Annotated in this window: 56 protein-coding genes (2 of these 56 cut by a window edge); 26 read left to right on the top strand and 30 right to left on the bottom strand. The window is 70.1% G+C overall.

The window, feature by feature from the left end:
* From prcB to OG792_RS14585, 7 genes are all read right to left on the bottom strand, one after another.
* Positions 1-815, bottom strand: partial view of a proteasome subunit beta gene (gene prcB / locus OG792_RS14615; protein ID WP_329110120.1) — the 5' portion only. Its footprint begins 25 nt before the window's first position; the window shows 815 of its 840 coding nt (coding positions 1-815); its start codon is at positions 813-815; its stop codon lies beyond the left edge, outside the window.
* Positions 816-989: 174 nt separating this feature from the next.
* Positions 990-1,205: a ubiquitin-like protein Pup gene (locus OG792_RS14610; RefSeq protein WP_329110119.1), complete on the bottom strand. Its 216-nt coding sequence runs from the start codon at positions 1,203-1,205 to the stop codon at positions 990-992.
* A gap of 150 nt (positions 1,206-1,355) precedes the next feature.
* Positions 1,356-2,594 (bottom strand): acyltransferase family protein, encoded by a 1,239-nt coding sequence (locus OG792_RS14605; protein ID WP_329110118.1) that lies wholly within the window; start codon positions 2,592-2,594, stop codon positions 1,356-1,358.
* 128 nt (positions 2,595-2,722) lie between these two features.
* Entirely contained in the window at positions 2,723-4,240 is a 1,518-nt protein-coding gene (gene dop / locus OG792_RS14600; RefSeq protein WP_442932415.1) for a depupylase/deamidase Dop, read from the bottom strand.
* Between the two features lie 179 nt (positions 4,241-4,419).
* Positions 4,420-5,232, bottom strand: coding sequence for a glycosyltransferase family 2 protein (locus OG792_RS14595; RefSeq protein WP_329110115.1), 813 nt, complete (start codon positions 5,230-5,232; stop codon positions 4,420-4,422).
* Entirely contained in the window at positions 5,229-5,576 is a 348-nt protein-coding gene (locus OG792_RS14590) for a DUF2304 domain-containing protein (protein WP_329110114.1), read from the bottom strand. Before OG792_RS14590 ends, OG792_RS14595 begins: the two co-directional genes overlap by 4 nt.
* Positions 5,576-7,210 (bottom strand): DUF2142 domain-containing protein, encoded by a 1,635-nt coding sequence (locus OG792_RS14585; protein ID WP_329110113.1) that lies wholly within the window; start codon positions 7,208-7,210, stop codon positions 5,576-5,578. Before OG792_RS14585 ends, OG792_RS14590 begins: the two co-directional genes overlap by 1 nt.
* An 85-nt stretch (positions 7,211-7,295) precedes the next feature.
* Here OG792_RS14585 and OG792_RS14580 point away from each other — a divergent pair, with 85 nt between their 5' ends.
* Positions 7,296-7,775 carry a GtrA family protein gene (locus OG792_RS14580; protein ID WP_329110112.1) on the top strand — a complete coding sequence of 160 codons (480 nt, stop codon included), beginning with the start codon at positions 7,296-7,298 and terminating at the stop codon, positions 7,773-7,775.
* Positions 7,776-7,850: 75 nt separating this feature from the next.
* On the opposite strand, the gene arc is transcribed toward OG792_RS14580, so the two are convergent.
* Positions 7,851-9,632, bottom strand: coding sequence for a proteasome ATPase (arc, locus tag OG792_RS14575; RefSeq protein ID WP_329110110.1), 1,782 nt, complete (start codon positions 9,630-9,632; stop codon positions 7,851-7,853).
* A 181-nt stretch (positions 9,633-9,813) separates the two neighbouring features.
* Between arc and OG792_RS14570 the strand changes: the two genes are divergently transcribed.
* On the top strand, positions 9,814-10,110 hold the full coding sequence (locus tag OG792_RS14570; protein ID WP_329110109.1) for a ferredoxin: 297 nt from the start codon (positions 9,814-9,816) through the stop codon (positions 10,108-10,110).
* A gap of 64 nt (positions 10,111-10,174) precedes the next feature.
* On the opposite strand, the gene OG792_RS14565 is transcribed toward OG792_RS14570, so the two are convergent.
* Genes OG792_RS14565 through OG792_RS14555 form a run of 3 tightly spaced genes read right to left on the bottom strand, consistent with a single transcriptional unit; the run spans position 10,175 to position 12,823 of the window.
* On the bottom strand, positions 10,175-10,747 hold the full coding sequence (locus OG792_RS14565) for a hypothetical protein (protein ID WP_329110107.1): 573 nt from the start codon (positions 10,745-10,747) through the stop codon (positions 10,175-10,177).
* A 37-nt stretch (positions 10,748-10,784) separates the two neighbouring features.
* The gene (locus tag OG792_RS14560) at positions 10,785-11,768 is read right to left on the bottom strand and encodes a tRNA (adenine-N1)-methyltransferase (protein ID WP_329110105.1); all 984 of its coding nucleotides are present in this window, start codon (positions 11,766-11,768) and stop codon (positions 10,785-10,787) included.
* The gene (locus OG792_RS14555; protein WP_442932472.1) at positions 11,765-12,823 is read right to left on the bottom strand and encodes a M50 family metallopeptidase; all 1,059 of its coding nucleotides are present in this window, start codon (positions 12,821-12,823) and stop codon (positions 11,765-11,767) included. The genes OG792_RS14560 and OG792_RS14555 overlap by 4 nt, the downstream gene beginning before the upstream one ends.
* Positions 12,824-13,020: 197 nt before the next feature.
* Here OG792_RS14555 and OG792_RS14550 point away from each other — a divergent pair, with 197 nt between their 5' ends.
* The 7 genes from OG792_RS14550 (at position 13,021) to OG792_RS14520 (ending at position 23,382) form a co-directional block, all read left to right on the top strand.
* Complete coding sequence (locus tag OG792_RS14550; protein WP_442932414.1) at positions 13,021-13,932, top strand: RecB family exonuclease; 912 nt, start codon at positions 13,021-13,023, stop codon at positions 13,930-13,932.
* Positions 13,933-14,112: 180 nt separating this feature from the next.
* Entirely contained in the window at positions 14,113-15,408 is a 1,296-nt protein-coding gene (locus OG792_RS14545) for a sensor histidine kinase (RefSeq protein ID WP_329110103.1), read from the top strand.
* A 22-nt stretch (positions 15,409-15,430) separates the two neighbouring features.
* Positions 15,431-16,135, top strand: a complete 705-nt coding sequence (locus OG792_RS14540; RefSeq protein ID WP_329110100.1) for a response regulator transcription factor — start codon at positions 15,431-15,433, stop codon at positions 16,133-16,135.
* A gap of 104 nt (positions 16,136-16,239) precedes the next feature.
* Entirely contained in the window at positions 16,240-17,088 is an 849-nt protein-coding gene (locus OG792_RS14535) for an ABC transporter ATP-binding protein (protein ID WP_329110098.1), read from the top strand.
* Positions 17,088-19,646, top strand: coding sequence for an ABC transporter permease (locus tag OG792_RS14530; RefSeq protein WP_329110096.1), 2,559 nt, complete (start codon positions 17,088-17,090; stop codon positions 19,644-19,646). The genes OG792_RS14535 and OG792_RS14530 overlap by 1 nt, the downstream gene beginning before the upstream one ends.
* Positions 19,647-20,059: 413 nt before the next feature.
* Positions 20,060-20,827 (top strand): ABC transporter ATP-binding protein, encoded by a 768-nt coding sequence (locus tag OG792_RS14525; protein ID WP_329110094.1) that lies wholly within the window; start codon positions 20,060-20,062, stop codon positions 20,825-20,827.
* Entirely contained in the window at positions 20,827-23,382 is a 2,556-nt protein-coding gene (locus tag OG792_RS14520) for an ABC transporter permease (protein ID WP_329110092.1), read from the top strand. Before OG792_RS14525 ends, OG792_RS14520 begins: the two co-directional genes overlap by 1 nt.
* Before the next feature lie 63 nt (positions 23,383-23,445).
* Here the strand turns inward: OG792_RS14520 and OG792_RS14515 are convergent, their stop codons facing one another.
* Positions 23,446-24,105 (bottom strand): HAD family hydrolase, encoded by a 660-nt coding sequence (locus OG792_RS14515; protein WP_329110090.1) that lies wholly within the window; start codon positions 24,103-24,105, stop codon positions 23,446-23,448.
* Positions 24,106-24,462: 357 nt separating this feature from the next.
* On the opposite strand from OG792_RS14515, the gene OG792_RS14510 reads away from it, so the two are divergent.
* The 3 genes from OG792_RS14510 (at position 24,463) to OG792_RS14500 (ending at position 27,343) form a co-directional block, all read left to right on the top strand.
* Positions 24,463-25,386 carry a ParA family protein gene (locus OG792_RS14510; RefSeq protein ID WP_329110088.1) on the top strand — a complete coding sequence of 308 codons (924 nt, stop codon included), beginning with the start codon at positions 24,463-24,465 and terminating at the stop codon, positions 25,384-25,386.
* A complete protein-coding gene (locus OG792_RS14505) occupies positions 25,383-25,886 on the top strand; it encodes a hypothetical protein (protein WP_329110086.1) in 504 nt (167 codons plus the stop codon). The genes OG792_RS14510 and OG792_RS14505 overlap by 4 nt, the downstream gene beginning before the upstream one ends.
* Positions 25,887-25,963: 77 nt before the next feature.
* On the top strand, positions 25,964-27,343 hold the full coding sequence (locus OG792_RS14500; protein ID WP_329110084.1) for a hypothetical protein: 1,380 nt from the start codon (positions 25,964-25,966) through the stop codon (positions 27,341-27,343).
* Between the two features lie 29 nt (positions 27,344-27,372).
* On the opposite strand, the gene OG792_RS14495 is transcribed toward OG792_RS14500, so the two are convergent.
* Positions 27,373-28,107, bottom strand: coding sequence for a neutral zinc metallopeptidase (locus OG792_RS14495; RefSeq protein WP_329110082.1), 735 nt, complete (start codon positions 28,105-28,107; stop codon positions 27,373-27,375).
* Between the two features lie 134 nt (positions 28,108-28,241).
* Positions 28,242-29,699: an MFS transporter gene (locus tag OG792_RS14490; protein ID WP_329110080.1), complete on the bottom strand. Its 1,458-nt coding sequence runs from the start codon at positions 29,697-29,699 to the stop codon at positions 28,242-28,244.
* A gap of 223 nt (positions 29,700-29,922) precedes the next feature.
* On the opposite strand from OG792_RS14490, the gene OG792_RS14485 reads away from it, so the two are divergent.
* Positions 29,923-30,504: a TetR/AcrR family transcriptional regulator gene (locus tag OG792_RS14485; RefSeq protein WP_329110078.1), complete on the top strand. Its 582-nt coding sequence runs from the start codon at positions 29,923-29,925 to the stop codon at positions 30,502-30,504.
* 1 nt (position 30,505) lies between these two features.
* Here the strand turns inward: OG792_RS14485 and OG792_RS14480 are convergent, their stop codons facing one another.
* The 6 genes from OG792_RS14480 to sigJ all read right to left on the bottom strand — a co-directional run bounded on the left by OG792_RS14480 (position 30,506) and on the right by sigJ (position 36,311).
* A complete protein-coding gene (locus tag OG792_RS14480; RefSeq protein WP_329110076.1) occupies positions 30,506-31,228 on the bottom strand; it encodes a histidine phosphatase family protein in 723 nt (240 codons plus the stop codon).
* Positions 31,229-31,509: 281 nt separating this feature from the next.
* Entirely contained in the window at positions 31,510-32,280 is a 771-nt protein-coding gene (locus OG792_RS14475) for an ABC transporter permease subunit (protein ID WP_329110075.1), read from the bottom strand.
* Positions 32,277-33,200, bottom strand: coding sequence for an ATP-binding cassette domain-containing protein (locus OG792_RS14470; protein WP_329110074.1), 924 nt, complete (start codon positions 33,198-33,200; stop codon positions 32,277-32,279). Before OG792_RS14470 ends, OG792_RS14475 begins: the two co-directional genes overlap by 4 nt.
* 35 nt (positions 33,201-33,235) lie before the next feature.
* Complete coding sequence (locus OG792_RS14465) at positions 33,236-33,979, bottom strand: response regulator transcription factor (protein WP_329110072.1); 744 nt, start codon at positions 33,977-33,979, stop codon at positions 33,236-33,238.
* Positions 33,976-35,286 (bottom strand): sensor histidine kinase, encoded by a 1,311-nt coding sequence (locus OG792_RS14460; protein ID WP_329110071.1) that lies wholly within the window; start codon positions 35,284-35,286, stop codon positions 33,976-33,978. The genes OG792_RS14465 and OG792_RS14460 overlap by 4 nt, the downstream gene beginning before the upstream one ends.
* 89 nt (positions 35,287-35,375) lie before the next feature.
* The gene (gene sigJ / locus OG792_RS14455) at positions 35,376-36,311 is read right to left on the bottom strand and encodes an RNA polymerase sigma factor SigJ (RefSeq protein WP_329110070.1); all 936 of its coding nucleotides are present in this window, start codon (positions 36,309-36,311) and stop codon (positions 35,376-35,378) included.
* Between the two features lie 178 nt (positions 36,312-36,489).
* Between sigJ and OG792_RS14450 the strand changes: the two genes are divergently transcribed.
* Positions 36,490-37,158: an NAD(P)-dependent oxidoreductase gene (locus tag OG792_RS14450; protein ID WP_329110069.1), complete on the top strand. Its 669-nt coding sequence runs from the start codon at positions 36,490-36,492 to the stop codon at positions 37,156-37,158.
* Positions 37,159-37,186: 28 nt separating this feature from the next.
* Positions 37,187-37,711 carry a nuclear transport factor 2 family protein gene (locus OG792_RS14445; RefSeq protein WP_329110068.1) on the top strand — a complete coding sequence of 175 codons (525 nt, stop codon included), beginning with the start codon at positions 37,187-37,189 and terminating at the stop codon, positions 37,709-37,711.
* A 169-nt stretch (positions 37,712-37,880) separates the two neighbouring features.
* Here the strand turns inward: OG792_RS14445 and OG792_RS14440 are convergent, their stop codons facing one another.
* Complete coding sequence (locus OG792_RS14440) at positions 37,881-38,069, bottom strand: hypothetical protein (protein WP_329110066.1); 189 nt, start codon at positions 38,067-38,069, stop codon at positions 37,881-37,883.
* A 276-nt stretch (positions 38,070-38,345) separates the two neighbouring features.
* Between OG792_RS14440 and OG792_RS14435 the strand changes: the two genes are divergently transcribed.
* The 3 genes from OG792_RS14435 (at position 38,346) to OG792_RS14425 (ending at position 40,261) form a co-directional block, all read left to right on the top strand.
* On the top strand, positions 38,346-39,497 hold the full coding sequence (locus tag OG792_RS14435) for a helix-turn-helix domain-containing protein (RefSeq protein ID WP_329111262.1): 1,152 nt from the start codon (positions 38,346-38,348) through the stop codon (positions 39,495-39,497).
* 177 nt (positions 39,498-39,674) lie between these two features.
* On the top strand, positions 39,675-39,893 hold the full coding sequence (locus OG792_RS14430; RefSeq protein WP_329110064.1) for a hypothetical protein: 219 nt from the start codon (positions 39,675-39,677) through the stop codon (positions 39,891-39,893).
* Positions 39,890-40,261: a hypothetical protein gene (locus tag OG792_RS14425; protein ID WP_329110062.1), complete on the top strand. Its 372-nt coding sequence runs from the start codon at positions 39,890-39,892 to the stop codon at positions 40,259-40,261. Before OG792_RS14430 ends, OG792_RS14425 begins: the two co-directional genes overlap by 4 nt.
* Here the strand turns inward: OG792_RS14425 and metH are convergent.
* Complete coding sequence (gene metH / locus OG792_RS14420; RefSeq protein ID WP_442932471.1) at positions 40,248-43,766, bottom strand: methionine synthase; 3,519 nt, start codon at positions 43,764-43,766, stop codon at positions 40,248-40,250. The genes OG792_RS14425 and metH overlap by 14 nt on opposite strands.
* A 253-nt stretch (positions 43,767-44,019) precedes the next feature.
* On the opposite strand from metH, the gene OG792_RS14415 reads away from it, so the two are divergent.
* The 4 genes from OG792_RS14415 to OG792_RS14400 all read left to right on the top strand — a co-directional run bounded on the left by OG792_RS14415 (position 44,020) and on the right by OG792_RS14400 (position 47,266).
* Positions 44,020-44,148 (top strand): hypothetical protein, encoded by a 129-nt coding sequence (locus OG792_RS14415; RefSeq protein WP_329110059.1) that lies wholly within the window; start codon positions 44,020-44,022, stop codon positions 44,146-44,148.
* Positions 44,145-45,014 carry a PAC2 family protein gene (locus OG792_RS14410; protein WP_326558626.1) on the top strand — a complete coding sequence of 290 codons (870 nt, stop codon included), beginning with the start codon at positions 44,145-44,147 and terminating at the stop codon, positions 45,012-45,014. The genes OG792_RS14415 and OG792_RS14410 overlap by 4 nt, the downstream gene beginning before the upstream one ends.
* Before the next feature lie 104 nt (positions 45,015-45,118).
* Entirely contained in the window at positions 45,119-46,135 is a 1,017-nt protein-coding gene (locus OG792_RS14405; RefSeq protein WP_329110056.1) for a methyltransferase, read from the top strand.
* A 339-nt stretch (positions 46,136-46,474) separates the two neighbouring features.
* The gene (locus tag OG792_RS14400; protein ID WP_329110054.1) at positions 46,475-47,266 is read left to right on the top strand and encodes a GntR family transcriptional regulator; all 792 of its coding nucleotides are present in this window, start codon (positions 46,475-46,477) and stop codon (positions 47,264-47,266) included.
* A gap of 147 nt (positions 47,267-47,413) precedes the next feature.
* On the opposite strand, the gene mshC is transcribed toward OG792_RS14400, so the two are convergent.
* From mshC to OG792_RS14370, 6 genes are all read right to left on the bottom strand, one after another.
* Positions 47,414-48,652 (bottom strand): cysteine--1-D-myo-inosityl 2-amino-2-deoxy-alpha-D-glucopyranoside ligase, encoded by a 1,239-nt coding sequence (gene mshC / locus OG792_RS14395; RefSeq protein ID WP_329110053.1) that lies wholly within the window; start codon positions 48,650-48,652, stop codon positions 47,414-47,416.
* Positions 48,653-48,760: 108 nt separating this feature from the next.
* Positions 48,761-49,579, bottom strand: a complete 819-nt coding sequence (locus OG792_RS14390; protein ID WP_329110052.1) for an SCO1664 family protein — start codon at positions 49,577-49,579, stop codon at positions 48,761-48,763.
* Between the two features lie 82 nt (positions 49,580-49,661).
* The gene (locus tag OG792_RS14385) at positions 49,662-50,246 is read right to left on the bottom strand and encodes a DUF3090 domain-containing protein (protein WP_329110049.1); all 585 of its coding nucleotides are present in this window, start codon (positions 50,244-50,246) and stop codon (positions 49,662-49,664) included.
* A 130-nt stretch (positions 50,247-50,376) separates the two neighbouring features.
* Entirely contained in the window at positions 50,377-51,093 is a 717-nt protein-coding gene (locus tag OG792_RS14380; RefSeq protein WP_329110047.1) for a histidine phosphatase family protein, read from the bottom strand.
* A 74-nt stretch (positions 51,094-51,167) separates the two neighbouring features.
* A complete protein-coding gene (locus tag OG792_RS14375; protein WP_329110046.1) occupies positions 51,168-52,001 on the bottom strand; it encodes an undecaprenyl-diphosphate phosphatase in 834 nt (277 codons plus the stop codon).
* 16 nt (positions 52,002-52,017) lie between these two features.
* The gene (locus OG792_RS14370) at positions 52,018-53,070 is read right to left on the bottom strand and encodes an LLM class F420-dependent oxidoreductase (RefSeq protein WP_329110044.1); all 1,053 of its coding nucleotides are present in this window, start codon (positions 53,068-53,070) and stop codon (positions 52,018-52,020) included.
* 213 nt (positions 53,071-53,283) lie between these two features.
* Here OG792_RS14370 and OG792_RS14365 point away from each other — a divergent pair, with 213 nt between their 5' ends.
* Both OG792_RS14365 and OG792_RS14360 read left to right on the top strand, forming a co-directional pair.
* Positions 53,284-54,255: an aldo/keto reductase gene (locus OG792_RS14365; protein WP_329110043.1), complete on the top strand. Its 972-nt coding sequence runs from the start codon at positions 53,284-53,286 to the stop codon at positions 54,253-54,255.
* Between the two features lie 62 nt (positions 54,256-54,317).
* Positions 54,318-54,509, top strand: a complete 192-nt coding sequence (locus tag OG792_RS14360; protein ID WP_326558636.1) for a DUF5703 family protein — start codon at positions 54,318-54,320, stop codon at positions 54,507-54,509.
* A gap of 18 nt (positions 54,510-54,527) precedes the next feature.
* Here the strand turns inward: OG792_RS14360 and OG792_RS14355 are convergent, their stop codons facing one another.
* Together OG792_RS14355 and OG792_RS14350 are read right to left on the bottom strand one after the other, a co-directional pair.
* Positions 54,528-55,223, bottom strand: coding sequence for a hypothetical protein (locus tag OG792_RS14355; protein WP_329110042.1), 696 nt, complete (start codon positions 55,221-55,223; stop codon positions 54,528-54,530).
* A 93-nt stretch (positions 55,224-55,316) separates the two neighbouring features.
* Positions 55,317-56,645 carry a M20/M25/M40 family metallo-hydrolase gene (locus tag OG792_RS14350; protein WP_329110041.1) on the bottom strand — a complete coding sequence of 443 codons (1,329 nt, stop codon included), beginning with the start codon at positions 56,643-56,645 and terminating at the stop codon, positions 55,317-55,319.
* 239 nt (positions 56,646-56,884) lie between these two features.
* Here OG792_RS14350 and OG792_RS14345 point away from each other — a divergent pair, with 239 nt between their 5' ends.
* Positions 56,885-57,532, top strand: coding sequence for a hemerythrin domain-containing protein (locus OG792_RS14345; RefSeq protein ID WP_329110040.1), 648 nt, complete (start codon positions 56,885-56,887; stop codon positions 57,530-57,532).
* Positions 57,533-57,580: 48 nt separating this feature from the next.
* Positions 57,581-57,671, top strand: partial view of a ThuA domain-containing protein gene (locus OG792_RS14340; RefSeq protein WP_329110039.1) — the 5' end (the start) only. It continues 599 nt past the right edge of the window; the window shows 91 of its 690 coding nt (coding positions 1-91); it begins with the start codon at positions 57,581-57,583; its stop codon lies beyond the right edge, outside the window.

Here is a 57,671-nt window from a genome sequence, read left to right as displayed (position 1 = left end):
GCCGCGACGACGGCCTCGGCGACCGTCGCGGTCTCGGCCTCGGTGAGCCGGTTGGTCCCCTCCGCCGTGGCGGTCATCACCACCGGGTAGATCCGGCGGGTCAGGTCGGGGCCACCGGTGGCGGTGTCGTCGTCGGCCGCGTCGTAGAGCGCCTCGACGGCGAGTCGGACCACCTCGTCGGTGCTCAGGCCGGGCCGGTAGCGCTTCTTCAGCGCCGAGCGGGCGAACAGCGATCCGGACCCGATGGCGTCGTAGCCGGTCTCCTCGTAGGGGCCGCCGGCGACGTCGAAGCTGAAGATCCGGCCGGCCTTGGCCGGGTCGGCGACGGCGAGGTCGAAGCCGGCGAACAGCGGGATCACGGCCAGGCCCTGCATCGCCGCGCCGAGGTTGCCGCGGATCATCGAGGCGAGCCGGTTGGCCTTGCCGTCGAGGGAGAGAACCGCGCCCTCGATCTTCTCGTAGTGTTCGAGCTCGACCTGGAACAGTCGCATCATCTCGATGCCGATGCCGGCGGTGCCGGCGATGCCGACCAGCGAGTGCCGGTCCGCCGGGTGGACCTTCTGGATGTCCCGGCTGGAGATCATGTTGCCCATGGTGGCCCGGCGGTCACCGGCCATCACCACGCCGGTGGCGCTGGTGATGGCGACGATGGTGGTCGCGTGCGGTGCGATGTCGGCCGCCAGCCCCGGCGGCAGCGGCCGGCGACCGGGCAGCAACTCGGGCGCGACCTTGCTCAGGAACTGCGTGAAGGAGGACGTCCCCGCGTTGGTGAACACATCTGGTAGCCGCCCGGATGGATCAAAACCCGCTGCCACGTGGTTCCTCTCAGTACATGGTCGTCGATGCCGAACGCCCTGCGCCGTCGCCGAACCGGCCACGACCACCGTTACGGTTGAAGCAGACTACCGTCTGCTTCCGGTCGGCGCGATGATCGCGGTTCCGGCGTGGTGTGACGGACGCGGGCGGCTTGCCGGGAGCCCAACCGAAGACTACTGGCCACCCTTTTGGACGTAGCCCCGGACGAACTCCTCCGCGTTTTCCTCAAGCACGGAATCGATCTCGTCGAGCAGGTCGTCGACGTCCTCGGTGATCTCGGCGTGCCTCTCCGCGACCTCGGGATTCGCCTCGGTGGTGACGTCCTCGACCTCTTCGTCGCGGCGTCCCTTGCCGGACTGGGACTGACCGCCGGTGTCACGGGTAGCCATCTGGTGCCTCCTCCACGATCGCTTGGAAGAAACCTACCTCGGAAGAGCGACAGAACGGGGCGGCGCCGGCGACCTTTACCGCTCTCCTGCCCGATTCGTGACCCGCCCCGTGGGCACGGGGCGGGTCGACGGGGGCCGCCGGAACCGGGTCTACCCGGAGGCGGGCACGGCGACCGGTGGGCGACCCCGGTCCGCCGGGCCGGTGCTATCGGTCGGCGCGTCCGACGGGGCCGCCGGACCGCCGCCCTCGGGGGCCGCCGGACCGCCCCGTCGACGCAGCCGGGGCGTCCAGTCCTTGAGCCGCAGCGCCTGCTTCTCCACCAGGTGCCAGGAGAAGGCCGCCAGGACGACGCTGACCAGGGCGCTGGCCAGGAAGTAACCGGCCAGACCGATCTTGTGTACGCCGTACTTGGCCAGCACCTGCTCCACCACGAACGAATAGATGTAGACGCCGTAGGAGTAGTCGTTGGTCTGGCCGACCCGGTGCAGCACCCTCGGCAGCCGCACGGCGAGCCAGAGGATCACGTACTCGTAGGCGAGCAGTCCGGGGCCGAACAGCTCCCCCCGGAACGCGAACCAGCCGATCACCGCGAGCGCGGCCACGCCGAGCAGGTCGTTGATCGGCAGCCGCTCGCTGTACAGCTCGGCGACGCCACCGGCGAGGAACATGAAGCCGTACCAGAGGAACCACTGCTTGCCGAGCGGGCCGAGCAGCGGCAGCGGGCCGAAGTCACCGGCGACGAACAGCGCCGGGTTACCGAAACGCAACTGCTCGTAGTGGTTGTAGACCAGCACCCCGAACACGAAGATCGCGAAGAGCAGCACCAGCCAGCGGGCCCGACGCAGGACGGCGAGCACGGCCAGCGCGGCGACCAGCAGATAACAGAAGATCTCGTACGCGAGCGTCCAGAGCGAACCGTTGGGCAGCGACCGCCGGTGCCCGATCCCGTACGGCGTGTCCCACCGGAACACGTCGGTGATGCCGCCCTGCCGCAGGCCACCCCACCAGTTCTGCTGCACGTAGCTGAACGCGCCGTACGGGCCCCGGAACAGCCCGTCGAGCCCGCCGTGGCGCAGGTAGTAGAAGGTCGGCGCGACGACGAAGGCGGTGAACAGCAGGCAGACCCACAGGCCCGGCCAGATCCGCAGGGCGCGGTGCCACAGGAACCGGGGCAGGCTGGTCCGCCGGGCGCTTCGGGTGATCAGGAATCCGGAGACCCCGAAGAAGCCCGCCACGGCGAGACCGGGTACGTCGACCCGGGTGGTGAGCGCGCGGTCGTAACCGAGCACCGCGGCGTGTGCCAGCACGACGGCGAAGGCGAAGCCGAGCCGGAGGAAGCCGAAGCTGTTGGCCCGCCCGGTGTACGCCTTGCTCAGGGGCACGGACACGGTCGAACGTCGTGCGGTACGCAGCAGAAGAGGGAGCAAGGAAACCGCCCAGGGGGAACGGAGCACGTGACACGACAGCATGCCACAGCGTCGAACCACGACCGAAATCCCCGGAGCGGCTCCCCCGCTCAGTTGCCGGTGATCGTCTCCAACAGGTCCTTGGCACTCGGGCAACGGTCGAACAGCGCGCCGACGTGCTTGCGGGTGCCCCGCTCCGGCTCCATCATCGGCACCCGGACCAGCGACTCCCGGCCGACGTCGAAGATGACCGAATCCCAGCTCGCCGCGACCACCTCGGAGGCGTACTGGGCGAGGCAGCGGCCCCGGAAGTAGGCGCGGGTGTCCTCCGGCGGCTCGACCATCGCCCGCCGGGTCTGCTCGTCGGGCAGCAGCGTGGCCATCGAGCCACGGGCGACCAGGCGGTGGTAGAGCCCCTTCTCCGGGCGTACGTCGGAGTACTGGAGGTCGACCAGTTGCAGCTTGTGCGACGCCCAGCCGAGCTTCTCCCGCTCCCGGTAGCCCTCCAGCAGCCGCAGCTTGGCCACCCAGTCCAGCTCACCGGCGCAGAGCATCGGGTCGCGGCCGAGCCGATCCAGCACACCCTCCCAGCGCTCCAGCACGTCCAGGGTCTGCTCGTCGGCGTCGGCGCCGTATCGGTCCTCGACGAACGCGCGGGCCCGCTCGTAGTACGCCCACTGGAGGTCGAGCGCGGTGAGCCGGCGGCCGTCGCGCAGCCGCATCAGGTGCGACAGCGACGGGTCGTGGCTGACCGCGCGCAGTTCCGCCACCGGGTCGGCGATGCCGAGGTCGGGGCTGAGCGCCTTCTCCTCGATCATCGTCAGGATCAGGGCGGTGGTGCCGACCTTGAGGTACGTCGAGATCTCGGAGAGGTTCGCGTCCCCGATGATCACGTGCAGCCGGCGGTACTTGTCGGCGTCCGAGTGCGGCTCGTCGCGGGTGTTGATGATCGGCCGCTTGAGGGTGGTCTCCAGCCCGACCTCGACCTCGAAGAAGTCCGCACGTTGGGAGATCTGGAAACCCGGCTGCGAACCGTCCTGACCGACGCCGACCCGGCCCGCCCCGCAGAAGATCTGTCGGGTCACGAAGAACGGGGTGAGGTACGTGACGATGTCGGCGAACGGGGTCTGCCGGCGCATCAGGTAGTTCTCGTGCGCGCCGTAACTGGCACCCTTGTTGTCGGTGTTGTTCTTGTAGAGGTGGATCGGGTGGGTACCGGGAATGGTCTCGGCCCGGCGGGCCGCCTCGGCCATCACCCGCTCCCCCGCCTTGTCCCAACGGACCAGGTCCATCGGGTTGGTCACCTCGGGGGTGGAGTACTCCGGGTGGGCGTGGTCGACGTAGAGCCGGGCACCGTTGGTCAGTATCACGTTGGCCAGGCCCAGGTCCTCGTCGGCGAGCGCCTCGGCCGGATCGTAGGCCGCGCCGGAGTAGGTGAAACCGCGCGCGTCGCGCAGCGGCGACTCCTCCTCGTAGTCCCACCGAGCGCGACCGCCACGGGTCAACTCGGGACGTGCACCGTAGGCGTTGACCACCTGTGACGAGGTGACCATCGGATTGGCCCCGGCCTGCCCGGGAACCGAGATACCGTATTCGACCTCGGCGCCCATGATCCGCCGTACGCTCATGCCGCTGCCCCACTTTCCGATTCCATGAGGCGAGCGTAGTCCGCTTTCCGGCTCATCCGTTCGCCCGATGTGACGACACGGCCGCGGAATGCACCTATTGGCCGCTGTCACCCCGTTGGCGCCGTTGCGCGCCGTGGCGGAGCGCCGACCCCGCGCGGGCCGACCGGTCGGCCGCCGCGCTACTCGCCCTGGACCGGCACCGCGTACGGATCCGCGTCCATCGGTCGCCGTTGGCCGGGCACCGTCGGGCGGGGCGTCGGCGGCTGAAGCGTCGGCGGGGGAACCGGCTCGTAGCGGCGGACCAGCGCCAGGCCCAGCACCACCATCGCCCGTCCCAGGTAGAACGACGCCTTGGCGACGGACTGGCTCGGCGTGCCGGCCATCCGGGCCCGCATGGCGACCGGCACCTGCACCACCCGCAGGCCGACCCGGGCCACGTGCACCACGGTCTCGACCGTGTCGCCGAGGTACTCCACCGGGTAGGCGCGGGCGAACAGCTCGATCACCTGCCGGTTGGCGGCCCGGAACCCCGAGGTGGTGTCGGTCAGCCGCGACCCGGTGATCCGGCTGAGCACGGCCGCCAGCAACGACATCGCGTACCTGCGCGGTCCCCGTACGGCGTAGTCGCCGACGCCGGCGAATCGGGCGCCGATCACCAGGTCGGCGCCGGCCAGGGCGGCCACCAGTTCGGGCACGAACAGCGGGTCGTGCTGGCCGTCCGCGTCGACCTGGATCGCCACGTCGTAGCCGTGGTCGCGGGCGTACCGGTAGCCGAGCCGCATCGCCCCGCCGACCCCGAGGTTGTACGGCAGTTGCAGCACCGCCGCGCCGGCCGACCGGGCCCGTGCCGAGGTGCGGTCCCGGGAGCCGTCGTCGACGACGAGCACGTCGACGCCGGGCAGTGCGGTGCCCACCTCGCGGACCACGTCGGCGATGGAACCGGCCTCGTTCCAGGCCGGGATGACGATCAGGATCCGCTTGTCGGCGATCACCGTTCCACCTCTTCGCGGCGGACCTCGGCCCGCAACAGCGCCACGTCCTCGGCGAGCACCCGGGTCTCCTCCTCCAGGCGGCTGAGTTCCCAGCTCAGGTGGATGGTGATCAGGAGCAGGAAGACCACCCCGCCGAACAGCACCAGGCTCACGCCGCTGACCACACCGAGCGCGCCGGCGATCTCGTCCGGCAGCCGGGGGAAGAAGGCCAGCGGCAGTGCCACCAGCGCGACGGCGATCCAGAGCGCCGCGTACTTCTCCCGCAGTTGGCGCCGACGCATCAGCTCGACCACGACCACGAGCAGGAGCAGACCGGTGATTCCGGTCAGGATGGTGAGTCGCATCAGGAGGTCCGTTCCTCTCGCGTACGCGGGCCGGCGACGGCGTCGACCAGGTCCCGCTCCGTGGGCTGCGGGTCCTGGCCGTCCCCGGCCGGGTCGGGCCCGAGGTCCGCCGCCAGCGCCGGGTCGGGCGCGGTGAGCCGCCAGTGGTACGCGACCAGGATGGCGCCGGCCACGACGGCGAGCAGGATCGGGGTGGCCGACCCGAGCGCCGGGTGCCAGGCACCGCCGAGCACGTTGAACGAGATCACCCCGGGCCGACCGGGCAGCCCGGACTGGTACCGGATCATCAGGTAGGCCAGGGCGGCGAGGTGGGCGGGGACCAGCAGGACCACGAACAGCCGGATCAGCTTGCGCAGCGGATCGACCAGGCCGCTCTCGGCCACCGTGTACGCCGCCAGGATCGGCACCCCGACCAGCAACGGGAGGAAGTACCGGCCCTGCCCGATGAACGCGTACTCGTTGACGTTGATCGCCTCGATGACGCTGGGCACCAGCATGCCGAGCGCACCGAGCCCGACCACCCGCCAACGGGCGGCGTTCCCGCCCAGGGCCAGCGCCAGCAGAACCAGCGTGCCGACCGAGAAGTACCAGGCGAGGTTGAGCAGGACCGGCAGCGGGGTGTCCAGCCAGGCGAGGACGCCGACGAGTTCCTGGACGTAGCCCCGCCACCGGTCGAACACCTCGATCTTCATCGCGTCGACCAGGCTCAGGTGCCGGCTGCCCACGCCGTTCGGGGTGATCTCGGCGGCCTTCTTCCAGAGCGTCCAGCCGACCGAGGCGATCCCGGTCGCCGCGAGCGCCCCGGCCAGGATCCAGAACCGCCGGGACCGGAGCAGGGCCCGGTACGCCGGCAGGGTCAGGCCGACCAGCATGACCGCGGCGATGACCGCGAACCAGGCCGGGCCACCCGACCGTACGGTGAGCAGCACCGCGCCGCCCACCCCGGCGAGCCACCAGGCGGACCGCCGTCGGCCGGCTCCGTCGGGTTCCAGCAGGATGGCGATCAGCGCGACGACCAGGGCCGCGCCGGCCGCGATCTCGACCGCGTTCGGGTTGATCGCCCCGGCGAGGTGGGCGGTGATGGGGGTGACCGCGACCAGGATGCCGCCGAACACCAGGCGGTGTCGCAGCGACAGGGCCACCGACGTCGCCCAGGCGAACAGCGCCGCGACCAGGGCGGCACTCACCAGCCGGGCGAGCAGGACACCGGCCATGTTCGGCGACAGCACCAGCGGCCAGCCGACCGTCAGGTAGTAGGCGGGGTTGTAGCGACCGGCCGGGGTGAGCACCTTGACCAGGGACTCGTCACCGCCCACCGGTTGGGCACAGCTCGCCGGCTGGTCCGCGTGGTGCGCGAAGCAGTTGGTGCGGATCAGGCTCTTCGGCACCTCGTGGTACGCGCCGGGAAATTTGCCCTCTTTTGCCGGGGCGGGGGCGATATCGCCGGACGCCACCCCGTACGCGTGCTGGATGTGCCGCATCTCGTCCGGTGTGCCGTCGTACGGTGTGGCGATGGCCCAGGCCGCGAACAGCAGGAAGTAGCCGGCGAACGGCAACATCACCCGCAGTAGCAGGCTGGTGGAGTGCCGGGCCGACGATTGTGGCCGTACTGGTGCGGCCATGGGGGTGGTCACGGGTGCCGAGGGTACTCGATGTCGCCCCCCGAACGGGTTCGGGCCTGAGCGCCCTCCCGCCCGTACGCCGCTATGCTCACCGGTCGTGACGACGACTGCCGATCAGAGCGCTCCCGATCGCCGGGAACCCGCGTCCGCGACCGACCGCCCGACCGGGCTGGTACGCCGCCTCCTGCGCACCGGTTTCGTCCGGTACCTGGTGGTGGGCGGTGGCAGCGCGGCACTCGACACCGGTCTGCTCTGGCTGCTGCACGGGGCGTTCGAGGTGTGGCTGCCGTTGGCGACCTTCGTCGGGGTGGTGACGTCCACCGGGTTGAACTTCCTGCTCAACCGGAGCTGGGTCTTCGCCTCCACCGGCGGTGCCGGCGGGCAGTTGGTGCGCTACCTGATCCTGGTCGGCGTCAACTGGGTGCTGACCGTGCTGATGGTGTCCGCCCTCGCCGGACTCGGCCTGAACTACCTGGTGGCCAAGTGCCTGGCGCTGGTGGTGCTGACGACGCTCAATTTCCTGCTCTACCGGGCCTGGGTCTTCCGCGACCCGAGCCCGGCGGCCGCCGTGGACTGAGTCCCGGGTAGCACCGGCACTGTCGAAAACGGGGGGCGACGCGTGACGCGTCGCCCCCCGTTCATCGCTGACGGGTCAGAGGTACTGACCGGTGTTGCTGGCGGTTTCGATGGCCCGCCCGGCCTCGGCGCCCTTGCCCCCGGAGACGAGCGTACGGATGTAGACGATCCGTTCGCCCTTCTTGCCGGAGATCCGGGCCCAGTCGTCCGGGTTGGTGGTGTTCGGCAGGTCCTCGTTCTCCCGGAACTCGTCGACGCAGGCGTCGAGCAGGTGTTGCAGTCGCAACCCCTTGCGGCCGGAGGAGAGGAACTCCTTGATCGCCATCTTCTTGCCCCGGTCGACGATGTTCTGGATCATCGCGCCGGAGTTGAAATCCTTGAAGTAGAGCACCTCTTTGTCACCGTTGGCGTAGGTGACTTCGAGGAACCGGTTCTCCTCGGTCTCGGAGTACATCCGCAGCACCACGGCCTCGATCATGGCCGCCACCGTGGCCTGGGCATCCTGCCCGTGCTCGGTGAGGTCGTCCGAGTGCAGTGGCAGCCCGGTGAGGATGTACTTGGAGAAGATGTCCCGGGCCGCCTCGGCGTCCGGCCGCTCGATCTTGATCTTCACGTCGAGTCGGCCCGGACGCAGGATGGCCGGGTCGATCATGTCCTCCCGGTTGGAGGCGCCGATCACGATGACGTTCTCCAGCCCCTCCACGCCGTCGATCTCGCTGAGCAGCTGCGGAACGATGGTGTTCTCCACGTCCGAGGAGACACCGGAGCCCCGGGTACGGAACACCGAGTCCATCTCGTCGAAGAACACGATCACCGGAGTGCCCTCGCCGGCCTTCTCCCGAGCCCGTTGGAAGATCAACCGGATGTGCCGCTCGGTCTCGCCGACATACTTGTTGAGCAGCTCCGGACCCTTGATGTTCAGGAAGTAGCTGGTGTGCTTCTGCTCACCACGCCGCTCGGCGATCTTCTTCGCCAGCGAGTTTGCCACCGCCTTGGCGATCAAGGTCTTCCCACAGCCCGGCGGACCGTAGAGCAGGATGCCCTTCGGCGGGCGCAACTGGTGCTCCCGGAACAGCTCGGCGTGCAGGAACGGCAACTCGACCGCGTCCCGGATCTGCTCGATCTGGGACTGGAGGCCACCGATGTCGCCATAGTCGACGTCGGGCACCTCCTCAAGGACGAGCTCCTCCACCTCGCTCTTCGGGATGCGTTCGTACGCGTACGCCGAACGCGGCTCGATCATGAGCGAGTCGCCGGCTCTGATCGACGAACCGATCAGGGTCTCGGCCAGGTGCACGATCCGCTCCTCGTCGGCGTGGGAGATCACCAGGGCCCGGTCACCCGGCCCACCGGTGGGACTCTCCAACACCTCCTTGAGCATCACGACCTCTCCGACCCGCTCGAACCCGAACGCGTCCACGATGTTGAGCGCGTCGTTGAGCAGGACCTCCTGACCACGTCGTAGCTCGTCGACCTCCAATGACGGAGATACCGCCACGCGCAGCTTCCGACCGCCGGTGAAGACATCCACCGTGCCGTCGTCGTGCCGCGCGAGGAAGACGCCGTACCCACTGGGCGGTTGTGCCAGCCGGTCGATCTCTTCCTTGAGCGTGACGATCTGGGCCCGTGCCTCTTTGAGGGTGCTCACGAGCCGGTCGTTGTTCTCGGTCAGTCGAGCCAGCTGCGCCTGAGTGGCCGCCAGTCGTTCCTCGATCTGCCGGACGTGTCGGGGGCTTTCGGTCAGCTTGCGCCGCACCAAGGCCAGTTCCTCTTGAAGGAACGCGACCTGGGTGGAGAGATCGTGGGCCTCCTTCTCCCACCGTGCGGCGCGCGAGTCCGCGTCGTCGCTGCGTGCCACGTCCCACCTCCCCGGGGGGCTTGAACGTTCTGCCCTAACACTAGCCGCTATGACGCCGATTCGGTCCCATGCAACACCCTCGTCACCGAACCTTGATCGCCACGGGGGACGCCGCTGGGGTCGTACGAGGGCGTTCGGGTACCGTCGGGTACGTGCCGGACGAACGGATGGAGGGGTCATCGTGGTAGCCCAGACCGATACCGACGAGCTGCGAGTCTGGGTGGACCAGGACCTCTGCACCGGCGACGGGCTCTGTGTCCAGTACGCCCCGGAGGTCTTCGAGTTCGACATCGACGGCCTGGCGTACGTCAAGAACGACTCGGGCGAGATGCTGCTCGCCCCGGGCAGCCGGGTCGACGTACCGGCGCACCTGCGGCTCGACGTGATCGACGCGGCCAAGGAGTGCCCGGGCGACTGCATCCACGTGCAGCGCAGCCGCGACGACGTCGAGATCGCCGGCCCGGACGCCGAGGACTGATCCGGACACCGACGGCCACCGGCCGACGATCGGGTCGACCGGGCGGACCTCCCGGCCGGACGGGTCACAGCACGGGACGGCCGAGCACCGACGCGACCAGCCGGGCAAACTCCTCAAGCCGGGCGATCTGCCCCGCCCCGCCGTCATCGAACGTCTTACCGAAACGCAGCGCGTCGTGCCTCGGCGAGCCCACCACCTCGTCCGCCGGCACCCCCTCGTCCAGCGAGCTGAGCAGCAGGTACACGTCGATGCTGTCGACCCGTACGCCACCGCTCGGGGTCCGGGTCAGCCGCCGCCGGCAGCCCACCTCGGTCACCGTCGAGACCGGTACGACCCGCAGCGACGAGGTCATCGACCCGGCCGGCCCGTCGTCCGGCGGAATGTCCTCACCGTGCCAGAGGATCAGCCGACTGCCGTCGCAGACCGCCACCTCCTGCCAGACCCCGTTCACCTCGTTGACGAACCGCTCCAGGGTGAAACCCAGCACGGAGGCGCCGCGCAGCACGCCGCCCAGCGCCTCCAGTGCCACCTCGGGGTCGCGGAGATAGGCCCGCGCCGCCGCCTCCAGATCCTGGTACGGCGACCAGTCCGGGAAGACGGCGGGAAGGTCCCCGCCGCCGAAGGTGGGCCTGCTCATGCGGACCTCCCGAGGTTGATGATCACTGCACGGCCCTCTACCCCGCCTCGTCCACGCCGGCCGCCGGGGCGAGCGGTGCCGACTCCGCTTCCTTGGCGGCCTGCTCCGCCGCCCGCAGTCCCGCCTTGCGCGCCGCGTACGCCTCGACGCCCTTGCTCGGCTTGCGCCGCCGCGGCGGCGCGGTCACGCCGGGCGCGAGCTTGCGGGCGGAGACCAGGAACGCGGTGTGCGCGATCATCCGGTGGTCGGGGCGCACCGCCAGCCCCTCCAGGTGCCAGTCGCGCACCAGCGACTCCCAGGCCCGGGGCTCGGTGAAGCCGCCGCGCTCGCGCAACGCCTCGACCAGGTCGGAGAGCTGGGTCGTGGTGGCCACGTAGCCGATGAACACGCCGCCGGGCACCAGCGTCCGCGCCACCAGGTCGAGCACGTCCCACGGGGCGAGCAGGTCCAGGATGATCCGGTCGAACTCCGGCTCCGTGCAGGTCGCCACGTCGCCGGTGGTCAGGTGCCAGGACGGGTGCGGACCGCCGAAGAACGCCTCCACGTTGCGGCGGGCGATCTCGGCGAAGTCGTCGCGCAGCTCGTACGAGTGCAGTTCGCCGGTCGGTCCGACGGCGCGCAGCAGGGAGCAGGCCAGCGCACCGGAGCCGGCACCGGCCTCCAGCACCTTCGCGCCCGGGAAGATGTCGCCCATGGCGACGATCTGGGCCGCGTCCTTCGGGTAGATCACCTGGGCGCCACGGGGCATCGAGAGCACGTAGTCGGAGAGCAGGGGGCGCAGCGCGAGGTACGCCGTCCCGCCCGCGGAGGTGACCACACTGCCGTCGGGCAGGCCGATCAGGTCGTCGTGTTCGAGCGCACCCCGGTGGGTGTGGAACGACTTGCCCTCCACCAACGTGATCGTGTGCATCCGACCCTTCGGATCGGTCAACTGCACCCGGTCACCGGGCCGGAACGGGCCGCGGTGCGCCGGTACCGGCGCGGTGTCGGTGGGGTGGGCGGTGGTGGGCTGTGCGGTCACTGAGTCATCTTTCGTTTCGGCTCCAGGAGCTGCGCCAGATCGGCGATGTGCAGAACGCCGACGACATCTTCGCCTGACGTCACGACATACTGCGCGCCCGGGTCGGTCTGCACGACCCGGATGACCTCTTCGCCGTCCAGACCGACCGGCATGGTCGGCAGGCCGTCCAGGCCACGGGCCACCGTGTCGACGGCGACCCACGGCCGCCGGTCCACCGGCACCGCCTCGGCGGCGGCCCGATCGACCAGGGCGACCAGCCGCCCCGACGAGTCGTCGACCCCGAGCGCCACCGGCGCCGGTCCGGCCGCCACGCCCCGCCGCTGCGCCTCGGCCAGCGGGGTGCCGGTCGGCACCCGGAACACCGGCCGGGCCAGTCGGTGCAGGTCGATGAGGGGGAACCGGCGACTGATCCGGGCCATCCGGATCGACTGGCCGGCGCCCTGCCAGAGGGTGAAGGCGACCACCACGATCAGGGCCAGCCCCAACGGCACGATCAGTCCGACCCAGGTCAGCACCCCGACCAGGACGACCGTGCCGACCGCGACCGCGCGACCGGCCCAAGCGGCGACCTCGGTGCCGAGGTGCCGGTCCCGGCTGACCGCCCAGACCAGGGCACGCAACGCACGGCCGCCGTCGAGCGGCAGACCGGGCAGGATGTTGAAGACCGCCACGATGAGGTTGCTCACCGCCAGTTGCAGGGCGAACTGGTCGGGCAGGGTGCGATCGGGCAGCAACACGGTGGCCAGTACGGCGGCCAGGCCGAGCACCAGCGACACGGCCGGGCCGGCGAGCGAGACCATCAGGTCGACCCGGGGCGTCGGCGCGTCGCGGTCCATCTCGGTGTAGCCGCCCAGCAGTTCGAGCGTGATCCCGCGTACGCCGATGCCGTTGCGGCGGGCGGTCACCGCGTGCCCGAGCTCGTGCAGCAGCACCGAACCGAGCAGGCAGACCACGAATCCGAAGCCCACCAGGTAGCCGGTGACCTGCGACAGTTCCAGCTCGCGGCGGACCAGCCCGCCGTACAACACGGTCACCAGGACGACCAGCAGCACCATCGAGGCGTTGACGTAGACCGGGACACCGAGCACCCGGCCGACGGCGATGCCGGGACGGCGCTCCGGCCGGTTCTGCCGTCTTGAACTCTGCTGCACCGTGTCGATGCTACGTAACTGCGGTGAGCGGGCTCGCCCGCGCCTTGCTCCGGGGGGCCGTGCCGGCGTTATCGTCGTACCGGTGGCCTAGCCTTCCGGTCATGGTGGCGGAGATGGTGACGAAGCAGACGGCCGGGCGGTCCCCGGTGGCCGAGCGGCCCCAGGGGCCTTCCCTCTCACCGTCGCGGGCGGCGGATTTCAAAACCTGTCCGCTGCTCTACCGGTTCCGCAGCATCGACCGGCTGCCCGAGCGGACCAGCCTGGACCAGATCCGGGGCACCCTGGTGCACGCCGTGCTGGAGCGGCTGTTCGACCTGCCGGCGGCGGACCGCACCCCGAGCGCCGCGGGCGACCTGGTGACCCCGCAGTGGGACCAGTTGGTGGCCCGGGAGCCGGAGCTGACCGAGCTGTTCACCGAGGAGGCGGCGGTCGACGTGACCGAGTTCCTCGGTTCGGCCCGCCGGCTGCTGGAGGGCTACTTCACGGTGGAGGACCCGCGCCGGCTCGAACCCGCCGAGCGGGAGACGTTGATCTCCACCGTCGTCGACGACGAGCTGCTGATCCGCGGTTACATCGACCGGCTCGACGTCGCCCCGGACGGGGCGCTGCGGGTGGTCGACTACAAGACCGGCGGTGCCCCCCGGGAGGCGTTCGAGGCCCGCGCCCTGTTCCAGCTCAAGTTCTACGCGCTGGTGCTCTGGCGGACCCGTGGGGTGGTGCCGAAAGTGCTGCGGCTGCTCTACCTCAAGGACGCCGAGATCTGCGACTACGCGCCGGACGCCGAGGAACTCGCCCGGTTCGAACGCACCCTGGTCGCGCTGTGGCGGGCGATCGAGCAGGCCACCGCGCGGCAGGATTTCCGGCCGAAGCCGAGCCGGCTCTGCGACTGGTGCAGCCACCAGGCGCTCTGTCCCGCCTTCGGCGGCACCCCGCCGCCGTTCCCGGAGCTGACGATCACCCCCGTCGTGCCGGAGCAGCCCAGCCGGTCCGCCGGCCCGGCCGTCGACGAGTAGCCCTCCAGCCGAAGCGGAGGGTCTCCTCCTCCGACGGCCACCCCCGGCGGCCACGGTGGCCCCCATCCCATCCGACAATCCCCTCCTCCGCCGGTAACGGGTGCCCCTCCTCCCCCAGGAGGAGGCGTACTCCGCCCACGGTGCGGACAACCGCGCCGCACCACCGGCTACCGTGCGGAGATGACCCGTATCGACGCCCCGGCCGGGCTCGACCGGCCGCCGGGGCGGACCGGTCCGAACACCGGGTCGCGGCCACCCACCGGCCGCTGGCACGACCTGTTACCCACCGGGTACGCCCCGGCCACGCTCTTCCGCGACGCCCTGCTGGCGGCCCTGGTGGTGCTGGCCGAGGTGCTGCTCACGGCGGCCGTGCCGGCGGAGACGACCGCCGACGGCTGGCCGAGGACGCTCACCTGGAGCCTGGTCTGCGCGGTGCCGATCGTGCTGGGCCGGAGCTGGCCGGCGGCGGCGGTGGCGCTGGCGCTGACCGGTTTCACCGCCGCGGTGGTCGACGGACACCAGCCGCTCACCGCCGTGGTGGCGTTCATCCTGCTGACGTACGCCACCGCGGCCGGATTCCCGCTGCGCCGGGCAGCACTGGTCGCCACCGTGCTCTGGGCGCCGATCCTGGTCACCGCGCTGGCGCTGCCGGCGGCCCGGCACCAGCTCGGCGTCCCCGGCGGGTACCTGCTGTTTACCAACGTGCTGATCGCCCTGGTCTGCTTCTTCGGCGGGCGTACGGTGCACGCCCGCCGGGCCACGATCCGGGCGCTGGAGGAACGGGCCAGGGTCGCCGAGGAAAACCAGCGCTCGATGGCCGACCAGGCGGTCGCCGACGAGCGGCGTCGGATCGCCCGCGAACTGCACGACGTGGTCGCCCACCACGTCAGCGTGATGAGCGTGCTGGCGACCGGTGCCCGACGGGTGCTCGCCCGCGATCCGGCCGCCGCCGACGAGGCGCTGGGCAGCATCGCGGAAACCAGCCGGACCACGCTGCGCGAGCTGCGCCGGCTGCTCGACGTGCTGCGTACGGACGCCGAGCCGGCCGCCGAACTCGCCCCGCAGCCCGGACTGGCCGGGTTGGAGTCGCTGGTCGACCAGGTCCGCGAGGCAGGTCTGCCGGTCAGTCTGCGGGTCGACGGGGTGCCGGCGCCGCTGGAGCCCAGCCTCGCCCTGACCGTCTTCCGGATCGTGCAGGAGGCGCTGACCAACGCGCTCAAACACGCCGGTACGGCCACCGCCCAGGTCCGGCTCACCTACGGTGTCTACTGGCTGGTGGTGGAGATCCTCGACACCGGTCGCGGCCCGTCACTGGACCCCAACCCGGCCGGACACGGGCTGGTCGGCATGCGGGAGCGGGTCGCCCTCTACGGTGGAACCCTGCGCACCGGCCCCCGTCCCGGTGGCGGCTACCGGGTGTACGCGAAGGTACCGATGGAACGCTCCGGCGTACCGAGCAGCGAGGAGACGGCGTGAGCGAGCACCGTGGGGATGTCGCGTGACCGGGGCCGCCGGGGTCACGTACCCGCGTGGTGGTCCACGTCCGGTGCGGATCCTGCTCGCCGACGACCAGCCGCTGCTGCGTACCGGGTTCCGGATGGTGCTCAGCGCCGAGACCGACCTCGACATCGTGGGCGAGGCCGGTGACGGCTCCGAGGCGGTCGAACTGGCCCGCCGGTTGCTGCCGGACGTGGTGCTGATGGACATCCGGATGCCCCGGATGGACGGGGTGGCGGCGACCAGGGCGATCGTCGAGTCCCGGCTGCCGGTGCGGGTGCTCATCCTGACCACGTTCGACCTGGACGAGTACGTGGTGGGGGCGTTGCGGGCCGGTGCGAGCGGGTTCCTCGCCAAGGACGTGCCCGCCGACGACCTGGTCACCGCGATCCGTACGGTGGCCGCCGGTGAGGCGGTGGTCGCGCCGCGCATCCTCAAGCGGCTGCTGGACCAGTTCGCCGGGGTGCTGCCCGATCCGTCGGCGACCCTGCCGAAGGCGCTCGACGTGCTCACCGAGCGGGAGCGGCAGGTGCTGGTGCACATCGCCCGGGGACTGTCCAACGCGGAGATCGCCCGAAGCCTGTCGATCAGCGAGACGACGATCAAGACGCATGTCGGACACGTACTCACCAAACTCGGGTTGCGCGACCGGGTGCAGGCGGTCGTCTTCGCGTACGAGTCGGGTTTGATCCGTCCGGGCGCCTGACGCTCCGGTAATGGTCGCGCGACGCACTGTACCCGGCTCGTGCCCTCCTTCAGTCGGAGACCGGACGGTACGACGGTCGGATTCGAAAACCCTCCGCCGGCAGGATGGCCGGATTGCCGCGGCGACCTAGCGTGACCTCAGGACGGCGACCGTCGTCAGCTACCGAGGGAGAGACCGTGACGGGGACAACAACCGGGGCCGGCGCTACGGCGGCGGCGCGCGCGAGTGACGTGTGGAAGGTGTACGGCAGCGGTGAGGCGCAGGTCATCGCCCTACGCGGAGTCACCGCCGAATTCGAACAAGCCCGCTACACCGCCATCATGGGACCCAGCGGCTCCGGCAAATCCACCCTCATGCACTGCCTCGCCGGACTCGACTCCGTCACCCGCGGCACCATCCACATCGGCAACACCACCGTCACCGGACTCAACGACAACGGACTCACCAAACTCCGCCGCGACAAAGTCGGCTTCATCTTCCAACAATTCAACCTCCTCCCCACCCTCACCGCCGAAGAAAACATCCTCCTCCCCCTGCGCATCGCCGGCCGCAAACCCAACCCCGACTGGTACAACACCATCATCAAAACCGTCGGACTCACCGACCGACTCCACCACCGACCCAACCAACTCTCCGGCGGCCAACAACAACGCGTCGCCTGCGCCCGCGCCCTCGTCGCCAAACCCGACGTCATCTTCGCCGACGAACCCACCGGCAACCTCGACAGCAAAGCCGGCGCAGAAGTCCTCACCTTCCTCCGCGACAGCGTCCGCAACCACCACCAAACCATCGTCATGGTCACCCACGACCCCGTCGCCGCCAGCTACGCCGACCGCGTCATCTTCCTCGCCGACGGCAGCATCGTGGACGAGTTGACCGACCCGACGGCGGAGACCGTGCTCGACACCCTGAAGCAGCTGGACGTGCTGACCCACCGGGCCGAGGTGGCGTGATGTTGCGCGCCACGCTGAAGAGCCTGCTCTCCCGCAAGCTCCGGCTGGTCCTGTCCGGCTTCGCGATCATCCTCGGCGTGATGTTCGTGGCCAGCGCCTTCGTGCTCACCGACAGCCTCGGCGGCCGGTTCGAGCAGTTGTTCCAGACCGTGAACAAGGACGTGGCGGTCCAGGTCCAGGCCGACGACAAGGCACGGGAGGAGCCGGAGCCGCCGCTGCTGACCGACGCCGACCTGGGTCGGCTGGCCACGGTGGACGGGGTCCGCTCGGTCGTCGGCGACGCCAGTTCGGACGGGATCATCCCGTTCCGCAAGGACAACGGCAAGGCGCTGCCGGCCGGCGTCCCACACCTGGGGATCGGGCTGGCCGAGGACGACTTCGTCGCCGACGGCCTGCTGGAGCTCGCCGAGGGGCGGGCGGCCCGGGCCGACGACGAGGTGACGCTGACCCGGTACACCGCCGAGCAGACCGGTCACACCGTCGGCGACCGGATCAAGATCTACCTGCCGCGGAGCGCGACCAGCCCGGAGTGGACGATCGTCGGGCTGCTGGAGTACTCCGGCGGTCGGGCGACGCTCGGCGGCGAGACGATGGTCGGCTTCACCGTGCCGGAGGCGCAGCGCCTCTTCTACGGGCGTACGGGGGTGTTCGGCGCGGCCCAGCTCCAGGCCGAGCCCGGGGTGTCGCAGGAAACGCTGAAGCAGCGGGTCGCCACCGCCACCCCGACCGGATTCGAGGCGATCACCGGTACGGAGGTGGCCGAGGAGCAGGCGAGCGGGCTGAAGCAACTGCTCACCTTCGTGAACTGGTTCTTCCTCGGCTTCGCGCTGATCGCGTTGCTGGTCGGGATGTTCCTCATCTTCAACACGTTCAACATCATCATCGCCCAGCGGTCGCGGGAGCTGGCGCTGCTGCGGGCGCTCGGGGCGAGCTGGCGACAGGTCACCGGCAGCGTGCTGGTGGAGGCGCTGGTGGTGGGCGTGATCGCGTCCACCCTGGGACTGGGCGCCGGCATCGCGGTCGCGGCCGGGTTGCAGTCGCTCGCCGCCGCCATCGGCTTCCCGCTGCCGGAGGGCGGACTCACCGTCAGCGGTACCGCCATCCTGGCGTCTTACCTGGTCGGAGTGGTGATGACGGTCATCGCCGCGCTGGTTCCGGCGATCCGGGCCGCCGGCGTACCGCCGATCGCGGCAATGCGTGACCTGGTTGCGCCGGACAAGTCGCTGCGCGGGTTGACCGTCACCGGCGGGGTGATCACCGCGATCAGCGTCGCGCTGCTCGCCGTCGGGCTGGTCGGCGTGGACGGGCTGACCGCACCCGCCCTCGGCGGCGGCGTGCTGCTCGCGGTGGTCGGGGTGGCGCTGCTCTCCCCGGCACTGACCCGACCGGTCGCCGGCACGCTCGGTCGCCTGGTCAGCTGGGACGCCGCGACCGGGATCGGCCGGCGCAACACGCTGCGCAATCCGCGACGGACGGCGGTGACCGCGGTCGCGCTGATGGTCGGGGTGACCCTGGTGAGCGCGGTCAGCGTGATCGGGGCGTCGCTGAAGGCCAGCGTCACCGACCTGGTGGAGAACGACCTGAGCGCCGAGGTCATCGTGACCACCACCGTGATGGCCCCGCCGAACGGCAAGGAGGGGTTCGACCCGGCCCGGCTGGACCAGGCGGCCCGGATCCCGGGGGTCACGGCGGTGCTCGCGACCCACCTGGCGGTGCTACCGGTGGACGGCAACCCCAACGGGTACGTCCAGGCCGCCGACCTGCCCACCGCCCGATCGATGATGTCGATGGACGAGCTGGCCGGCACGTTGACCCCGACCGGGGACAACGAGGCGATCGTCGACGACGGCACGGCGGAGGACAACGGCTGGCAGGTCGGCAGCACCTTCGTGGTCACCATGCCGGTCGGCGGTGACCGTACGTACACGGTCGCCGGGATCTACCAGCGCACGGCGGTGGCCAGCGGAGTGATCCTGCCCCCGTCGCAGGTGCGGTACTTCGCCGGGCCGCTGGCCTTCCAGGGCCTCGTCCAGGTCGCCGAGGACGCCGACGTGGCCGCGGTGACCCGTCAGGTCGAGCAGCTCATGGCCGACTATCCGCTGGTCGCCGTGGTGGATCAGGCGAGCTTCATCGCCCAGCAGACCGCGGCGGTGGACGGGTTGCTGGCGATCTTCTACGTGCTGCTGGCGCTGGCCGTACTGGTGGCGTTCCTCGGCATCATCAACACCCTGGTGCTGAGCATCTACGAACGCACCCGGGAACTGGGCCTGCTGCGCGCGGTCGGCATGGCCCGCGCCCAGGTCGTCGCGATGGTGGGCGTGGAGTCGCTGCTGATGGCCGTCTTCGGCTGCCTGCTCGGGGTCGGACTCGGGGTGGCGCTCGGGGTCACCGTCACCGAGGTGCTGCGCAACCTGGACGCGATCTCGATGATCGCGCTGCCGTACGGGCAGCTCATCGGCTTCCTGGTCGCGGCCGCGCTGGCCGGCGTGCTGGCCGCGGCGTGGCCGGCCTGGCGGGCGTCCCGGCTGAACGTGTTGCAGGCGATCTCCTACGAGTAACCGACCGGCGTACGGGTGCGGGGTGGGCGTTCGCGCCCACCCCGCACCGCCGTTTCGGCCGGTGGAGGCGCTTGTCCACCCGGCCGACGATTCACCCGGCCGACGCCCCGGTCTCACCCGACTGACGAGCCCGTTTCACCCGGCTGAGGCCCCGGTCTCACCCGGCCGACGATCCGGTCGAATCACCACCCGAAGCGCTTCACATACGGAAAGATCCGGTGGGGCGACCGGAACGCGTCGATAGCAGTCAGGGGCAACCCTGAGGGTGGCATCGGGGCCGACCCGCAGCGGAATATCCGCTGCCGCTCCACCCACGGGTGGACGAGTCGGGCGTCGGCGGCACCGACGATGGAGACTGCCGACCGGACCTCAGGTGCCCGGACGGATCAGACTTTCTTCGAAGGAGAATTCGAGTGACCGCGACGGTAGGCCATAACACGCAGGCGGCGGCGCGTGCCGATGAGGTCTGGAAGGTGTACGGCAGCGGTGAGGCGCAGGTCATCGCCCTACGCGGAGTCACCGCCGAATTCGAACAAGCCCGCTACACCGCCATCATGGGACCCAGCGGCTCCGGCAAATCCACCCTCATGCACTGCCTCGCCGGACTCGACTCCGTCACCCGCGGCACCATCCACATCGGCAACACCACCGTCACCGGACTCAACGACAACGGACTCACCAAACTCCGCCGCGACAAAGTCGGCTTCATCTTCCAACAATTCAACCTCCTCCCCACCCTCACCGCCGAAGAAAACATCCTCCTCCCCCTGCGCATCGCCGGCCGCAAACCCAACCCCGACTGGTACAACACCATCATCAAAACCGTCGGACTCACCGACCGACTCCACCACCGACCCAACCAACTCTCCGGCGGCCAACAACAACGCGTCGCCTGCGCCCGCGCCCTCGTCGCCAAACCCGACGTCATCTTCGCCGACGAACCCACCGGCAACCTCGACAGCAAAGCCGGCGCAGAAGTCCTCACCTTCCTCCGCGACAGCGTCCGCAACCACCACCAAACCATCATCATGGTCACCCACGACCCCGTCGCCGCCAGCTACGCCGACCGCGTCATCTTCCTCGCCGACGGCAGCATCGTCTCCGAACTCATCGAGCCCACCCCCGAAACCGTGCTGGACACGATGAAGAAGCTCGACGGGCTCGCCGAGGCGGGGCTCTGATGCTGCGCGCAACCCTGAAGAGCCTGCTCGCCCGCAAGGTCAGGCTGGTCCTGTCCGGGCTGGCGGTGGTACTGGGCGTCATGTTCGTCGCCGGCTCGTTCGTCCTCACCGACACCCTCGGGCGTTCCTTCGACTCGGTGTTCAGCGACGCGTACGCCGCCACGGACGTGAACGTCGCGGCGAAGCCGAAGATCGCGGTGAACGAGTTCGAGGGCGAACAGCTCGCCAACCCGCTGCCCGCGACCACGCTGGACGCGGTGCGCCAGGTGCCCGGCGTCGCCGAGGCGACCGGTGTGGTCGCCACCGACGGCGCCCGGCTGATCGGCAGTAACGGCAAGGTCGTCACCTCGTTCGGTCCGCCGCAGTTGGGCGAGAACTGGACCGGGGAGAACGAGCTGCTGAAACTGCGCGAGGGCCGGGCACCGACGGCCGAGAACGAGATAGTGGTCAACGTCGGACTGGCCAAGGCGGCCAAGGTCAAGGTCGGCGACCGGGTCGGCGTACTGGTCGACCTGGCGCCGAAGCAGGAGTTCACCCTGGTCGGTGTCTTCGGTTTCAGCGGTGACCGGGACAGCCTCGGCGGGCTCAACGAGGTGGCGTTCACGACCCCGGTCGCCCAGCGGCTCATGCTCGGCGCGCCGAACGTGTTCACCAACATCAGCATCCGCGCGCAGGACGGGGTCGACCAAGCCGTGCTGCGCGATCGGGTCGCGGCGGCGGTCGGCGACGGGTACGAGGTGAAGACCGGCAAGCAGCTGTCCGCCGACTCGTCGGCCGGGCTGAAGGAGGGGCTGGCCTTCTTCAACCAGATCCTGCTCGGCTTCGCCGGGGTGGCGTTGCTGGTCGGCACCTTCCTGATCCTCAACACCTTCTCGATCATCGTGGCGCAGCGCACCCGTGAACTGGCCCTGATGCGGGCGATCGGCGCCAGCGGCAAGCAGGTGATCCGCTCGGTGCTGGTCGAGGCGCTGGCGATCGGGCTGGTCGCCTCGGTCCTCGGCCTGGGCGCCGGCATCGGGGTCGGCGCGCTGCTCGCGTACGCGTTCGGGCAGTTCGGTGGCGGCGGCCTGGAACTGGCCGGCGTGGGTGTGCCACCGATCGCCGTGATCAGCTCTTTCGCGGTCGGGATCCTGATCACGGTGGTGGCCGCGCTGATCCCGGCGGTACGCGCCTCCCGGATCCCGCCGATCGCGGCGATGCAGGACGTCGCGACGCCGGACCGCCCACTGACCAAGCTCACGGTCGCCGGAGCGGTGGTCTCGGTGCTCGGCGCCGGGCTGCTGACCCTGGGCCTGACCGGCGCGGCCGGCGACGCGATCCTCGGCACCATCCTCGGCGGCGTGCTGCTCGCGTTCATCGGGGTGGCCCTGCTGACCCCGGTGATCAGCCGGCCCGTGGTGGCCCTGCTCGGCCGGATCTTCTCCTGGTCGGTTCCGGGCAAGCTCGGCCGGCTCAACTCCGGCCGCAACCCGCGCCGTACGGCGATCACGGCCGCGGCTCTGATGATCGGCATCGCACTGGTCACCGGCGTGACGATCATCCTGGACTCGGCCAAGTCGAGCATCTCCGGCCTGGCCGAGGACACCATCAGCGCCGACCTGGTCATCTCCGGTGCGCAGTCCGGACCCCGGCCGCCGACGTTCGATGAGGCGGTCCTGGACCGGGCCGCGGCGCTGCCCGGAGTCAAGGCCGTCGCCGGTTTCTGGGGCGACATGGCCCTGGTCAACGGCCAGCGCGAGTACGTCAACGCGACCAGCGACGTGCCGGCGATGCGCGACATCTACCGGGTGAAGGCGACCGCCGGCAGCGTCGACTCACTCACCACCGACCAGGTGCTGGTCGACGCCGACACCGCCCGCAAACTCAACCTCACGGTCGGCTCCACCGTGCCGGTGCAGCTGTCCCGGGGCGAGCCGCACACCTACACGGTCAGCGGCGTCTACGCACCCTCGGAGCTGTACGGCGGTTTCCTGCTGCCGCGCGAGGCGACGAAGGACTTCGCGATCCCCCGACCGTCGCAGGGCTACCTGCAACTGGACTCGGGCGCCACGGTCGCGCAGGTGCTGCCGAAGGTCGAGTCCCTGCTCGCGGACAGTCCGGAGGTGTCGGTGGCCGACCGGGCGTCGTTCATCAAGCAGCAGACCGGGCAGTTCGACACCCTGCTGCGGATGATCCAGATCCTGCTGGCACTGGCGATCCTGATCGCCGTACTCGGGATCGTGAACACGCTGGCGCTGTCGGTGCTGGAGCGAACCCGCGAGCTGGGGCTGCTCCGGGCGATCGGGCTGAACCGGGCCGGGACCATGTGGATGGTGACCGTGGAGGCCGTGGTGATCTCGGTCTTCGGGGCGCTGCTCGGCATGGCGGTCGGCACCGGTCTGGGTGCGGCGGTGGTCCGGGCGCTACGCGACGACGGCATCACCGATCTGGTGCTGCCGTGGGCACAGCTCGGCGTACTGATCGCACTGGCCGCGGTGGTCGGCGTGGTCGCGGCGGTGCTGCCGGCGATCCGGGCCGCCCGGATCAACGTGCTGGGCGCGATCGCGCACGAATAGGCGCTCCGGGGGGACGGAGGGGGTGGGGGCGGCGTCCGCGCGACGCCGCCCCCACCGCGCGTCTCAGGCCGCTGGTCGCGGCAGGTCGAGCCGGGCCACCAGGCGGGCCAGCAGGTCCAGGTCCGCACCGGTCAGGCTCTCCAACAGGTGTACGCCGTCCGCCCGGTCGAGCGCCACCTCACTCGGCACGGCGAGTACGGCGGCACCGGCGGCGACCGCACTGGCGACCCCGGCCGGCGAGTCCTCGATCGCCACACACCGCTCGATCGGCACACCGAGCAGCCGCGCGGCGGTCAGGTACGGCTCCGGATCCGGTTTTGTCGCCAGTACCTCGTCACCGCAGACCACCACGTCGAAGCGGTCCCGGCCCAGCGTTTCGAGGGCGATCTCGACCAGTTGCCGGGCGGTGGAGGTGACCAGGGCGGTCGGTATCCCGGCGGCCCGGACCAGTTCGAGCAGCCCGACGGCGCCCGGCCGCCAGGGCAGGCCGGCGAGGAAGAGTTCGGCCATCCGCTTCTCCAGCCAGGCCGCCCCGTACCCGGGGTCCCGGTCCTGACCGAGGTCGGTGTTCAGGATCGCCATCGAGCTGGCCATGCTGGAGCCGATCATCGCCGTCCGGGCGGGCTCGGAGAGCCGACCGCCGTAGTGCTCGGCGAGTTCGTGCAGGGCTACGTCCCACAGCTTCTCGCTGTCGACGAGCGTGCCGTCCATGTCGAAGAGCACGGCGGCGGGATGCTGGCCAGTCAGGGGATCCTCCCGGGTACGAGCGCTGATGCCCAGATCATGCCAAGAGCCGAACGGGGCTCGCGCACTACCGGACGCGGTTGTGGCGGATGCCTCAACAGCAGGTTGATCTCTGCGAACCACTCTGAGGTTGGTCGATGAGCGCTCGCCGGGTCATCGGAAGGTCGCGGCAGGCGCAGGTAGACGTACTTGATCAGCCGGTCGATTATCCGATTTATAGTCGTTGGTCATATCTCGATAGTCAGATAGCTGACCGCAACGAGGACACGCCGCCACCACGGGCTGCCGTAATGTGCCAAGGCAGCCCTTCTGAGCCAGACCCCTCGGAGGTTTCTCGTGCCCATCATTTCCGTGATGAATTACAAGGGCGGCGTAGGGAAAACAACACTGACCGCGAACCTCGGTGCGGAAATTGCCAACACCGGTCGACGGGTACTACTCCTCGATCTCGACCCGCAGGCGAACCTGACGTTCTCTTTCTACACCGTCGAGGAATGGCAGGACGAGCTACGGGAGACCCGGACAATCAAACGCTGGTACGACGGCGAACAACCCGGTCGGGACGTCGCTCTCGCCGATCTCGTTGTCACACCACCCAGGGTCAACGCCGTACTGGGCAACGGTGGCCAGTTGGACCTCATCCCATCACACCTCGGCTTGATCAACATCGACCTGGAACTCGCCGCACAGCTCGGCGGCACCACGCTCGCCGGCTCGAAACGCAAGTTCCTCCAGGTGCACGGCTGTCTGGCCGAAGCGCTCGGTGCTCCTAAATTCGCCGACTACGACCTGGTCCTGATTGACTGTGCACCCAACTTCGGACTGGTCACCAAAACCGCGATAGTGGCCAGCGACTACGTCCTGATCCCGGCCCGCGCCGACTATCTCTCCACACTGGGCATCGGATACATGGTCGGCAGCTGCGACCACCTTCGCGATGAATACAACGCGTATCTCGGGCACGATTCCGGCACCCACAGCATGCCGGCCACAATTGATCCGCAAATTCTCGGTGTGGTGTTCACCATGATCCAAACCTATGCCGGCCAGCCGATCGCGATCCAACACAACGCGATCGAGCAGGTGCGAGCCAACGCCGACGCCCCCGTGCTGAACGGGATGATCCGTAACAGCCCACGCATTTTCGGCGAGGCAGGCGCAACAGGTGTCCCGTCCATCCTGCGCGTGCCGAAGGATGACGAGGTCGCCATGGAATTCCGTGTATTGGTAGACGAGTTCATGGGAGTACTGGGTAGATGAGCAACGCCACCCTGCTCGCCCGGGTGACCGAACGGTGGGCGGAATTCCTGGCCCAGCAGAGCGACGAGCAGCTTGTCGCATTTGCTCGCGGCGACCTGTGCCTGACCTTCACCCACGTTTCCGCGGATCAGGTCAGCGCCGGACGTCACGCCGCGACAGGCACCCCAATCCACCTACCCGCGCCAACGGCACAACCGACCGCGACCGCGCCCGAGCCCACTACGCCTCCGGCCAAGCGGCCGCGTCGCGCCGGGCCGGCGGCACCACGGAAACCGGCGCCCGAGGCGGCAGGGATCGCGGCGAGACTACGGGAGCTGGAGAGCGAAACCGAGGGTGATACCTATCTCGCTGGCTTCAAGCCCAGCGGTGACTTGCTCCGGGACATCGGAGCCGAGCTGGGGCTCAAACTCGGCAAGCTCAATAAGACCGAACTAACCCGGCGAATACTGGACCAGGCGATCGGTGCTCGGCGGAAGTTCGCCGGCCTCCGTAACTGGTGAGCCAGCAACCGTACGAGATGCTCCGATAGCCTGTCCGCCCCGGTCTCCCAACGACCCTGCCCGCGCCGGAGCATCCGATGCCTGTAGCACTGCCCACCGCGCGCACCCGCCGCAACGCCTATCTGTTGGAGGGTCGCCGGGTCCGACTCGCCGACATCCTTGCCGGCGGGCTGATCGAGCCGGGCACCACGCTGCGATTCGACCGGCCGCGAGTGGGCGACGTACATCGCGCCACAATTACCGAGAACGGATGGGTCCGTCTGGAGGACGGCCAGGAGTTTCGGTCGCCGTCTCGGGCAGCGGCAGTCGCCGCCGGCATCCGAGCGGTCGACGGTTGGTTTGCCTGGCGGGTGGATTCCTCCCAGCGTGCCCTGGACTCCTACCGTCAGGAACTACTCGAACAGGCCGCGACCGAGCCGACCACCCGGGACGGGGACAACGCGGAGGCGATCCTCGCCACCCGGATCCACGACCAGCTACGGAAGTGGCGCACCCGCGCGGACGCCCGGAACCCGGAACGTATCAGGGTCAGGGAATTACTTTCGCTCTGGGGAGCGCGAGATCGGGGCGACCACATCTCCCGGATCGAGGCTGATCTGGCAAACCACGGTCTGGCGACATTTCCCAGCTTCCGCAGCGTAACCCTCGACGCGGCGGTGGACGTCGTCAGCGACGCTCTGGAAGAGAACGAGCCGGCTTCCATGATTGTCTCTCCCGCCCCGGATGAGCCAGACGAAGCCGATGTGGGATTCACCGTCGGTAACCTACCGTCGGCGCTCGACGGCGTGGTGGCGGTACCGCCAACCGCAAGTTTCGATGTGGCGATCACGGCAATGCTGCTCAACGACTTCTCGCAGCTGGCCGTGATGGTCGGTGCGCACTCCCTGCGCGGCGCCGTGACCTGGCAGTCGATCGCGCAGGCCCAACACCGGGATCCCACTGCCGGCTTCAGCGGGGCCATCGTGCCAGCTCACGAGGTGCGGTACGACCAGGAGCTGACCGAGATCCTGCCAACGCTGGAGCGATCCGACTTTGTCTTCGTTCGGGACGCGAAGAACGCGATCTCGGGCATTGTCACCACCGCTGACGTGGCCCACGAGTACGGTCGCCTCTCGACCCCGTTCCTACGCATCGGCGAACTCGACCGGATGCTCCGCCGAGTGCTCGCCCGTACATTCGAGCTGGCCGAGGTCGTGGCTCTCTGCGACCCGCAGGGACGACGTACGATCGTTTCGTTCGACGATCTTTCGATGGGCGACTACGAACGAGTGCTGGAGAACCCGGACAGTTGGGCGAAGCTGTGCTGGCCGCTGGACCGGGTCACCTTCATCAAGCGGCTACAGGAAATCCGAAAAATCCGCAACGACGTCATGCACTTCAACCCGGATCCCCTACCGCCGGACACGGTGGAAAAACTCGGCAACATTCTCAGATTACTTCGCCGCTATCAAGAATGACCTCCTCAGGAGGGCAAACCCCGTTCGGGTCAGGTGAGGTCGCAGGCGGTGTAGGAGCGGTCGTAGCCGCGGAAGAAGGAGTCGATCCGCTGTTCGGGGGTGCCGTGTGAGCCTTCGGCGAACCAGGGCTGGTCGGGGTCGTCGCCGACGGCCACCAGGCCGGCTCGGAACTCGTCCAGGTCGCCGTCCTTCAGGTCGAGCTGCCGGTCCTGAACCGAGTCACCGATGTACGCCCCGGCCATGCAGTCGGCCTGCAACTCGGACTGGATGGTGAACTGGTGCTCGATGCCGAGTCGCGCCTGGATCGCGTGGGCGTACTCGTGGCCGAGCAGGAAGAAGATGAACGCGTCGCCGATCTGCCGGAACACGGTGACCGCCCAGTTGACGTCGTACGCGATGAAGTCGCCGGCCGGGCAGTAGGCGGCATTGTTGCGCGGGATTTCCTGCCGACCGCAGGCGATCTCGCCGGTACGGGAGTACGCGAGCACCCGGCCGACCGCCTCGAAACGCTGCCCGGACTCGGTGAACCGCTGCTCCCAGTACAACTCGGCGAGACGGACCGCGCCGGTGATGTCCCGCTCGAACTCCTCGACCGTGCCCGAGCCGTCGACCGGTTCACCCGACGACGGCGCCGGAGCGGGCGCCGGGGCCTGCTCCCCCGGTGTTCGGGGACCGACGGCGCAGGCGAGCGTGACCACCAGCGCGGCGACCAGGCCGAGCACGGCGACGCCCCGGCTGGTTCGGTATCCGGTTACTGCGCCCATGGTGGCCTCCTCGACTGATCGCGGCCACCGGAGGCGGGGTGGTGGGACGGATCCGGGCCCGTTGTTCCGGCGGCAGGTCCATAATTCCCGCCCGGTGGAATCCGTACCAAATTCCACAGTGGCGTACGGCTCGGTCACCTGGCGGCGGCGCCGATCGGGGTCGGCGGGGTCACCGGGGTCGGTGCCGAGCCGTCGACGGCCGGGTGGGCCGCGCGCCGGACGGTCGGTACCAGCAGCGCCGCCGCGACGGCGAGTATCGAGAGCCCGGCCAGCAGGGCGAACCCGTGGGCGTAACCGGACTCGCGAGGCAGTCCGCTCGCCTGGAGGTGGCCGGTGACGATGCTGCTCATCATGGCGGCGCCGATCGCGCCGCCGATGGTGCGGATGTTGGCGTTCATCCCGACCGCGGCACCGGTGTGGTGGGCCGGCACGCTCTTCACGATCAGGTTCGTCATCGCCGAGTACGCCAGTCCGATACCGAGGCCGAAGACGGCGGCGGCGGCACCGAGCTGCCAGCGTTCGTCATGTGCCACGACGAGTGCGGCGCAGGCCACCACGCCGAACGCCGACCCGGTGACGAGCTGTGCCTTGGCGCTGAAGACCGCTTCGAGCCGTCCGCTGAGCAGGCCGGCGACGAACATGGTGACCAGCATCGGCAGCATCAGCAGGCCGGCTTCGGTGACGCTGGCACCGAAGCCGTAACCGGCCGCCGTCGGGGTCTGGGTGAACTGCGGCAGGAAGCCGTAGAGGGCGAACATCGCCCCGCCGAACAGGAGCGCGACCAGGTTGGTGGCCCAGACCGCCGGCAGCCGCATCATCCGCATGTCGATCAGTGGGTTGGCCGACCGAATCTCGGTGGCGGCCCAGGCGGCGAAGACCACGACCGCGAGCACCAGCAGCCCGATCACCCGGGTCGACTGCCAGCCCCACTTCGGTGCCTCGCTGACCGCCAGGAGCAGGGCGACGAGCCAGCCGGACATCCACGTCGCGGAGAGCAGGTTGATCCGGCCCCGGTTGCGTACCGGGGACTCGGGGACCAGGAGGTAGGCGGCCAGTGCGGTCAGCGAGACGATCATCAGCGGGATCCAGAACAGCCACCGGTAACCGAGCAGGCCGACGATCGGTCCGGCGAGTACGACACCGAGGCCGCCGCCGACGGCGATGATGGCCGACATCGCACCGATCGCGGAGGACATCCGTGCGGCCGGGAACTCGTCCCGGATGATGCCGAACGAGAGCGGGAAGACCGCGCCGCCGACGCCCTGGATCAGCCGGGCGATGATCAGCACCCCGATGGTCGGGGCGATCGCGGCGAGCAGGCAGCCGACGGCGAGCCCGACCAGGGTCAGGACGAGGATGCGTTCCTTGCCGACCATGTCGCCGACCCGGCCGAGGATCGGCGTGAAGATCGCCGCCGAGAGCAGGTACGCGGTCAGCACCCAGGTGACCGTGCTCTGTGAGGTGTGCAGGTCGTGCTGGATGGTGGAGAGCACCGGGCTGATCAGCGACTGCATCATCGCGAAGAAGCCGGCCCCGGCCGCGAGCACGGCAAAGGTCAACTGCCGAGGGGTACGTCTGGTGGTCGATGCCACGAGAACTTCCTTACGAGGTAGCTGGATGAGATGTTGCCGATGGCCCGACCGGCGCTCCTGGTCGTCCGGTGGGCGGATCGAGCGAACGTGCTACGCCACCACCGGCGTTCCGCCGGGGAGGTAGAGTATCTGGAGGGCACCCTCCACTAATACCGGAGGAGTGCCTCCGAAAACATTACCGGAGGGGTGCCTCCGGTCGCAACCGCAGAAGGGAGACCCGGCTGTGACGAGCGCCGCACCGGTACCCGACACCCTCTCCCGGCGTCCGAAACGGGCCGACGCGCTGCGCAACTACGAAAACCTGATCTCCGCCGCCCGGGACGCGTTCGCCGAACACGGGTCGTCGGCGTCGCTGGAGGACATCGCTCGGCGGGCACAGGTCGGCATCGGCACCCTCTACCGACACTTCCCCACCCGGCAGGACCTCTTCGAGGCCGTCTACGTGGACGAGGTCGAGGCACTGTCCCGCTCCGCCAACGACCTGGCCGACGCACCACCCTGGGACGCCCTGGTCGGCTGGCTGCACCGGGTGGTCGGATACATCGCCACGAAGCGGGCACTGGCCGAGGAGTTGCTGCACGACTCCGAGGTCTTCCAGCGGTGCCGTACCGAGGTCTACGACGCGGGTCGGCCGCTGCTCGTACGCGCCCAGGGCGCCGGGGTGGTGCGCACCGACACCAACATCGACGACGTGATGCGTCTGGTCAGCGGGATCACGATGATCAAGGTGAACGAACCGGGCCAGCTCGAACGGGTGCTCGACATGGCCCTCGACGGGCTGCGCCCACAGCCGCCGAGAGGCTGACTCACTCCCCCGGCAGGTGCATCACGCTGTTGTACTCGGCAAGCATCAGCCGTCCGGTCTCGGCGGTCCAGCGGGTGACCGAGGCGTTTGCCACCATCCCGACCCGGACGACCGTTTCCAGCTCTGCCAGCGACAGCCCCTCGACCAGGTGACGCAGCATCAGCACCACGGAGTCGTGCGCCACCAGCAACACCCGCAGGCCGGCGTGCTGCCGGCGTACGTCGTCAAGCAGCGACCCGAGACGAGCCGCGACGTCCAGTAGCGACTCGCCGCCCGGCGGACGGTAGTGGAACCCGTCGGAGGCGGCCCGGCGGGCCGCCTCGGCCGGGAACCGGGCGGCGATCGCCGCGCTGGTCAGCAGTTCCAGGTCGCCCATCACCCGGTCCCGCAGCCGGTCGTCGGTCCGCGCCGCCGGTAGCTCCGGGCCGCCCCCGGCCCGCGCCGCGTCCGTCGCCAACTGCCAGGTCAGACAGGCCCGACGGTACGGCGAACAGAGCACCACCTGCGGCCGACGATCCGCCGCAACGGCACCGAACCGGTGACCGAGGGCGACTGCCTGCGCCTGCCCGAGCGGCGAGAGAGCGATGTCGGCGTCCCGGCCGGTGACCCCGCTCTCCACGCTGCCCACCGCCTCGGCCAGGGCAAACGCCGCGTTCGCGGTGCTCTGCCCGTGCCGGACCACGGTCAACTCCGCCAGCTCGACAGGCGGGGACGGATGACTCATGGTTATCGCCTCCCGTTTCCTCCGTCAACGGTTGCGACGGCGGCGGGACATCGCCCAGAGCAGCCCACCGAGCGTCGCGGCGAACAGCGGCAGCAGGCAGACGATCGACAGCAACAGCACATGCCACGGCCTGATTGCACCCATTCGCCATACCCTACGGTGAGCATCTCGGGGTCATGCATACGCCGCCTACAGGACGCCGTCGAGCTGGGCGCGCAGGCCCCCGACGTCGCCGACCACCCGGTCGGCTGTCGGACCTGTCCGGCATCGTCGCCGCCCGGTCAGGCGTCTCGGCGGCGGATGCTCCAGTAGCCGGCGGCGACGGCGAGGACCGTCCAGCCGAGCAGCACCAGCAGTCCCTGGTTCTGGGTGAGTTCGCCGGGCCCGACGGTCGCCTCCATTGCCCGCATGCCAGCCTGGTCCGGCAGGAAACGCGCGGCCGACCTGGTCGCGGGGATCAGCCAGAGCGCGGGCGAGACGACGAAGAAGAACGGGATGAGGATGCCCAGCGTGAGCGCGGTACCCCGCAGCACGGCGGCCACGGCGGCGGCGAAGACGCCGAGCAGGGTCACGTACGCGAGCCCACCGAGCACCGCCTGGACGGCACCGGGATCGGACAGTTCGACCCCGTACGGACCGAGCGCGACCTGTGTCACCAGGAACGCCCCGAGCGTGGTGACACCGCCGACGACCACGCAGACCAGCCCGGTCACCCCGAGTTTGCACAGGTAGAACAGGCCACGTCGGGGCACCGCCGCCAGCGAGGCCCGGATGGTGCCGCTGGTGTACTCGGAGCTGACCACGAGCACGGCGAACACGGTGAAGGCCAGATTGCCGTAGATCAGGCCACCGAAGCCTGCGTCGATCGGGTGGAAATCGGGCCGGAGCGCGTCACTGCTGCGGTCGAAGGCGGCCCGGATCGAGAAGCCACTGGCCAACGCGAGCCCGACGCTGACCACGACACCGACCGACAGCGAGATCATCGTTGCCAGGGTGGACCTTGCCTTGATCCATTCCGATGCGAGCACCGGGCGTACCACCGTGCCGTTCATCGGTTCACCTCCACTTCCTGGTGGCCTCGATACTCGACCGCCGGCGCGGTCAGTTGCATGAACGCCTCCTCCAGCGAGGCCGAGCACGGGGTCAGCTCGGTGACGCTGAGGTGTTCGGCATGGACGATCGCGGCGATCTCCTCCGTTCGGGCGTCGATCGCGTGCAGCGCGCCGTCCGAACCGTCCTCGACGCCGACCCCGCCGGCCACGAGGGCCTGCCGCAGCCGCTCCCGTTCCGGCGAACGCACCCGCACGTACGAGCCGGCATGCCGGGCGACGAAGTCGGCCGTGCTCAGGTCGGCGAGCAGCCGACCCTGCCCGATGATGACCAGATGCTCGGCGGTGACCGCCATCTCGTTCATCAGATGGCTGGAGAGGAAAACCGTCCGCCCCTCCCGGGCCAGCCGGGTGAGCAGGTCACGCATCCACTTGACCCCCTCCGGGTCCAGCCCGTTGACCGGCTCGTCCAGGATCAGGACGGGCGGGTCGCCGAGCAGGGCGGCGGCCAGCCCGAGGCGCTGGCTCATGCCGAGCGAGAAGCCGCGTACCCGTTTGCGGGCCACGCTCTCCAGCCCGACCATCCCGATCACCTCCCGGACCCGCCGCCGGCCGATCCGGTTGCTGGCGGCCAGGCCGAGCAGGTGGTCGTACGCGGACCGGCCCGGGTGGGCGGACTTCGCGTCCAGCAGCGCGCCCACCTGCCGCAACGGCTCGACCAACCGGCCGTACGGCCTGCCGTCGATCAACGCGCTGCCCGAGGTCGGCCGGTCCAACTCCAGCAGCAGCCGCATGGTGGTCGACTTGCCCGCGCCGTTGGGGCCGAGAAATCCGGTGATACGACCGGGACGCACGGTGAACGACAGCCCGTCCACCGCCACCCGCCGGCCGTAATGCTTGGTCAACTGTGCTACCTCGATCACCGCACCAACCTCCCAGCCGAGGGCCGAGCGGCGCGTCAGACCGAGGTTTGATCCTGCTTCCCGACGCGTCGGACCGGAGTCTGACCCGTCCCGCCGCCGCTCGGGTGCCGGCCGCCGCCCAGCGGGACCAAACCGCTCTCGTACGCGACGATGACCAACTGGGCCCGGTCCCGTGCGCCGAGCTTGGCCAGCAGCCGGGTCAGGTGGGTCTTCACCGTGGCCATGCCGATCTGCTCGTGCCCGGCGATCTCGGTGTTGGACAGCCCGGCGCCCACCAGGGCCAGGATCTCCCGCTCCCGATTGGTCAACCCGTCCAGCCGGGTTCCGTCGGTCCTGGCTGGCTGCGCCCGACCGAACTCGGCGACCAGTCGCCGGGTCACCGTCGGGGCGAACAGCGCGTGCCCGCTCGCCACCACGTGCACCGCGTTGAGCAGGTCGGCCGGTGGGGTGTCCTTGAGCAGGAAGCCGCTCGCCCCGGCCCGCAGCGCGCCGAAGACGTACGGGTCCAGGTCGAACATGGTCAGAATCAGCACCCGTACGCTCGCGGTCGCCGGGTCGGCGCAGATCCGGCGGGTCGCCTCGATGCCGTCCAGGTCGGGCATCCGGATGTCCATCAGCATCACGTCGGGGCGTTCCCGGGCGGCGAGCCGCACCGCGAGCGCGCCGGTCGCCGCCTCGCCCACGACCACGCAGCGCGGATCGGATTCGAGCAGGAGCCGGAAGCCGCCGCGCAGCAACGCCTGGTCGTCGGCGATCGCGACCCGGATCCGGTCGGTCACGAGGTGCTCCCGGCCGGTCGCCGCTCGCCCCGCGAAAGGCTGCCGGACTCCGGGTACGGCAGTCGGGCGCGAAGGTGGAAACCGCCCTGCTCACGTGGCCCGGCGGTCAGCTCACCACCGTGCATCGCCACCCGCTCCCGCATCCCGACCAGGCCGTGCCCGCTGGCGGCGACCGGGGTACGCCCGCTCGCCGGCCCGTCGTCCAGCACCTCGATGATCACCTCGTCGTCGGCGCACCGGACGGTGACCTGGCAGCGGGTCAGCCCGGCGTGCTTGATCACGTTCGTCAGCGCCTCCTGAAGGATGCGGTACGCCGAGACCGCCGTCCCCTCCGGCAGCCGGTCCGTACCGGTAACGTCGGACCGCAGGTCGAGGCCGGCTGCCGCCGCGCGTGCCACCAGCAGGTTCAGATCCCCCACGGCCGGCGTCAACTCCGGCTCGACACCGGTCTCCGGGGCGCCGGCCTCGTTCCCCTCGCTGCCGTTCCGGTCTGCGCTGCTCGGGTCGGCGCGGTGCGTCGAAGCGGTGTCGTTCGGGTCGGCGCCCTCGGCCGGGTCGGTGCGCAGCACGTACAGCACCTGGCGCATGTCGGTGAGCGCCGAGCGGCCCACCTTCTCGATCAGCTCAAGGGCGTCGGCCGCCGCGCCCGGCCGGGAGTCCGCGACGTGCCGGGCCACCGCCGCCCGTACGGTGATGATCCCGAGGTTGTGCGAGACGATGTCGTGCACCTCCCGCGCGATGCGCAGCCGCTCGTCGGCGACCGCCCGTGCGGTCCGTTCCGCGTTGCTCCGATCCTGGTACACCCGGCGTTCCCGGACCGCCACCCCGGCCGTCCAGGCCGCCCCGACCAGCGCCAATCCGGGCAGCAGCACACCGAACGCCTCGGCATCGGCCGGGGTCGGGCCGGCGGAGACACTGAGCAGCAGCAGGACCAGGGTGATGCCGCTCAGCATCCGCCACCGGATCCGGCGCAGTGGCCGGCCGGCGAGCGCGGCCGTGTAGCCGGTCAGCGCGGCGGCCAGGAACGGCTCGTACAGCACCCCGGACGCCAGGGCCAGCACCGAGGCCGGCGCGACGACCAGGAACACCGGGACCGGCCAGAGTCGGCGTACCGCCACCGGCAGGGCCATGAGCAGCACGACCAGGCACATCGTGAGCCCGGTCGGGCCGATCGCGGGGCTCTGCGACGAGACGCCGGTCGCCGGGGCGAACGCATACCACAGGCCGAGGAACAGCGCGAGCAGCCCGTCGAGCGCGATCAGCTCGCGACGGCTGAGCGGGCGGGTAGGAAGCGACGAGGCGGTCACCGCACACCCTTCTCCGGCCACGAATTTCTCCGCAGCCTATCCGGCCGGCTGTTCGTGCTGGTCGGCTCGCTGCCTGGTACGCGGACTCGTCAGCCCGTCGTCCAGGGCCGGAGTTTCTCGGGGTTCCGTACGCCCCAGATGTGCCTGATCCGGTCGCCCGCGATGTCGAACGCGAACACCGCCACGGTGACATCATCCTGCTGAGCCACCAGACCGGGCTGACCGTTGACCGTACGCTCCAGGATCGTCAGGTCGGGTGCCCTGCCGGCGAGATCGGCGAAGTAGGTCGCGATCCGCCGCCCGCCCTCGATCGGGCGCAGTTCGGCGCTGACCAGGCCGCCGCCGTCCCCGGTCGCCGTGGCGGCGGGATCGAGCAGGCCGACGAGGGCGTCGATGTCGCCGGCTTCCCATGCCTGCTTGAAGTCCCTGACGATGCCGGCCCGCTGGGCTGTCGGGGTCACGGGAGCAGGCGGGACGCGGATGCGACGGCGGGCCGACGAGGCGAGCTGACGACAGGCCGCCGGCGTACGGCCGACGATCTCGGCCACTTCGGCGAAGGAGTAGCGGAAGACATCGTGCAGGATGAAGGCGACGCGCTCGGCCGGGGTCGTCAGTTCGAGCACGACGAGGAAGGCCATGTTGACCGACTCGTCGAGGGTGATCCGGTCGGCCGGGTCGACACCGCTGCCGCCCGACCGGCCGTCGAGCCATTCCGTACGATCCGGCACCGGTTCCGGAATCCATTCGCCCACGTAGCGCTCCCGCCTGGCCCGTGCCGAGCCGAGCAGGTCAAGGCAGATCCGACTGGCGACCGTCGTCAGCCAGGCGCCGGGCGATCCGATCGCCTCCCGCTGGTGCGCGGACATGGCATACCAGCGGGCGTACGTCTCCTGCACGACATCCTCGGCATCCGCCAGTGACCCGAGGAGCCGGTACGCAAGATTGATCAGCTGACGCCGCTCGCTCACGATCGCGCGCAGGCCCGGATCGAGCCGGTTGTCCCCCGGGCCGGATTGGCTGCTCATGGTGTCGCCGACTCCCTCGGTCACAGCTTGCCCTCGCCAGTCCGACGAAACACCACATCGGAATGTGAGGTCAGAAGTATCCCCTCACATTCCGAGGCGCTGCGTCGTCGTACTGCTGAGAGAAACACACCATCCGGCAGAAGATGTGCCGACCGAACCGAGGGGCAGGCAGCACCAGATGAAACTCGCGATCTTCGCCGCGACCGGGGGCATCGGCCGGCAACTGCTCGATCAGGCCATCGCCGCGGGTCACGACGTCACGGCAGTCGTACGGAATCCGAAGAAGCTGTCATCCAGCGACGTGCGCGTCGTCACCGCGGACCTGGCCACGGCGGACCCGGTGGCGCTGAGGTCCGCGGTCGACGGTGCCGACGCGGTCCTGTCCGGTCTCGGTCCCCGATCACCGTCCGAGTTCGGAATCGTCCATCCGGGTACGCGAGCGATCGTCCAGGCGATGAAGGCAACCGGCGTACGCCGAATCGTGGTGGTCAGCGCCTCTCCGTTGGGCACCGTGCCATCCCCCGGCCGCCCCGATCCGCGCAAACACGACCCGGGCGACGGGTTCTTCATGCGGCATCTGCTCAGCCCGTTGACAAAAGCGGTGTTGCGCAGGCACTACGCGGACCTTGCGCGGATGGAGGATCTGCTTCGCGACAGTGGCCTGGACTGGACCATCTCACGACCGCCGTACCTGTCCGACAAGCCCTTGACCGGCGTCTACCGAACGGCGTACGGGCAGAACCTGCGGCGCGGGCTCTCCATCTCGCGCGCCGACGTCGCCCATCACATGCTCCGCGTCCTCGACCAGCCCGAAACGATCAATCAGGCCATCGGCATCGCGTATTGAGAAAGAGTGATCGACCATGACGAATTCTATGAGCAACCTTCGGGCCGTCGCCGACCGCTTCGAGATCGAGGCGCTGCGCGGTGAGTTCACCGACGCCGGGATGATGCGCGACCACGACCGCATCGCGTCGCTGTTCACGCCGGACGGTGTGTGGCGGATTCCCGAAATCGATGTCGAGTTTGTCGGCCGGGAGGAAATCCGCGCGGGAATCGAGCGGCTGCAAAAGCTCTGGGAGTACTTCGTGCAGAACACCCACCCGGGCACGATCCAGTTGGAGGGCGATACCGCGCTCGGCCGTGCGTACGTGTCGGAGTTCGGGCGGTTCCGCGACGGCAGCTCACACCTGAACTACTCCATCTACCACGACCGCTACCGACGCACCCCGGACGGCTGGAAGTTCACGGAGCGCGTCTACGAAATCAAATACTCCGACACCACGGCTCTGGCGGGCTCGGCGCCCCAGCCAGCGGCGCTGGGTCAGCGGGCGGCCAATGTCGCGGTGGCTGCCGTGGAGCGGACCATAACGGCATGCAGGAGCGGGAGCGGGTCGTGAGCCGGCAGGACGAGCCCCCTGAAACCCCGGCGACGCTCTGGTTGGCGACGCCCAGACGGTTGACGGGCATTCGGTGAGCGCCGGTGTCCGCAGTGCAGGCCGGGCAAGCAGGCTCACCCAAGCCGATCAGAAACCACGGACACAGCCAGCAGAGCCAGCGAGTACCGCATCACGGGCTTATCTCGCCATCGGTCATCGCCCGAAGAACAAGCCCGAGACAGGCAAGCAAGACGAGAAGCGTGACGATGAGAGCCATAACAATAAGAACCAATGCCACAAAACCACCAGAATGCACCAGAATCGAGCGCCGCAGGCTGCGCCGGTAGGGACGGGCAGCGTCAAAATCGAACCCGAGCACGCTGGCAGGCTACGCCCGTAGGGAGGAGGCTTTCAGCGGCGGCACGGAGTGAGTGAGTTCCCCCGCTTTGACGGAGCGGTGGGCACCTGCTGCCGGCCATGGACGACGCGTTCGGCACTGGTCCTGACGTCTGTGTCGTGTCCCTCGATCGTTTCCTCGGTGTACCGTCCGAGGTGGCGGCCCGCTGGGGTAGGGCCCGGCGTAACGCCGCCGCCCCAGCCTTATCTGGGAAGGCCCACCGCTATGCCTCGCCGGCCCGTGCCGTCCGACCCGTCCATCGGGGAGCGCATCCGTACCCGCCGTGAACTGCGTGGTTGGAGCATCCGCCACGCGGCCAGTCGAGCGGGCATCTCGCACACGTCATGGTCGCGCATCGAGCGCGGGCAGCAGCGCACCGATCGGTACATGGTCGTTGACCTGGCCGCCGCCCTTGAATGCTCCGTAGTCGAGCTGACCGGCCAGCCGTACACGCCGGCGGATCGGCAACTGGAGTCCGCCCGCATCGACGCCGAGCGGGTCTGGCGAACGATGATGAGCCACCCGCTCACCGAGTCGGCCTCGCGGCCCCCGGCGACCGCCGGTGCGCTCATGCGGGAATCCGCGCTCGTGCGGGATCTCTACGGCCGGTGCGACTACGCCGGGGCGTTGCACCGCCTCGTCACCCTGATCCCCGCGTTGCACGCTCGCAACAATCAGCGGGAGACGCTGAAGGCGATGGTCCCCGTGTACGGGGTGGCAATGGGCTGCCTACTGAACGTCGGTTTCCCGGCGCAGGCGTGGCTTGCCGTCGACCACTGCGAAGAAGCCGCGCGGCGGCTGGAGGACCCGGTGGCGGTCGCGGTCGCCGCCGCGAACCGTGCCCGGGTTCTGGCGTACTCGGGGGCGTACGGGCCGGCCCGCTCCACCGCAGAACGGGCGAGCGAGGACCTGGAACACCATCTCGACGCCCCGGCCGCCCTGGACCTGCTCGGCTTCCTGCACCTGGCACGGGCGCACCACGCGACGGGCGCCCGCGACGCCGCTGTGGCGGAAAGCCACCTGGTGGAGGCGTCCCGGATCGCCCAGCGGACCGGCGAGACGACGAGCTGGGACATGGCATGGGGCCCTCGCAACGTGGCGTTGTGGCAGATGGCCAACCAGCTCGACACGGGACGGTCGGGCGAGGCGATGGAGACCGCAGCGCGGGTGCGCGTCGACGGGCTGCCCGCGCAGCGTCAGGTGTATTTCTACATGGACATGGCGCGGGGTCACGTCGACCTGGGCCGCGACCGGGACGCGGTGCGTTGGCTCCTTACGGCCGAGCGGATCGGCCCCCAACACGCCCGATCGTCGGCGTCCACCCGGGAGAGCGCGAGGGCGCTGCTACGTCGGGGCGTAGGGGGAACCGAGCTACGGGGGCTGTGCGAACGGATGGGCGTCGCTGTCTGAGGTAGTGGTGCGTAAGCGTTCCACTCACACCGGTTGCGAATAGTAGCGTCCTGATCACGGACGCGGTAACTCCTGATCAGCAACGGTGCAGCACACCGACGCGTCCACCAGCGGGAGTCCGGACCCCACTGCCTCATGCCGGGGCCGGTGCTCCACCTGATCCGGAGGTGAGCAGCAGTGGCGATCAACAGCACCCGACGGAAGTGGTTCGCGCCGGCCGCCGATCCCGGCCCGGTCGAGCAGGTGGCCCCGGCCCCGGCGCCCGTACCGCAGCCGGTCGCGAACCGGCCCGACCGGGACCTGGTGACCCTGACGGTGTCCGCGACCGTCGGTGGCCCGCGCCGGTCCACCACCGGTGCCCGGCCGGTCCGGGGCAACGGGCGGTGGCCGGCGTGAGCGAGAGCGAGACGGAGGGCACCGTACGCCGGGCGCTACGGATCGCGGCGGAGCACCGCGAGAGCCCGTGCCCGAAGTGCGAGGATGACGGGTCCTGCCCGGATCTCGACCCGGTCAAGGGGCTACTCGCCCCGGGTGACCGGTCGGCGCTGACGAAGGTCACGGTCAACCTGACCCAAGCGCGGGTCGACGCCCTGGAGTCGGCGTGCGGGCGGACCAGGGACACGAAGACGGACACGATCAACCGGCCGCTCGTCGCGCACGAGCTGGTACTCGGGCTGATGGAGTCCGGCGGCGGGTCGGCACCGACCTCATTGGGAGGCCGGTCGGAGACAGGCCGTCATCGATCCACCGTCATTTGGCGTTGAAGTAGTTGGCGTCGGGGTGGTGGACGATGATGGCGTCGGTGGCCTGCTCCGGTTCGAGTTGGAACTCCTCGGAGAGGCGTACGCCGATGCGCTCGGCGCTTAGCAGGTCGACGATCTTCGCCCGGTCTTCGAGGTCGGGGCAGGCGGTGTAGCCGAGCGCGTACCGGCAGCCTCGGTAGTCGTTGTGCAGCAGGCCGGCGAGGTCGGTCGGGTCGTCGGTGCCGACCGTACGGCCGTCGGGCAGGAGCAGCTCGTTGCGGACCCGGCGGTGCCAGTATTCGGCCAGTGCCTCGGTGAGCTGTACGGAGAGGCCGTGCACCTCAAGGTAGTCGCGGTACTCGTTGCGGGCGAACATCTTCGCGGTGTACTCACTGACCGGCTGGCCGACGGTGACCAGTTGCAGGGCCACCACGTCCAACTGCTCACCGCGCGGCTTGAAGAAATCGGCCAGGCAGAGGCGGCGTTCCTGCCGCTGGCGGGGGAAGGTGAAGCGGGCCCGTTCGGTGTGCCCGTTCTCGTCCAGCACCACCAGGTCGTTGCCCTCGGAGTACGCCGGGAAGTAGCCGTAGACCACCGCCGCTTCGAGCACCTTGTCGGCGATCAGCCGGTCCAGCCAGTAACGCAGCCGGGGCCGTCCCTCGGTTTCGACCAGTTCCTCGTACGACGGGCCGTTGCCACCTCGCGCACCGCGTAGCCCCCACTGGCCGACGAACGTCGCCCGCTCGTCCAGCAGGGCCGAGTAGTCGGCCAGCGGCACACCCTTGATCACACGGGTGCCGAAGAACGGCGGTGCGGGCACCTCGATATCGGTAGCGACGTCGGAGCGGACCGAGGAGTCGTTGATGTCCGGCAGGGCGTCGGTGACCATCGTCCGTTGCCGCTCCCGGCGGGCTCGCCGGGCCGCCAGGGCCGCTTCCCGCTCCGGGTCGACCACGGCGGCACCACCGCGCTTGGCGACCATCACCCGGTCCATCAGGGACAGTCCCTCGAACGCGTCGCGGGCGTAGTGCACCTGGCCGGCGTACGTCGAACGGAGGTCGTCCTCGACGTAGGCCCGGGTGAGCGCGGCCCCGCCGAGCAGCACCGGCCAGCGTTCGGCGACCCCGCGCGACGCCATCTCCTGGAGGTTCTCCTTCATGATGACGGTGCTCTTGACCAGCAGGCCGGACATGCCGATCGCATCGGCCCGGTGCTGCTCGGCGGCGTCGAGAATCGCGGTGATCGGCTGCTTGATGCCGATGTTGACGACCTCGTAGCCGTTGTTGGACAGGATGATGTCGACCAGGTTCTTGCCGATGTCGTGCACGTCGCCCTTGACTGTGGCCAGCACGATTTTACCCTTGCCGCCGTCGTCGGCCTTCTCCATGTGCGGTTCCAGGTAGGCGACCGCGGTCTTCATCACCTCGGCCGATTGGAGCACGAACGGCAACTGCATCTGGCCGGAGCCGAACAGCTCGCCGACCACCTTCATCCCGTCGAGCAGGGTGTCGTTGATGATCGCCAGTGCCGGCCGAGACGTCAGCGCGTCGTCCAGGTCGGCTTCCAGGCCCTTGCGTTCGCCGTCGATGATCCGGCGCTTGAGTCGTTCGTCCAGCGGCAGCCCGGCCAGTTCCTCCGCTCGGGTGGCACGGGCCGAGGCGGCGTCGACGCCCTCGAAAACCTGGATGAACCGCTGCACCGGGTCGTACGCCGGTTGGTCGTCGGTGGCCGGGCGGCGCCGGTCGTAGACCAGGTCGAGGGCCGCCTCGCGCTGCTCGTCCGGGATCTTCGACATCGGAAGGATCTTGCTGGCATGCACGATCGCGCTGGTCAGACCGGCCTGCACGCACTCGTGCAGAAAAACGGAGTTGAGCACCTGGCGGGCGGCCGGGTTGAGTCCGAAGGAGACGTTCGACAGCCCGAGGGTGAAGTTGACGCCGGGGTAACGCTTCGCGATCTCCCGGATCGCGTTGATCGTCTCGATGCCGTCGCGTCGGGTTTCCTCCTGGCCGGTGGCGATCGGGAAGGTCAGCGTGTCGACCATGATGTCGCCCAGCGACAGCCCCCACCGGCCGGTGAGGTCGTCGATCAGGCGGGCGGCGACCCGGACCTTCCATTCCGCCGTACGGGCCTGGCCCTCCTCGTCGATGGTCAACGCGACCACGGCGGCGCCGTGCTCCTTGATGATCGGCATCACCCGGGCGTAGCGGGAATCGGGGCCGTCGCCGTCCTCGAAGTTGACCGAGTTGACCACGCACCGGCCGCCGAGCATCTCCAACCCGGCCTCGATCACCTGCGGCTCGGTCGAGTCGAGCATGATCGGCAGGGTGGACGCGGTGGCGAACCGGCTGGCCAGTTGCCGCATGTCCTCGGCGCCGTCCCGGCCTACATAGTCGACGCAGAGGTCGAGCAGGTGCGAGCCGTCGCGGGCCTGGCTGCGGGCGATCTCCACGCAGGCCTGCCAGTCGCCGGCGAGCATCGCCTCCCGGAACGCCTTGGAGCCGTTGGCGTTGGTCCGCTCCCCCACCATCAGCACGCTGGCGTCCTGGGCGAACGGCACGTGGTGGTAGATCGACGCCACACCGGCCTCGGTGGTCGGCTGGCGCGGGACCGGGGTGGCCCCGGTCAGCCGCTCGGCGACCGCCCGGATGTGCTCGGGGGTGGTGCCGCAGCAGCCGCCGACCAGGGATACGCCGTACTCGTTGACGAACCGGTCCAGCGCGTCGGCCAGCTCCTGCGGCGTCAGCGGGTAGTAGGCACCGTCGGCGGTGAGCTGCGGCAGGCCGGCGTTCGGCATCACCGACAGCGGCACCCGGGCATGCTGGGACAGGTAGCGAAGGTGCTCGCTCATCTCGGCCGGACCGGTGGCGCAGTTGAGCCCGATCAGGTCGATGCCGAGCGGTTCGAGGGCGGTCAGCGCAGCGCCGATCTCGCTGCCGAGCAGCATGGTCCCGGTGGTCTCGACGGTGACATGACAGATCAACGGAACCGTACGGCCGGCCTGCGCCATCGCCCGCCGGGCACCGACCACAGCGGACTTGACCTGGAGCAGGTCCTGACAGGTCTCGATGATCAACGCGTCCACACCGCCGGTGAGCAGGCCGGCGGCGTTCTCCAGGTACGCCTGACGCAGTGTGTCGTAGCGACTGTGGCCGAGGGTGGGCAGTTTGGTGCCGGGGCCGATCGAGCCGAGCACGAACCTCGGCCGGTCCGGGGTTGACCAGTGGTCGGCGGACTGTCGCGCGATCCGGGCACCGGCCTCGGCCAGCTCGACGATCCGGTGCTGGATGTCGTACTCGCCGAGGTTGCCGAGGTTGGTGCCGAAGGTGTTCGTCTCGACGCAGTCGGCACCGGCCTCGAAGTACGCGTCGTGCACCGACCGGACCACCTCGGGCCGGGTGACGTTCAGAACCTCGTTGCAGCCCTCGTAGCCCTCGAAGTCGTCCAGGCTGAGGTCGGCCGCCTGGAGCATGGTCCCCATCGCACCGTCACCGACGAGAATGCGGGCGGCCAGGGCGTCAAGCAGCGAGTTCGGCACCCATCCAGGCTAGTGCGGATCGTGGTGACCGACGGTTGCACAACACACACTCCGCCATTATGTGATCTGCGTCGCCATGGTCCGGTCCGTACCCGATCATCCGACCTGCGGCGATCCGGATCGCCGTACCGGTCGGTTCGACCGCTCGGGCAGGGGGTGTGGCCGGCGTGGTCGCCCGCGAGCGTGGGGTGTCGGCGCGGCCGGCGGGCCCCATCCCGAGCAGAGACGTAGGCTGACGGACGTGAGGGACATCAGGGACAGCGCCACCGGGCACGGCGCGGGGACGGCCGGGCTCAGGATCAACCGGTTCAGCGTTATCCGGCTCGACATCGCCCCGCGCGGTGACGGTGACGGCGAGGTGCTCGCGTGACCGAGTTCGACGGCCTGCCCACGTTGCGCTCGCCGGTGGCCATCGCCGCCTTCGAGGGCTGGAACGACGCCGCCGACGCCTCGACCGCCGCGGTGGAGCACCTGGAGCAGGTCTGGCAGGCCCGACAGATCGCCGAGTTGGATCCGGAGGACTTCTACGACTTCCAGGTGAGCCGGCCGACGATCACGATGGCCGAGGGCGAGACCCGCCGGGTCGAGTGGCCGACCACCCGGTTCATGCTGGCCAGCCCTGAGGGGACCGATCGCGATGTGGTGCTGATCCGGGGGATCGAGCCGAGCATGCGTTGGCGGACCTTCTGCGAGCAGATCCTGGAGCTGTGCCACAGCCTGGAGATCAACCGGATAGTCCTGCTCGGGGCGCTGCTGGCCGACGTGCCGTACACCCGGCCGTTGCCGATCAGCGGGAGCGCGTCGGACAAGGACGCCGCCGAGCGCTACCAGCTCACCCCGACCCGGTACGACGGGCCGACCGGGATCGTCGGTGTGCTCCAGGACGCCTGCACCCGCGCCGAGGTGGACGCGGTGTCGTTCTGGGTGCACGTGCCGCACTATGCGAACAACCCGCCCTGCCCGAAGGCGACCCTGGCGCTGCTGCACCGGGTCGAGGAGGTGCTCGACCTGCCGGTGCCCATGGCCGACCTGGCCGAGGAGGCCGCCGAGTGGGAGCAGCGGGTACGTTCCGCCGCCGAGCAGGACGCCGAACTCGGCGAGTACGTCCGGGAGTTGGAGGAGCGGGTCGGTGACGCCGGCATCCAGCCGTTGACGGGTGACGAGATCGCCCAGGAGTTCGAGAAGTACCTTCGTCGTCGGGGTGGCTCCGCCGGCCCGACCGCAGGCTCCTGGTAAGACTGTAAGGCTCGGCCGAACGGTCGGTAGCGGACCCAAAAAGGCGTATGTCAGATAGCTGACAGATGCATGCCTCCTGCCCATTCAGATGATGACATGTCTGAATGATCACCCCTACCCCTCTTATGGGGCTCGTGACCGGTTTCTGGAGCTTCAAGACTTTCGCGGCAGCGGTCGAACTCGGCCTGTTCACCCGGATCGCCGGTGGACGGGAGCTGACGGTGCAGACCGTGGGCGCCGAGTTCGGCCTCGCCGAACGCCCGGCCGACCTGCTGCTGTCCGCCTGCGCCTCGCTGGGCCTGCTGGAGAAGACCGACGGCGGCTACCGCAACAGCGCGCTGGCCGAGGAATTCCTGGTCGTCGGTAAGCCGTACTACTTCGGCGGCCAGGTGCGCTACTGCGACGAGCGTACCTACCTGCCCTGGCACCGGATCGGCGAGGCGCTGCGGACAGACAAGCCGCTCACCTGGGATCCGCAGGCCAAGGACTCGATTTTCGACGCCGACGACCCGGAGATGCTCGCCCTGTTCTGGGAGGCGATGTACTCCACCTCGATCTTCACCGCTCGCGCCCTGGCCGGCGCGTACGACTTCGGCCGCCACCGGCGACTGCTCGACGTCGGCGGCGGGGCGGGTGCCTTCTCGATCGAACTCTGCCGGCAGCACCCCGGCCTGCGGGCCACCATCCTCGACCTGCCGCACGTCTGCACCCAGGCCGACGCGAAGATCAACACCGCCGGTCTGACCGGTACGGTCGACACCACCAGCGGAGACTTCCTCGCCGACCCGACGCTGCCCGAGGGCTACGACGCGGTTCTGTTGAGCATGATCCTGCACGACTGGGACGAGCCGACCAACGAGCTGATCCTGGCCAAGTGCTTCGCCGCGCTCTCCCCCGGCGGCACGATCATCATCTCCGAACTGCTGCTGGACGATGACCGGGCCGGGCCGCCGGAGGCCGCGCTGATGGGGATGAACATGCTGGTGGAGACCGAGGGCGGGAAGAACTACTCCGGCGCCGAGTACCGCGAGTGGCTGGGCCGGGCCGGCTTCACCGACATCCGTACGGTCGTCTTCGAGGCGCCGGGCGCAAACGGTGCGGTGCTCGCCCGCAAGCCGTGAGCACGCTCCGGCGGCCGTACGGGTGATCCGGCGCCGGTGAACGTGTAGCTCCCTCACGGAAGGTCCGGCCTGCGGCGTGTCGCTGTGGGCCGGACCACCCTACGTACGGCATCCTAGGAACCTAGTTGTCCAGGTGGTGGCGGCGGGGCGATCCAGTCCGGTAGAAGCGGTGCGGGGCAACGCCGTTCGGCAGGGGTCGGCAAGGTTCGACAGAGGTCGGCAAGGCGGCAGCGGTCGCCGGAGATTCGAAGGCCGCCAGAGGTCGGCAGACGCCGGCGGGTCGGCAAGGCCGGCAGGAGTCGGCAAGGCCGGCGGAGGTTCGGCAGAGGGAGGGACCAGGTGCAGATCAATCCGGGAGCGGCCGAGTTCCCGCACCGGCAGATCGCGGCCCAGTTGCGTACGCGGGTCCGGCAGGGCGACTGGGCGGCCGGTGAACGGCTGCCGAGCATCCCGGCCATCGCCGAGATGTTCGGGGTCGCCAAGCAGACCGTGCAGCGCGCCATCGACCAGCTCCGGGTCGAGGGTGTGCTGATCACCAAGCCCGGCTCCGGCACCTACGTACGCGGCACCCGGCGCCGGCTCAACCGGCTCTCCCGGGGGCGCTACGGCGGTCACCGGGGTTACCACGCGGACCTCGCCGCTCGTTACCGACAGCACCTGATCCAGGTCGGCCGGGCACCGGCGCCGCCGGAGGTGGCCGACGCGTTCGGGGTGCCCGACGGCACCGAACTGGTCATCCGGCGGCACCTGGTCCGGACCGAGGACGTGCCGGTCGAGGTCGGCGCCTCCTGGTTCCGGGTGGCCGACGCCGCCGGCACCAGCCTGGAGCGGATGGAGGCGTTCGGCCGGCCGCTCTACCAGGAGGTCGAGGAGGCGATCGGGCGCGGGTACAGCTCGGCCACCGACACGATCAGCGCCCGCCAGCCCAGCCGGGAGGAGGCCGAGATCCTCCAGATCCGGCCGGACACCCCGGTACTGCACCTGCTGCACGTCGCGTACGACGAGCGGCACAAGCCGATCGAGGTCGCCCAGGCCACCTGGCCCGGACCAATGACCACACTGACCGAGGAGTACCGAATCCCCGGACCGGTCGCCGACCCCGAGCCCGACCCCGGCCTGGTCCTCGGCTAACCCCTCCCCCCCGCCCTCTCCCCCACCCCGTCGGCGATCTTGCACTTGTGGTGCCCGAATCATGCTAGTGAGCCGGATTTGCGTACAGCCACAAGTGCAAGATCGTCGCGCGGCTTTGGGGTGGGGAGGGGGGAGGGGGGGAGGGGGTTAGAGTTTTGTGCCGAGTAGGGCGTCGGCGGTGTTGGCGAAGAGGGCTGGAGCGGCCGGGTCGGCACCGGTGCCGGCGAGGGTGTCGTCGGCCCAGGCGTCGAGCAGGGCCAGCGCACCCGGAGTGTCCAGGTCGTCGGCGAGCCGGGACCGTACGCCGGTCAGCAGCTCGGCCCCGGACGGCCCGGCGGTCGCCGCAGCGGCCTCGCGCCACCGGGCCAGCCGCTGCTGGGCGGTCTTGAGCACGTCGTCGGTCCAGGTCCGGTCCGACCGGTAGTGGTCGGCGAGCAGGCCCAGCCGCACCGCCATCGGGTCAACCCGGTCGGCCCGCAAGCGGGACACGAAGACCAGGTTGCCCTTGGACTTGGACATCTTCTCGCCGTTCAGGCCGATCATGCCGGCGTGTACGTAGTGCCGGGCGAACGGCGACTCGCCGGTCAACCGCTCGGCGTGCGCGGCCGAACACTCGTGATGCGGGAAGATCAGGTCGTTGCCGCCGCCCTGCACGTCCATGCTGTTGCCGAGCAGGTCCAGGGCGATCGCGGCGCACTCGATGTGCCAACCGGGCCGACCCGGCCCCAGCGGACCGCCCGCCCAGGCCGGCTCTCCCTCCCGCGCCCCGCGCCAGAGCAGCGGGTCGAGCGGGTCGCGCTTGCCCGGCCGGTCCGGGTCGCCGCCGCGCTCGGCGGACAGCACGAGCATCTGCTCGCGGGTCAGGTTCGACTCGTACCCGAAGCGGGGTGCGGCGGCGAGGTCGAAGTAGACGTCCCCGGTCCCGTCCTCCAGCCGGTACGCGGCACCGTCGTCAAACAGGGCGCAGACCTTGCCGACGATCGCCGGGATCGACTCGACCGCGCCGACGTAGTGCGCCGGCGGGATGATCCGCAGCGCCTCCATGTCCTCGCGGAACAGCGCCGTCTCCCGCATCGCCAGCACTACCCAGTCCTCGCCGTCGCGCTGGGCCCGCTCCAGCAGCGGATCGTCGATGTCGGTGACGTTCTGGACGTACCGCACCTCGTGCCCGTTGTCCCGCCAGATCCGCTGCACCAGATCAAAGGTGATCATGGTCGCGGCGTGCCCGAGATGGGTCGCGTCGTACGGCGTTATGCCACACACGTACATCGTCGCCGGCCCGGAGGGGCTGCTGGGGTGAACGGCGCCGCGCGCCGAGTCGTACAACGCCAGTGGCTCACCGGATCCCGGCAGCGATGGCACCTGATGCCCCGTCCATGCGTCCATGACGGCCAGCCTAACCAGCCCGGCCGACGAGATCGGGACAGCCCGAGGTGATCAATGCGATAGTGGGCGCTGAGCAGCCCGAGCGCGCACCGGAGGGACCGATCGGGGTCAGATCGGCGGCCACGGGATCGCCGGCCAGTCGTCGGACGGTACCGGGAACCGGCCCACCTCCAGCAACCGGTTCACCCGCGCCAACACCTCGGCGATCTCGCTGATGGTCAGGTGTTCGACCAGTTCCTCGCCAAGCGACCCGACCAGACCGGCGGCGAGCTCGCCGAGCACCTCGACCGCGTCCGGCGGCAGCGCCCGTCGGGACCAGCCCCAGAGCACCGTACGCAGCTTGTCCTCGACGTGGAAGCAGACGCCGTGGTCGACCCCGTAGATCCGGTCGTCGGACCCGAGCAGCACGTGGCCGCCCTTGCGGTCGGCGTTGTTGATCACCGCGTCGAAGACCGCCATCCGGGCCAGTCGCGGGTCGTCGGCGTGGGCGAGCGCATACGCCACGCCGTCGTCGTCCTGGGCCGCGGCGACCCGGAACCACCGGGGCGGCAGGCTGCCCGCCGGGACGAAGCCGACCACCGGTTCGGCGTCGGCCGGCTGGTCGATCCAGAGCTGACAGGCACCCGGCCCGAACGGGCCGTCGCGCAGCACCGTCGGCGGCACCACGTCCCAGCCGCTCGCCCGGGAGACCAGATAGGCGCTCACCTCGCGACCCGCCAGCGTGCCGTCGGGGAAGTCCCAGAGCGGTCGCTCGCCGCGAACCGGCTTGTAGACACACCGGGCGGTTACCCCGTCGAGGGTCAGGAAGCCCCGTAGGGTGGTGTTGGAGGCGTCGGCCAACCGCCCTTCCAACTCGAACTCGCCGCCCCGGAGCAGGCGTAGCGCGTCGCTCTCGTCGAGCACCGGCTGCACGTCGGAGGTGGTCACCGCAGCGGCACCCGCCCGCTCGTGGCCCGGATGATCGGCTCGGTCGGGGCCTGGCGGCCCCGGCTCGCGGGGTCGACGATCATCAGCGGTGGTAGCCGTTGTGCCGTGGGCAGAGGTGACCGGCGGGGTCGAGGGGTTGGCCGCAGAGCGGGCACGGCGGCCGGCCTGCGTTCACCACCCTGCGCGCCCGCTCGATGAACTCCCGTGCCGCCTGCGGGGTCAACCGCACCCGCAGCCGGTCGAGGTCGTCGTCGGGCTCCTCGTCCTCTTCCTCGGTCTCGTCTACCTCGTCGGGCTCACCGAGCTCGACCTCCGCCTCGGCCTCGCCGGCCGCGATCGCCTCGATGACCACGGTGGCGGTGTCGACGTCGAAGGCGAGGCCCAGGGTGCCGACCCGGAACTCCTCGTCGACCGGGTTGTCCAGCGGCTCGTTGTCCGAGGTGACGACCACCGGATCGGGCAGCTCGACCCCGAACCGGCGTTGGGCCTCGGTCAGCAGCTCTTCCAGCTTCTCGGCCAGCAGTGACACCTGGACCTTCTCCAGGGCGACGCTGACCACCCGGCCGCCGCCCCGGGCCTGGAGAAAGAACGTCCGCTCCCCGGGCGGGCCCACGGTCCCAGCGACGAACCGCTCTGGCGGCTCGAAGGCGTGCACCTGGTGGGTCATACCCACGACCCTATCCGGCCCGATCCGCCGCCGCGCAGCGCACCGACCCGAATCGCCGGCCACCCCCGGTCCGGCCCGGTTGTGCCTGGTGGCGCCCATCTGCGGGGCCCGCCGACCGGCTCGGCCGGGCTCATCGTTGCAGCCCCGGCTCGCCGCTGCCGGCACCGCCGCCGACCGCGGCGTCCGAGTCGGCCGGGCGGGGCCGCCGTCGCCGGGTCCGTCGGGGCGGCACCAGGTTGCCCAGGTCACCGGCCGAGTCGTTGAGCCGGAGCACGAACGGCCGGGTCGGGGTGTAGCGGATCGCGGTCACCGAGGCCGGGTCGGCCACGATCCGCTGAAAAAGATCAAGATGTACGCCGAGCGCGTCCGCCACGATCGCCTTGATCACGTCGCCGTGGCTGCACGCCAGCCAGATCGCCTCCGGCCCGTGCTCGGCGGTGACCCGGGCGTCCCAGCGGCGTACCGCCGACACGGCGCGGGTGGCCATCGCCGCCATCGCCTCGCCACCGGGGAACACCACCGAACTCGGGTGCTGCTGGACCACTGGCCACAGTGGATCCTTGGCCAGCTTCTTCAGCGGCTGGCCCTCCCAGTCGCCGTACCCGCACTCGATCAGGTCGTCCTCCAGGGTCGGCGGGACCTGCGGCAGCGCCAGCTCCAGGGTTTGCAGGCAGCGGATGAGCGGGCTGCTGACCACGGCCGCCAGCGGCAGCGGGCGCAGCCGGGCACCGGCCGCCACGGCCTGCGCCCGACCGGTCTCGTCCAGCTCGACCGGCTGGCGTCCGGCCAGGCCACCGCTGGCGTTGGCGGTGGTCCGGCCGTGTCGCAGAAGTAGGAGGGTTGCCACCAGACCACCCTACGGGGCCGTCCCGACCGGCGGATCAGGTGGCGCTGATGGTGCCGCTGGCCGGGTGCCTGTGATCAGGTGGCGCTGATGGTGCCGGTGATCAACAGGGCCAGTACCAGGCTGCCCAGCGCCACCCGGTAGAGCACGAAGGCGTACAGGGTGTGGTGGGCGACGTAGCGCAGCAGCCAGGCGATGGAGACGTAGCCGACCCCGAACGCGATCACGGTCGCCACGATCATCTGCGCGGCGGTCGGGATGGAGCCGTCGCCGCTGTTGTCGAAGACGTCCGGGACGCTGAACAGGCCGGACATCACCACCGCCGGAATGGCCAGCAGGAAGGAGTACCGGGCGGCTGCCTCGCGGGTCAGGTTGAGGAACAGCCCGGCGGTGAGGGTGCCGCCCGAGCGGGACACGCCGGGCACCAGCGCCGCCGCCTGGGCCAGACCCATCACCACGCCGTCGCGCATGGTGAAGTCCCTGATCGTCCGGGTCTGCCGACCCCAGTACTCGGCGAAGGCGAGCACGAAGGCGAAGACGATCAAGACGGTGGCGACCAGCCACAGGTTCCGCGCGGCGGTCCGGATCTGATCCTTGAACACCAGTCCGAAGACCCCGATCGGGATCGAGCCGACGATGACGTACCAGCCCATCCGGTAGTCCAGCTCGCTGCGGACCGACCGGTCCCAGATCCCGACCACCCAGGTCCGGGTGATCCGCCAGATGTCCTTGCCGAAGTAGAGCAGTACGGCCGCCTCGGTGCCGAGCTGGGTGACCGCGGTGAACGAGGCGCCGGCGTCCCGGTCGAAGAAGATCGCCGAGGTGATCCGCAGGTGCGCCGACGAACTCACCGGCAGGAACTCGGTCAGCCCCTGCACGATGCCGAGCACTATCGCTTCGATCCAGCTCATCCGATCACCGCCGTCCTCACTCTCCCACCCCGGACAGGTCCAGCGCCTCGGCTGCGGTCCGCAGGGCCCGTATTCCGTGCTCGACGTCGGCGACGAAGAGGGTCACCGACAGGGTGGTGACCCCGGCGGCGGCGTACTCGGCCATCCGGTCGGCGATCCGCTCCTTGGGCCCGAGCAGCGAGGTCCGGTCGATGAACTCCAGCGGCACCGCCGCCGCCGCGTCCCGCTGCCGCCGGGCGAGGTAGAGGTCCTGCACCTCGCGGGCGGCGTCGCCGTAGCCCATCCGGGTGGCGAGCTGGTTGTAGAAGTTCTGCTCCCGGCTGCCCATGCCGCCGACGTAGAGCGCGGCGTACGCGCGGACCAGCTCGGCGGAGGCGGCGACGTCGTCGCCGAGCACCAGCGGGACGCTCGGTACGACGTCGAAGCCGGCCAGTTCCCTGCCCACCTTCGCCCGTCCGGCGGCGACCGAGGCCAGTTGCTCGGCGGCGAACTCGGGTGCGAAGAAGACGGCCAACCAGCCGTCGGCGATCTCACCGGCGAGTTCCAGGTTCTTCGGCCCGACCGCGGCGAGGTAGATCGGCACGTGCTCGCGGTACGGGTGGAAGCCGAGCCGCAGCGCCTTGCCCGGTCCGTCGGGCAGCGGCAGCCGGTAGTGGGCGCCGTCGTACTCGACCGGCTTGCGGGCCAGCGCCAGCTTGACGATGTCCACGTACTCCCTGGTGCGGGCGAGCGGCTTGGCGAAACGCACGCCGTGCCAGCCCTCGGAGACCTGCGGACCGGAGACGCCCAGGCCGAGCCGGAACCGGCCGCCGGAGAGGGTGTCGATGGTGGCCGCCGTCATCGCGGTCACCGCCGGGGTACGTGCCGGGATCTGCATCACCGCCGCGCCGAGGTCGATCCGCTCGGTCTGCCCGGCGATCCAGGCGAGCATGCTGGGCGAGTCGGACCCGTACGCCTCGGCGGCCCAGACCACCGAGTAGCCGAGCCGGTCCGCCTCCCTGGCCAGAAGCAGATGATCGGCCGGCGTGCTCGACGCCGTCTGGTAGCCGAGGCTGAGCCCGAGTCGCACTGGTCCTCCCCCATCCCGTGGGTCAAGTCGCATCAGGGTACGCAATCGGCGGGCGCGGCCCGGCCACCCGGTGGGCAACGCGCCGCCCGGAATGGTGCAGTGGTGTCGGAAGGCCGTCATTCGGGCCTTCTTGCAGGTCCGGAACACGCGGCGCGGCACACATCGGCGGGAGCGAGGATATCGGTGCGGCGATGTTCTGAATAAGGTTCACCCATGCAACAGCGACCGCTCGGCCGAAGCGGGCTGGCGGTTTCGCGGCTCGCGCTCGGCACCATGACCTGGGGTCGGGATACCGATGCCGACGATGCGGCCGCCCAACTCAAGAGCTTTCTCGATGCCGGTGGGAATCTGGTCGATACCGCCGACGTCTATTCCGACGGTGACGCGGAGTCGGTGATCGGGTCCCTGCTGGGCACCCTGGTCCCCCGCGAGGACCTGCTGATCGCGACGAAGGCCGGGCTGCGTCCGGGGTCGTCGCGCCGCCGGGACGGCTCGCGCGGCCACCTGCTGCGCACCCTGGACGCCTCGCTGCGCCGGCTGGGCACCGACCACGTGGACCTGTGGCAGGTGCACGGTTACGACCCGGACACCCCGCTGGAGGAGACCCTCGCCGCGCTGGACCACGCGGTGACCAGCGGCCGGGTCCGGTACGTCGGGGTGTCGAACTTCTCCGGCTGGCAGACCGCGCGGGCCGCGACCTGGCAGGCGGCGTTTCCCGGCCGGGCGCCGGTGATCGCCGCCCAGGTGGAGTACTCGCTGCTGGAGCGCGGGATCGAGCGCGAGGTGCTGCCCGCCTGCGCCGGCCTCGGCCTGGGGGTGCTGCCCTGGTCGCCGCTGGGCCGGGGCGTGCTGACCGGTAAGTACCGGCATGGTCGGCCGGCCGACTCGCGGGCGGCCTCGCCGCACTTCGAGCGCTTCGTCGCCAGCTACCTGGAGCCGCGCTGTTCGAGCATCGTCGAGGCGGTCGCGACGGCCGCCGGCGGGCTCGGTGTGTCGCCCCTGGAGGTGGCCCTGGCCTGGGTACGGGACCGGCCCGGCGTGGTCGCCCCGATCCTCGGCGCCCGCACGGTCGGGCAGTTGCTGGGCGCGTTGCAGGTCGAGCGGATGACCCTGCCGACGGAGATCGCCCGCGCCCTGGACGACGTGTCGGCGGTGCCGCTCGGCTATCCGGAGCGGGACGGCTGACCGGGGAGTCGTACCGATCTCAACCACTGGTGCCACCGGTCCCGCGTGGGCAGGATAGGGGCATGGACTACGAATACGCACCGCTACGGTTGCCGTCGAACGTCGATCGGATGACCGCCGCGGCTCAACTGGCGATCCAGGCCGAGTTCTCCGGTTGGGAGCTGGCCCGGGTGCGACTGTTCCGGGACGGGACGCGGCAGGTGGTACTGCGTCGCCGCCTGGCACAAACGTCGCAACCGGGCCTCTCCTACTGATTCCGGGCGCCGCGCCGACTACCGGGCCGACGACACCCCGTGGTCGTGATCATGGTCGTGGTCGGCGTCGCCCTCGGTCGGCAGGAACGGGTGCTCGTCCAGCCGGCCGACGAGCTGGTCATCAGCACCCGGCCGGAACGGCCCGGCGCTGTCGTCGTCGTCGAACGACTCCAGGTCGAGCGGCACCGCCACCTCGCTGACGATCACCAGCCCGTCGAGCGGTTCCAGCTCCGGGATGTCGAGAGCGCCGAGCGAACCGTCACCGGTCTGGAGCAGCTCCAGCACCGCTTCGCCGACCCCCTCGACCGGCTCGGACTCCTCGTCCTCGGCTGCGGCCGACCGGCGGGCGGCCTCGGCCACCCGGATCAGCGCCGCGACGCTGGGCACCCGGTAGTCGCGCCGCTGGCGGACCGAGACGACCTGCGGGTGCGGGTCGGTCGGCTCGTTGCCGTCGACCCCGCCCAGGCCGACGCCGAACCGCTCGTCGGCCTCGTTCGGGTCGATCGACTCCACGTCCCAGGGAGTGACCTCGCCGAACGCGTCGAGCAGCCGCTCGTCGTACTCGAACGAGGCGTTGTTGAGCGCGACGTACGCCTGCCAGACGTCGTCGTCGTCGATCCGGCCCTCGGCGGCCTTGACCGCGGCGAGGTGGGCCCGAGCGGTCGCGATGACCCGCTCCAGGGCGGCGTCCAGCTCGGCGTGCTGGTCGGTCATGGTGTGGCTTTCCCTTCGAGGTGGCAAAAGGCGGGACATGTTGGACCCGCGGCGTGTCGGTAACGCCCTGGTTTGTTAACTGCTCCGGCGCGACTAGCAGTCGCGCAGGAACCGGTCGAGTACCCGCACGCCGAACTGTAGTCCGTCGACCGGTACGCGCTCGTCAATGCCATGGAACAACGCGGAGAAGTTCAGGTCGGCGGGCAGGCGCAGCGGCGCGAAACCGAAGCAGCGGATACCCAGCCGATGGAACGCCTTGGCGTCGGTGCCGGCGGAGAGCATGTACGGCACCGGCCGGGCGCCCGGATCCTCCGCCCGCAACGCGGCCGACATCGCCTGGACCAGATCCCCGTCGAAGCTGGTCTCGACCGCCGACTGCCGGTGGGTGTACTCCACCTCGATATCCGGCCCGATGACCTGGCGCAACTGCTCCAGCAACAGCTCCGACTGACCCGGCAGGCTCCGGCAGTCGATGCTCGCGCTGGCCCGGCCCGGGATCACGTTGTCCTTGTAACCGGCGTCGAGTCGGGTCGGGTTCGCGGTGTTGCGGACGGTCGCGCCGACGATGTTCGCGATCGGACCGAGCTTGGCGATCGCCAGCTCCGGGTCGGCCGGGTCGAACTCGATCCCGAGCAGGTCGGACACCTGCTCCAGGAAGGTCCGTACGGTCGGGGTCAGCACCAGTGGGAACCGGTGCCGGCCGACCCGCGCGACGGCCTCGGCCAGCGCGGTGACCGCGTTGTCGTCGTGCACCATCGAGCCGTGACCCGGCCGGCCCTTCGCGTGCAGGCGCATCCAGTCCAGGCCCTTCTCCGCCGTCTGGATCAGGTAGAGGCGCAGGTCGGAGTTGACCGTGTAGGAGAAGCCGCCGACCTCGCCGATCGCCTCGGTGCAGCCGTCGAACAGCTCCCGGTGCTGGTCCACGAGGAAGTGCGCGCCGTAGTCGCCGCCGGCCTCCTCGTCGGCGGTGTACGCCAGCACGATGTCCCGCGGCGGGCGTACGCCGGTGCGCTGCCACTGGCGGACCACCGCCAGCACCATCGCGTCGAAGTCCTTCATGTCGATCGCACCCCGGCCCCAGAGGTAACCGTCCCGGATCTCGCCGGAGAACGGGTGCACCGACCACTCGCTCGGGTCGGCCGGCACCACGTCGAGATGGCCGTGCACAAGCAACGCGCCGCGACCGGGATCGGTGCCCGGGATCCGGGCCACCAGGCTGGTCCGGCCGGGTGCCGACTCGCGCAGTTCGGCGCTGATCCCGACCTCGGCGAGCTGGCCGGCCACGTACTCCGCGGCCACCCGTTCGCCGGCGCTGGTGGCGTTGTCCCCGGTGTTGCTGGTGTCGATGCGCAGCAGGTCACGGCAGATGTCGACGACCTCGTCGGTGGCGCTGGGCTGGTTGGATGCGGCATGGCTGGTCATGCGGTTCTTCTTACCAGTTCACCCCGGCGGCCGGTCGGCACGGCCCGCCCCGGATCCGCCGCCACCGGGTCGGCCCGGCGCCGCCCGGCCGCACCGCGACGGTCACTGCGCGTTACCGTACGGGTGGGGACATCGACCGTCGGGTTTGGCCCTCGGAGGGTACGGGTATCGCCGTCGACGTTCCCCCATCCACTTCCGCCACTGCCCACAGTCGTCGTACCGCCCGCAGGAGGATCACCGTGACCGTGCCCCTACCCCCGCTGCCGCCCACCGTCGGCGACGACGACGAGCACTACCGTCCCGGCGGGTCGAGCATGGTCGACCTGCTGGCCGACGAGCACGAGCAGATTGGCACCCTCTGCCGGGAGTTGGCCGATCCGGCGCTGCCGGCCGAGCAGCGGCACCGGGTCGGCGAGGTGCTGATCGCGACCGTCACCCGGCACCTGTCGGCCGAGGAGCAGTATCTCTACCCGAGCGTGCGCAGCGCACTGCCGGACGGGGAGCCGGTCGCGGACCGGGAGATCGCCGCCGACGCGGCACTGCTGCGCGCACTGGTCGACCTCTCCGCCGCCAGCACCGGCGAGCCGGACTTCGACCGGGCGGTCAGCGAGATCAGCGAGCAGGTGGACCGGCACAGCCGGGTCGCGGCGACGGAGATCTTCCCGGCGCTGCGGTCGATCGCGACCGAGGCCGATCTGATCCGGCTCGGCAACCGGGTGCAGATCGCCGAGGAGGCGGCACCCACCCGCCCGCACCCGACCACCCCCGCCACGCCACCCTGGAACCGGATCGTCGAACCGGCGGTCGGCGTCGTCGACAAGGTCCGGGACGCGGTCACCGGGCGGCAGACGTACGTTGAGGATCTGCCCGACGGCACGCGGCCCTGAGCGGACCGACCGCCGGGCGGTCGGGGTCCACCGGGGACGGGAGGAAACGTGGTGCGGGACGCGATAGTGGTGCGCGGCGGCTGGGACGGGCACGTCCCGGTGCAGGCGACGGAGCTGTTCATCCCGTTCCTGCGGGAGC

The organism is Micromonospora sp. NBC_01699, from assembly GCF_036250065.1.
Lineage (GTDB): Bacteria > Actinomycetota > Actinomycetes > Mycobacteriales > Micromonosporaceae > Micromonospora_G.
The sequence above is the reverse complement of the archived record's forward strand: the minus strand, read 5'-3'. Positions and strand labels throughout refer to the sequence as shown.

Coding starts and splice junctions, on each gene's coding strand:
- OG792_RS14590 (WP_329110114.1), bottom strand. CDS start 5,576: ATGCGACTCACCATCCTGACCGGAATCACCGGTCTGCTCCTGCTCGTG.
- OG792_RS14500 (WP_329110084.1), top strand. CDS start 25,964: ATGCCTGTAGCACTGCCCACCGCGCGCACCCGCCGCAACGCCTATCTG.
- OG792_RS14545 (WP_329110103.1), top strand. CDS start 14,113: ATGACCCGTATCGACGCCCCGGCCGGGCTCGACCGGCCGCCGGGGCGG.
- OG792_RS14475 (WP_329110075.1), bottom strand. CDS start 32,280: ATGAACGGCACGGTGGTACGCCCGGTGCTCGCATCGGAATGGATCAAG.
- OG792_RS14375 (WP_329110046.1), bottom strand. CDS start 52,001: ATGAGCTGGATCGAAGCGATAGTGCTCGGCATCGTGCAGGGGCTGACC.
- sigJ (WP_329110070.1), bottom strand. CDS start 36,311: ATGAGCAGCCAATCCGGCCCGGGGGACAACCGGCTCGATCCGGGCCTG.
- OG792_RS14360 (WP_326558636.1), top strand. CDS start 54,318: ATGGACTACGAATACGCACCGCTACGGTTGCCGTCGAACGTCGATCGG.
- OG792_RS14350 (WP_329110041.1), bottom strand. CDS start 56,645: ATGACCAGCCATGCCGCATCCAACCAGCCCAGCGCCACCGACGAGGTC.
- OG792_RS14610 (WP_329110119.1), bottom strand. CDS start 1,205: ATGGCTACCCGTGACACCGGCGGTCAGTCCCAGTCCGGCAAGGGACGC.
- OG792_RS14405 (WP_329110056.1), top strand. CDS start 45,119: ATGATCACCCCTACCCCTCTTATGGGGCTCGTGACCGGTTTCTGGAGC.
- OG792_RS14520 (WP_329110092.1), top strand. CDS start 20,827: ATGCTGCGCGCAACCCTGAAGAGCCTGCTCGCCCGCAAGGTCAGGCTG.
- OG792_RS14480 (WP_329110076.1), bottom strand. CDS start 31,228: ATGAGTCATCCGTCCCCGCCTGTCGAGCTGGCGGAGTTGACCGTGGTC.
- dop (WP_442932415.1), bottom strand. CDS start 4,240: ATGAGCGTACGGCGGATCATGGGCGCCGAGGTCGAATACGGTATCTCG.
- OG792_RS14535 (WP_329110098.1), top strand. CDS start 16,240: ATGGCCGGATTGCCGCGGCGACCTAGCGTGACCTCAGGACGGCGACCG.
- OG792_RS14445 (WP_329110068.1), top strand. CDS start 37,187: ATGAGCAACCTTCGGGCCGTCGCCGACCGCTTCGAGATCGAGGCGCTG.
- mshC (WP_329110053.1), bottom strand. CDS start 48,652: ATGGACGCATGGACGGGGCATCAGGTGCCATCGCTGCCGGGATCCGGT.
- OG792_RS14550 (WP_442932414.1), top strand. CDS start 13,021: ATGGTGGCGGAGATGGTGACGAAGCAGACGGCCGGGCGGTCCCCGGTG.
- OG792_RS14505 (WP_329110086.1), top strand. CDS start 25,383: ATGAGCAACGCCACCCTGCTCGCCCGGGTGACCGAACGGTGGGCGGAA.
- OG792_RS14365 (WP_329110043.1), top strand. CDS start 53,284: ATGCAACAGCGACCGCTCGGCCGAAGCGGGCTGGCGGTTTCGCGGCTC.
- OG792_RS14495 (WP_329110082.1), bottom strand. CDS start 28,107: ATGGGCGCAGTAACCGGATACCGAACCAGCCGGGGCGTCGCCGTGCTC.
- OG792_RS14450 (WP_329110069.1), top strand. CDS start 36,490: ATGAAACTCGCGATCTTCGCCGCGACCGGGGGCATCGGCCGGCAACTG.
- OG792_RS14555 (WP_442932472.1), bottom strand. CDS start 12,823: ATGGTGCTGCTGGTCGTCCTGGTGACCGTGTTGTACGGCGGGCTGGTC.
- OG792_RS14385 (WP_329110049.1), bottom strand. CDS start 50,246: ATGACCCACCAGGTGCACGCCTTCGAGCCGCCAGAGCGGTTCGTCGCT.
- OG792_RS14530 (WP_329110096.1), top strand. CDS start 17,088: ATGTTGCGCGCCACGCTGAAGAGCCTGCTCTCCCGCAAGCTCCGGCTG.
- OG792_RS14565 (WP_329110107.1), bottom strand. CDS start 10,747: ATGAGCAGGCCCACCTTCGGCGGCGGGGACCTTCCCGCCGTCTTCCCG.
- OG792_RS14355 (WP_329110042.1), bottom strand. CDS start 55,223: ATGACCGACCAGCACGCCGAGCTGGACGCCGCCCTGGAGCGGGTCATC.